The organism is Sphingopyxis sp. CCNWLW2 (genome assembly GCF_037095755.1).
Classification (GTDB): Bacteria; Pseudomonadota; Alphaproteobacteria; order Sphingomonadales; family Sphingomonadaceae; genus Sphingopyxis.
Genome location: NZ_JBAWKJ010000001.1, coordinates 455,985 through 511,018, shown reverse-complemented (window position 1 = coordinate 511,018; position 55,034 = coordinate 455,985). Strand labels below are relative to the sequence as shown.

The following is a 55,034-nucleotide window of genomic DNA, read 5'->3' as shown; positions in this document are numbered from 1 at the left end:
TTGATCTGGTACGCTTGGCGACGCGCGATCCCGGCGGGATATGGCTGGCGCTTGCTCGCGCTTGCCGCGCTCGTTGGATTGCAGGGCGCGATCGGCTGGTGGATGGTCGCCTCGGGCCTCGAATATCGCGTCGACGTCAGCCATTTTCGCCTCGCGACGCATTTGCTGACCGCGCTGTTCCTGCTCGCAGGGCTGGTGTGGACGGCGCGCGACCTGGACAGGCTGGCGCGCGATCCCGCCGCGCGGCCGGCGCGCCTGACCGGACCCGCGATCGGCATCATCGCGATCCTCTTCGTCCAGCTGCTGCTCGGCGCATGGGTTGCGGGGCTCAACGCCGGTTCTGTCGCGAGCACATGGCCGCTGATGAACGATCATTTCGTGCCCGAGGGTATCGACTGGGCGGGCGGTGCCTGGATCGCGCTGACCAACGATCCCTTCCTGATCCATTTCCTCCATCGCTGGTGGTCGTGGGCCGCGGCGCTCGCGCTGCTCCTCCTCGCGCGCAGCTTGTCGCGGCGCGGCGCGCCTATCGAGGCGCGGCTGCTCGTCGCCGTGGTTGCGGCGCAGATGCTGCTCGGCATCTGGACCGTCGTATCGGGCGTTTCGATGTGGGTTGCCGTGTGGCATCAGGTGACCGGCGCGATCCTCGTCGCCATCGCCGCGGCGGGGCTCCACCGGCTGGGCCGCCGCGCGGCATGATTTCGGTCGGCGGTCTCGGCGGCGCATTCTTGCTACTGGCGGCCCAATCCCTTCCGTCCCCCGTGCCGGGCGATGTTCCGGCCGCGGCGGCCGCGCATTTCCAGTTCGCTCCCCCGGTGGGCCGGCCGATGACCTATCGCGTGACGACGCGCCGGATCGGCCGCGAAGGGGCGCTGGTCAATTTCTCGCTCACCTATGCGCTGCAATGGCAGCGCGTCGGGCGCGGTTACCGGCTCGAGGCGGTGCTGCAGCGGATCGATTCGGATGCCCGCCCCGAAGTGACCCGTGCGCTGTCGTTGATGCTCGAGCCGCTGGTCGGCGAAACGATGGCCTATCTTGTCGCGCCCGACGGCAGCCGGATCGGTCTTGTCGACCCGGACGCGTTGTGGGAGCGGGTGACGGCGCGGATTGAGGCCGTGGGGGCCAAGGCGGGACGCCCCGAAGCCCGGCAGCTCGCGCAGTTGATCGCCGCCTTGCCCGCAGCCGAACGCGACCGCTTGGCGACCGCCGATATCCGGGCACTCGTTGCGCCCGCAAATGGCGCCATTCCGCTCGCGGCGCAGGCGGACGGCACGAGCGTGTCGATCGTGCGCGACGGCGCGTTGCAGACGGTCGCCAAGGTCGAGCGCGATACCGCACCCGTCGGCGGCGCCGCCAAGCCGCTGGAAATCGACAATCTATGGACCGTCGACACCGCCACGGGGCTGGTGATGCGCGAGCAACGGCAGAGCTGGATCGTCGACGCCGAGGGCGACGGACGGACCCTCGTCGAAGAGCGGGTCCGCGCGCTGGCGATCGCCCCGCAAAGCTGAAGGTATCATAATACCTGTCAGCAAAGCCGCGATCTGCTTGACTTTCCGCCCCGCTTTCGCCATTGGCCCGCTCCGAAGCGCCGCTGCGTCCCGTCGGGATCAGGCGGCGCGGTTTGTTTCGGGCGGCGCGTGTCGCTCGTCCTAGTCCATCTCTGTCAAGGAGCGTGCCATGAAGGCGCTGACCAAGACGACTGTATCGGCGAACGCTGCCACGGTCGAAAAGAAATGGGTGCTGATCGACGCCGAGGGTCTCGTTGTGGGCCGCGTTGCATCGATCATCGCCAACATCCTGCGCGGCAAGCACAAGCCGTCGTTCACCCCGCACGTCGATTGCGGTGACAATGTCATCGTCATCAACGCCGAGAAGGTGGCGTTCACCGGCAAGAAGCTGGCCGACAAGCGCTACTACAAGCACACCGGCTATGCCGGCGGCATCAAGGAAACGAGCCCCGCGAAGATCCTCGAAGGCCGTTTCCCCGAGCGCGTGCTCGAAAAGGCCGTCGAACGCATGATCCCGCGTGGCCCGCTTGGCCGCCAGCAGATGCGCAACCTGCGCATCTTCGCCGGCACCGAACATCCGCATGAAGGGCAGAGCCCCGAAGTGATCGACGTCGCGTCGATGAACCGCAAGAACAAGGTGGGTGCATAATGGCTGACGAACAGACCATGACCGATCTCAAGGATCTCGCCGGCGCCGTCGAAGGCACCGTTGCTGCTCCGGTCTCGACCACGCCGCTGCGCGAAAAGATCGTCGACAAGCAGGGCCGCGCCTATGCGACCGGCCGCCGCAAGGACGCCGTCGCCCGCGTGTGGGTCAAGCCCGGTACGGGCAAGATCACCGTCAACGGCCGCGACCAGGAAGTTTATTTCGCACGTCCGACGCTGCGTCTCGTCATCAACCAGCCCTTCGGTCTGACCGAGCGCGTTGGCCAATATGACGTGATCGCAACCGTCAAGGGCGGCGGCCTCTCGGGCCAGGCGGGCGCCGTTCTGCACGGCATCGCCCAGGCGCTGACCCGCTTCGAACCCGCGCTGCGCGGCGTTGTGAAGTCGGCCGGCTTCCTGACCCGCGACAGCCGCGCCGTCGAGCGTAAGAAGTACGGCAAGGCCAAGGCCCGCCGCAGCTTCCAGTTCTCGAAGCGCTAATCAGTTTCTTTCGTCGACGGACGGAGAAAGGAAGGGCGGTCCGGCAACGGGCCGCCCTTTTCCGTTGGGAAACGGGCGATCCGACGCCGCACCGGCTCGGTTAGAGCAGGTCGAGGCTTCCGAGCGCCAACGCCTGTCGCGCCGGCCGTTCGGCCATCACCGCGAACATCTCGTCGCCGCGTTCGGTGCGTTCGACGCTCATCGATGCGAAGACCGCCATGAAATAGCCGCTCAAGGCCCCGACGCGGTAATCGGTCCACAGCGCTTCGGCATCGGGCGCAACGCCCGCGGCGGTCAGCGCCGCGATCCAATGGTCGAAGGCGGGCCGGTCGGCCGCCGCGCGCTCGTCCGGGTCGGCGATGCTGGTGCCGACCAGATAGGCGAGGTCGGCGGCGCCGCTGCCGCGCCCCAGCGTCTGCCAGTCGACGATCCAGCAGGTTTTGCCGTCGGGGGCGAAGAGGATATTGTCGACGCGCAGGTCGCCATGGACGATCGTCCGGACCGAAGGCTCGCGCGCCAGATAGGCGTCGAGTTTCGTAACGAGCCCGGCGCCGAGGTCGAGCACCTCGGGCGCGAGCCTTGCCGCATAACGCTCACGAAAACCGGCATAGAGCTGGGGGAACAGCGTGCGGATCAGCCCGGCATTGTCGCGTGCAAGCGAGGGCATCTGCGCGAGCCGGGCGTCGTTCCACAGATAGGCGTGAAGCTTTGCCGCCGCTTCGATGCAAGGGATCAGCCCGGAAAGGCCGAGGCCGGCAAGCTGGTCGCCCGCGCGTGCCGGCGCGAGATCCGACAGGATCAGGACAAAATCGACGTCATCGTCGGCGATATCGCAATGGTGGCAGATCGGCGCGGGAACGCCGCTGGCGGCGGCAAGCTCGCGATACCAGCTGATTTCCTTGACATAGGTGCCGGTAAGCTTGGCAATATTGCGGCTCGCCTCGTCATGGCTGGGGCATTTGGCGATCACCGTCGCGGGGGCATCGACGCCGTCCTCCCAGTCGAGCGTCAGGCGATAGCTGTCGCACATCTGTCCGGTGCCGACCTTGGCCGCGACGAAACCCTTCAACCTTTCCGGATGCCCGAGCACCGCACCAAGCCACGCCGGCGTCATCGCCTCGGGCGACGTCGGAAAATTCACGGCGCGGGGTCCATCAGGCCGGTGAGGCCCGTCGGGGCGTGCGGCCCGACGAACAATTGTTCGAGCACGCCAATGCCGCTCTCGCGGCGGTCGCCGTCGGCGAGGTCGGCGCGGACGAGTGCCTGCACATGCATCGCGAGCGGATTGCCCCATTGCCGCTCGGCTTCGGACAGGCTGTCGTGCGCGACCTCGAGGTCGCCATGGTCGAACCCGTGACCCCAGACGGGATGCGTATAACCGAGCCCGCTCATCGCGAAGGTCGGCCCGTTCGGGCAGAGCGTCAGCCGGGTGCTGCCATGAAAATCGGCGGTCAACTTTTTCAGGCGCCGCGTGCCCGGCTGCCACTCGGCCGCAAATACGGGATCGGCATAATGGCGCTCGCCGCCATTGCCGTCGACCAGCACCGCGCGGCGGTTCCACGGGCTCCCTTCGCCGTCGTCGTTGCTGTGAAAGAAGAGCGAGCGATCCTCAAAATTGCACGGCGTCCACAACCAGAAGAATTGGTGGAAATTGCCCTGCGGCGGCGGCTGCGGCTCGGCCGCGCCGACGGGGCGGATACCCCAGCTGCGGTCGCGCGTTCCGGCCCAACCGGCGCCGACATTGACACGCGCACCGTCGACCGAGAGCCATCCCGACCAATGGCCGTTCTGGGTCATGCGCGTATAGTCCATGAACAGGCGCGTGCCATTGCGACGCGTAAAGCGGGGCTCCTCGATCGGAAAATGCCGCGCGATGAAACGCAGCTCGGCGGCGAGCGGGCCATCGTTAGGCGCGATACGCAGCGTCAGCGTTTCGAGCGGTGCGTCGATGCTGATCGCGATCGGGCCCACCGACAGGTCGAGCCTTTCGCCGCCCGAGCGGCGGCTCGCGCGCAGATTATGCTGCACCCCATCGACCAGCACGCAGAAAGCAGCGTCGACGATGCCGAGCTGCGGATAGAAGCCCATCGCCGCGGCGAAGAAGACTGAGCAGTCGGACGAATAGCCGTTGAAGAAATAGCGATCATAGAAATTGCGGTCGGTGCCCGCGAAGGCAATCGGCTCGGCGCTCTGGTGCAGCGGGAAATCATCGCCTTTGGTCAGCATCGTCTCTCATCCCATTTTGCGTTTTTTCTTGCAACGTAACGGGATAAGGCGCGGCGTCAATGCACCGGCGGGTCGACCGGCGGCACGGCATCGATCGGTGCAACGGGTTCGCCGGGTGCGCGCGGCGGCAGCGCGTCGGGCGGCACGTCGTCGATCTGCATGTCGGGGGTCGGAACCGCTTCGACGTTGCGAACGCGGACCGCGATCGCACCGCTCTCGATGCGCAGTTCGTTGAAGCTGGGCGGGGTCGACCGGATGCGCTGCGACAGCGTGCCGGCGCCGATCATGCGGATCGGACCGGCTGCGGTTTGCGCGACGAGATCGAAGGCGTCGTGGACATGGCCGGTAAGCACCGCGGTGACGCCGCGCTCTGCCAGCGCGGCCAGTGCGCGCTCGCCGCCGCGGGTCAGCGCGCGTCCCTTGGTGCCCGCCTCGACCAGTGGATGGTGCGCGGTCACCAATATTGTAGTGCGAGGGGGCAGGGCGTCGATCGCGGCGAGCGTCTTGGCGAGTGCTTTCGGCGTCACCCAGCCTTTCGACCAGTCGAGCCGCCATTGCGCGCGCGCCGTGGTCTTGAGCGGCACCACCGCAACGCCGGCCAGATCGAGCTCGCGTTCGACCAGCCGCTCGATCCCGCGAATGCGGCGATAGGGGTAGAAGAAGCGCTCGATCGGATTGAAATAGGGGAGGTCGTGGTTGCCGACCTCGACCGTCACCGGCACATCGAGCGCGCCGATCCAGTCGCACGCCGCGGCAAATTCATGGCTGCGCGCGCGCATCGTGAGGTCGCCGGTGATCAGCACCGCATCGGGCTGCTCGCGGCGCACGCACTCGGTGAACCAGGCGAGCGCGGCGCGGTCCTCGAGCCCGAAATGCAGGTCGCTGATGTGGAAGAGCCACGTCATGGCGTGGCGGGTGCCGTGGCGAGAAATGCGAGCGGGCTGCCCTCGAGGCGATAAGTTGCCCCGGACGGCAATTCGGCGGGTTCTCCGTCGAGGAGCAGGCCGATCGATCCATTGCTTTCGATGACCACCGTGCGGCGTTCGGACAGGTCGACGCTCGGTCCTTCGCGGAAATCGCCGCCAAGCCAGGCGATCCCGTGGCTCAGGATCGACCCGGCGCTGTCGGTGATCAGCCCCTCGGCGAGGATGCGGTCGGGCTTTGGCGTCAGGTTGATCGCCTGGAACGATTCGTCCGAGCCGCGGATGCGAACGCCGTCGCCATGAAGCGTCGCGTCGATCGCATCGGGGATGGTTTCGACCAGGCCGCTGAGGCTGAGCGAACGGAATTGCTCGCGAACTTCGGCCCATGCCGTCGTCGGCCCCGCGATGACACCAATATAGGCGCGCCCCGCGTCGCAGAGGATCGTCGGCGGATGGACGCGCCGCGCCTTGCCCGCGAGCGCATCCTGCAAAATATTCTCGGGACCGCGATCGCCATGCAGCGTCTTGTGGAACAGGTTGAGCGTCCCGCCGGGAAGCGGCAGCATCGCGCCGCGCCATGTTTCGAGCTTGCTCGCGGTAGCGTTGACTGTGCCGTCGCCGCTGAGGACCAGCAGCAGGTCGATGCCGTCGCCCTCCAGCGAGGCGGCTGATGGCAGGTCGTCGTCGGGAAGGATCACGGTGCGGACGAGCGGCGCGCCCGCTGCATCGCATATCTCGATCAAACGGCCGACGAGAGCCTCGTCGGAGCTGCCGCTGCGCAGGTTACAGACGAGGGCGGGGCGAGTGAAGTTGCTGGTCATCGCCTGTCCTACGCGCGAACGCGGAAAAGGTGGCGGCCTATATCGCGCCGCCGCTTGTTCGCCGTCCCGCCGCCCTGTAGGGCGCGAAAGATGGCGGGGCCGGTTTCCAAAGGACGACGGTTGATCAAGATCCTATTCGTGGTGTTGCTGCTCGTGCTGCTGTTCGGCGGCGGCGCCAAGATGATCGTCGCGGGCGGCGCCAAGTCGCTCAACATGGCCGACCGGCTGCTCGGGCAGGGCGACGGAGCGCGGTTGCTGCTCGCCGACCAGCCCTATGGTCGCGGCCCGCGCCAGTCGCTCGACATCTGGGTGCCCGATAGCCTCAAAGAGGGTGACCGGTTGCCGGTGGTCGTCTTTTTTTATGGCGGCGGCTGGGACAGCGGCGAGCGGGGCAGCTATGGTTTCGCCGGCCGCGCGCTGGCGCGGCAAGGGTTCGTCGTGGTGATCCCCGACTATCGCCTCGTGCCCAAAGCCTATTGGCCCGACTTTATCGAGGACAGTGCGGCGGCGGTCGCGTGGACGCACGAACATATCGCGAAACTTGGCGGCGACCCCGACCGGATCGCGCTGATGGGCCATTCGGCGGGCGCCTATAATGCCGCGATGCTCGCGCTCGACCCGCGGTGGCTGCGCGCGGCGAACAGCGACCCGTCGATCATCCGCGGCGTCGCGGGGCTCGCCGGCCCCTATGACTTCTTGCCCATCGAAAAGGGTGGCCGCGGCGACAGGGCGATGGGCAAGGTCAAGCCGATTGAGAAAACCCAGCCGATCCACTTCGCGCGCGGCGATGCGCCGCCGATGTGGCTCGCGACCGGCGACGAGGATGACGCGGTGCGCCCGCGCAATAGCCAGAACCTCGCCGCCGCGATCGAGAAGGCGGGCGGCCCGGTGACGCTCCGCATCTACCCCGGCATGGGGCATACCGGCATCGTGATGGCGCTCGCCGCGCCGTTCCAGAACAAGGGGCCGGTGCTCGACGAGGCGACCGATTTCCTCCGCGGTGTGACCGGTCGCCGCATTGCGCCCGCGTCGGAAGCGGCGCAGTGAGCGCGCCGATCCCGACGATCGTACTTGCGGGAAGCCGGCCCGGCCCCGATCCGCTGCTGACCGGCAGCGGGGTTTCGACCAAGGCGCTGCTGCCGATCGCGGGACAGGCGATGCTCGTCCATGTCGTGAAGGCGCTGCGCGCCTCGCCCGAAGTCGGTCCGATCACGATCCTCGCGCAGAACAGCGCCGCGCTGGCGGCCGAGCCGGGGCTGGCCGGGCTCGCCGGCCTGCATTTCGCGGATTCGGGGCAGGGGATCAGCAGCTCGCTCGCCGCCGCGCTGCCGCCGGGCGACGATCCGCTGCTCGTTACGACGGCCGACAATGTTTTGCTCACCCCGACGATGGTAACGGAATTCCTCGCGGGAGCCGAGGATAGCGACGTCGCGGTCGCGATGGTCGAGCGCGACGTGCTGCTCGCGCGCTATCCCGAATCCAAGCGCACCTGGCTGAAATTCCGTGGCGGCTGGTGGTCGGGCGCGAACATGTTCCGGCTGCGCGGGCGGCGCGTGCTGCCCTTGCTCGACTTCTGGGGCCGCATCGAACGCGACCGCAAGAAGGGACTCAAGATCATTGCCGCTTTCGGCCCCTGGCTGCTGATCGGCGCGCTGCTTCGCCTCTTCTCGATCGAGCAGGGCGTCGCGCGCGCCGGGCTACGTTTCGGTCTCAAGGCGACGGTCGTGCCGATGTCCGAGCCCGAGGCGTGCATCGACGCCGACAAGCCCGCCGACATTGACCTCATCGAAGCGATATTTGCCGCGCGGCGGCAAGACGCTATAGGGCAGCCCCTATGACCATCGACAAAGCCATCATCCTGTCGGCCGGGCAAGGTTCGCGCCTGCTGCCGCTGACCCGCGACATCCCCAAATGCCTGATCGAGTTCAACGGCCGCAGCCTCATCAGCTGGCAGGTCGCGGCGCTCGTCGCGAACGGGATCAAGGACATTGTCGTCGTCACGGGCTTTCGCACCGAGCGCGTCGAGGATCATGCGCTCCAGCTCTATCGCGACACCGGCGCGCGGATCCGCACGCTGTTCAATCCCTTTTTTCAGGTCGCCGACAATCTGGGCACCTGCTGGATCGCGCGAGAGGAGATGGACCGCGATTTCATCATCCTCAACGGCGACACCATCATCTCGGACGAAATCGTCGCGAAGCTGATTGCGGGTGCGAACGAGCCGATCAACGTCACCGTCGACGTCAAGGCTGACTATGACGACGACGACATGAAGGTGAATCGCGACGCCGAAGGGCGACTGCATCACATCGGCAAGCGGCTGCTGCCCCCCGACACCAATGCCGAATCGATCGGGATGCTGGCGTTCGTCGGCGACGGCCCGTCGATCTTCCGCAACCAGGTCGACCAGATGATGCGCACCCCCGACGGGGTCGAGCGCTGGTATCTGCGCGCGATCGACATCATCGCCAAGGGCAACCGCGTCGGCACCGTGTCGATCGAGGGGCTGGAATGGCAGGAAGTCGATTTCCCGCAGGATGTCGAAGCCGCCGATGCGCTCACCGCGAAATGGGCCGAAGAAGGCCGCTACGCGAAATAGGGTTTGAGCCAGCCGGTGAGCGCGGCGACCTCTGCATCGTCGAGCTTCACCGCCTGCCCGAGGTCGGGCTGACCCGGCCAGCCCGCGTCGGCCACGGTCAGCCCCGAGCCCGAACGTTCGCCCTCGTAACGCGGCAGGACGTGGAAATGGACGTGCGGGTCGACCATCATCAGCATCAGATAGTTGATCTTCGCATAGCCGACCGCCTGTCCCAGCGCGGCCTCGATCGCGGCGGTCGCCACCTTGAGTTCGGCATGCGCTTCGGCCGGCAAGTCGCCAAACGCCGTCGCGTTGGATTTGGCCGCCAGCACCAGCGCGCCGAGCGTCGGCTGCGCGGGACGCAGCAGCACGGCCCAATGCTCATATTCGGCGATCAGCGTCGCCGGATGGCCGAATTTGGCGATGGTCGCGTTCATGGCTGTGCCTCTTCCATCCAGCTGACGATCGGCCGGCCCGAACGCTTTACGGCATAGGCTTGCACCAGCCGCACCGCATGGACGACCAGCGAGATGACAGTCCACCATGCGAGCGCGATCAGCCCGATGTCGGGGCGTCCGGCGAGCGTCGCGAAAAACAGGATCGCGAAATTCGGGTTGCGGCGCGCGGTGATCAGGCGGAAATCGCTGTCGAACTTCTGCCAGACATGGATGTCCATGCCGAAATCCTTGAGGAACAGCCCTTCGATCACGCGCTGGAGCACATAGCCCGCGACGACCGCGACCATCACCCAGATGAAGGTCTGCGTCGACAGCGCGAGCCCCCATGCGCCGAGCCCGACACCCCAGAAATACCACCAGAAGGGGGGGTGAACCAGGTCGACGCCATGGTCGGCGACATTGCCCCATTTCGACGAGGTGATCGTGCAGCGCGCGAGCTTTCCATCGACCGTGTCGAGCACCATGAAGATGAAGCCCGCGAGCATCCCTTCCCAGTAATGGCCGTAAGCGAAAAGATAGGTCGCGTAGACGCACAGCGCAGCGCCGATCGCGGTGACCATGTTGGGCGTCATACCGATGCTCGCGGCGCCGCGCGTCAGCCACAGCGCGAGTTCGGGCCACAGATATTTGGTCAGCGCATCGGTGACGCCCTTATAGGCGCCGAAATAGCTTTTCCGCTCGATCTCGCGGCGCGTGCCGGGGGTCAGCTCCCTGACGAAGGGCTGTTCGAGCTTGCGAAGCTGGCGGTTGTAGAGCTTGCGCCCGTCCGACAGGTCGATGACCGTGGCCGCCATCGGGTCGCTGCCGGCCGGGACCTGACCGATCACCGGGGCGCCGCCCCAGGCGAAAACCATACCCGGCTGATCGATCACCCAGCGCAGCAGCATCGGGTCGAAGACATAGGCGAGGTTGAAGATCAGCTCATGGCCCGGCGCGATCGGCTTGCCGTCCTTTTCCGCCATGCGGCGGCAGCGCTCGGCGTTGGTCATGCCCCAGATCGGGGTGCTGTTTTCGCCGAGCAGGCGGATCGGCGCGCTCATCGCGGCGTCCTTGCGAAATCGAGGATGATGTCGGCCTGCCGTATCGAGGCGGGGATCGGGAATTGATCGATGGAATCGTGCATGGCGGCTTCCTGAGCATCAACAAAGGTCGGTTGCAAGTCCGCAGCCCGGGCGAGCGCCGCGGGGAGTTCGGCGATATCCTCGATGACCTGACCCAAATGCCAATGCGCGAACGCCGGATCGTCGCGCCACGCCAACCGGTCGAGGTTCAGGAAAATGCACGGACGCGGGCGCAGGAGGAATTCGTAAACCTGGCTCGACACGTCGCCCAGATAGACGTCGGAGCTCATCGTATAGCTCATGTCGATCGAATGATGGCTGCCCATGTCGACCCGGATATGCCCCGCCCGCGTCGTGATCGGCGGCACGCGCTGCGCCAGCTTCGTATGCGGCGCGATGATGACGTTCCACCCCTCCAGCGCTTCCAGCGCGGCGAGCACTTCGGGGCCGTGCGCCGGCCACGACGACAGCTTCGCGTCGAAATGCGGATTGTAGAACAGCACCGGCCGCTCATTGTCGAAAAAGCGTTGCCGCTCGGCGCATATTTCGAACTTGGCATAGCCGCCCACGACGACATTGCCGGGTTCGGACAGTCTGTGTTCGATCATGCGCCGCCGGTCCTTCTCGCCCGCGACGAGGGTCAGGTCGATCAGTGCATGCCGCCCGCGATAGCCGCCCGCGCGGTCGCCCGCGCCATGCTTGATCACGACGATGCGCGATGAAAAGCCGGGGATGCGTTTCAGCCAGGCGCTCGAAATCTCGGTCGTGACCAGCACGGGAAAGCGCCGGATCGCCGGATAGTTGAGCAGCAAAGTTGCGAGCCGCGACGGCTGGCGGAACAGGGAGTCTGGGCCAAAGGGCGGTCGGCGCAGCAGGACCGGTTCGAACCGGCACTGCGTATCATAGCTGAGTATGAGATCGAGAATCTGGCGCGACGGCGACAGGATCGAAACCCTTACATCGTCGCGCTTCGCGAGTTCGAGCGCCGCCGGCAGCCAATGATAAAGCTGTTGTGCTTCGGCAAGGGCAAGGAAGGCGATAGGGGTCGGCAAGATGTGCTCCGGTGGCGAGGAACTGGCGAAAGGGGCCGGGCGCATTCAGCCGGGTCCGATCTCGAAATCCAGCGTCCGCCAGCCCTGCTGCGCGGCAAGGCGGACCAGCTTGCGGCTGCGTCCGATCAGCCAGGATTCATGCGCCAGCGCAAAGGTCGGGGCGTCGCTCGGGTGATCCGAATAGGCGCGGATATGCACCGCGCCGCTGGCCGCGTTCGCGTCAAGCCACTCGGTCACCCGGCGCGCCTTTTCGGCGCCATAGCAATTTTCACCATCAAGCAGCGGGAGCCAGCTGCCGTCGTCGGCGCGCCGATGGCGCGTCGCGACGATGGCGTCGAAACCCAGCGCTTCGGCAATCGCGCCGGCGTAGAATTCGGGCGCTGCTGTCGCCATCAGCAGGCGGTATCGCTCGGCGCGGTTGCGCGCGATAGACGCCTGCGCGCCCGGCGGCACGTCGCGCGGCACGCGCCACGCCGCGAAATCGGCGGCGAGCTTGTCGGCGCGGGCGGGGGCGATGCTGGCGCCGAGCATCAGGCGAATCGCGGCGGGCTTGAACCGGTCGCGGCCATAGAGGCGCAGCGCATAGCCGATCATCAGCGCTGCGAGCGCGGGAAGCAACAGCATGCGCCACCGCGCCTCGCGCCACGCCGCCCACAGCAGGAACAGCGTGAAGGTCGGCTTGCGCAGCACGGTGCGGTCGAGGTCGTAGATCGCGACGCGGATGGGCAGCTCCTCGCTCATCGCTCTGTGGGTCCGATCAGGCGTAGTTTACGCGCCGTCTTGCCGAGCGAGGCGCGGTCGGCGAGCGGCAGGGCAAAACGCAGCGCGAACCAGATCGCGGCGGCGGCGATCAGTCCAAGCAGGGGCAGCGCGATGGCGTCGGGCAGCAGGCCGGCGAACACTGCCGTCGTTCCGGCAACGAGGGTGATCGCCATTCCGCGCAAGGCAACCGCTGGGAATTGCGCATCGAAGGGGTGGAGCTTCTCGATCGCCGCGAGCTGGAGCATCGGGATCGCGGCCATCACGACAAGCCCGATCGCCGTCGCCAGCGTCACCCCGGTCAGCGGGTCGAGATGGCCGACGATCAGCCATCCCGCGCCGACCGCGACGGCAACGCCGAAGATGCTGGCGGTGAGCTGCTGGCGGAAAGCCGCGACAACCTGCAGCACCGGCGCCGAAATGCCGAGCACGGCTTCGGCAGCGCGCGCGAACAGCAGGATCACGAGCGCGGCCTGCGCGGCCTGCGCGCCATGCCCGAAGAGCCCGAGCAGCGACGCGCTGCCCGCGGCGAGCACCGCGGCGAGCGGCAGCGCGATCGCCAGGATCAGCCGCGTCGCATAGGCATAGATGTCGGCGACCTGCCGCCGGTCCTCGCGCTCGGCGCTCGCGGCGAGGGGCGCCATCACATAGGTGAAGGCGATACGCACCAGCTGGACGACGCTCGACAGCTTGCGCGCGATTGTGAACAGGCCCGCCGCCGCCGCGCCCGCCGCGCCGGGGAGCAGCATGTTGAGGATGAGCGCGGGCGCATCGCCGAACAATCGGGCGATGATGTTCGACGGCAGGATCGAAAGCCCGGCCCAGAACGTGTTGCGCGCCGTGTCGCTGGCCCACGGTCCGCGCCACAGATCGGCGAAACTATAGTGGCGCGCGAGCAGCCGCACGCTGAGCCCCGCGGTGATCGCGAGCGAACAGAGATGCGCGATGAACAGCCCCTTGAGGCCCAGTCCGCCGGCGAAAAACAGCGCCGCGAACACCAGTCGCAGCATCTGTTCCCACACGATCCTGAGGCGGATTTCGGCGCCGAACACCATGCGCGCGCGCAGCGCCGAGGTCGCGATTTCGACAAAGGCCCACAGCGGCAGCGCCCACACGAAGATGCGGATCGCGGGGGTGACGAGATCGCGGTCCTTCGCCGCGACATTGAGCAGCGGCCCCAGGTCGGCAGCAAAGATGGCGACTAGAGCGGCGACGATGACGCACGGCCCGACACCAAAGATCATCGCGGTACGCAGCGCTGCCGCAGCCTCGGCCTTGCCCGCCGATTGCGGCACGGTGCGCTGCATGGCGCTTGTCATGCCGAGGTCGAAGATATTCTCGAGCAGGTTCACCGCCGCCCACAGCACGGCATAGAGGCCATAGCCGGCAAGGCCGAACATCAGGACGTAAAGCGGCTGCGCGACGATCTCGACCACTGCGCCGAGGCGCGCCAGCACGGTCGTGCCAAGCCCGCGCGCGACGCTGCGGCTGGTAACGGCGGGCTGGGCGGCGCTTTCGCTCATCATCGCCGCCCTAGCGATTGTTGGCTATGGAAGAAAGCGATCTTCCCTCCCCCTCTGATGGGGGAGGCAGGGAGACTTGCCAGCTTGCTGGCAGTCGCAGCGGTGGGCGTGAGGTCTCGCCCTAAAGCGACGGTATCAGGACGAGACCTCACCCCCATCCAACTTCGCCTAATCGCTGCGCGATAAGGCTGCGTATCCTTCCCCCATCAAGGGGGAAGGGGGTTTTGCCGCAATTTCACGCCATCCACCCTCTTGTCGACTCCTGAAATCGGGTCTAGTCAGCCCGCGATTGCACAAGGAAACCCCGCGATATGGCCCAATTTGTCCTGCCCAAGAACAGCCGCCCGCAAAAGACGGGCAAGGTCCACAAGGCCGAAGGCGCCGCGGCGGTGAAGAAGTTCAAAGTCTATCGTTACGACCCCGATAGCGGCCAGAATCCGCGGTTCGACACGTTCGAGATCGACACGGAAAAATGCGGCCCGATGGTGCTCGACGCGCTCATCAAGATGAAGAGCGAGCAGGATTCGTCGCTGACCTTCCGCCGTTCGTGCCGCGAGGGCATTTGCGGCAGCTGTTCGATGAACATGAACGGCAAGAACGGCCTCGCCTGCACGACCGCGATCGAGGATTTGAAGGGCGACATCACGATCACCCCGCTGCCTTCGATGGACGTGATCAAGGATCTCGTTCCCGACTTCACGCATTTCTACGCGCAATATGCGTCGATCGAGCCGTGGCTGAAGACCAAGACGACGACGCCGAGCGGCAAGGAGCGGCTGCAGTCGCCCGCCGAACGCGAAAAGCTCGACGGGCTTTACGAGTGCATCCTGTGCGCCTGCTGCTCGACGAGCTGCCCCAGCTATTGGTGGAACAGCGACAAATTCCTCGGCCCCGCGATCCTGCTTCAGGCGTATCGCTGGCTCGCCGACAGCCGCGACGAAATGACCGGCGAACGCCTTGATGAGCTCGAAGATCCGTTCCGTCTCTATCGCTGCCACACGATCATGAACTGCGCGAACGCCTGCCCCAAGGGCCTCAGCCCCGCGCGCGCGATTGCCGAGATCAAGAAGCTCGAGGCCGAGCGGCAGGTGTGAACGACGGGATCGAGGAACCGAAGCGCCGGGACCATTTCAGCGCGGAGACGCTGGAGGATGGTTGGGTCAGCTGGAACCTCAAGGACCCCAGCCGCTTCAACGCTTTCATCGAACCGCTGACGGTCCGCGTCGAACAGCCGACCGCCGACGGCCGCCCGTGCGCGCGGGTGCGGATGATCCCTGAACGCAAGCACAGCAACCTCGGCGATAACGTCCACGGCGCGGTGACGCTGGCGCTCGTCGACATCGCGCTGTTCGCGGCGTCGCATCAGTTTGGTTCGCTCAACGCCGGTCATTCGGTGACGCTCGACCTGTCTACGCAGTTTGTTGGCGCGGGGCGCGTCGGCGAGCCGCTCGACGCCGTGGTCGAGCTGGTGCGCGAGACCGGCCGGCTGATCTTCCTGCGCGGCCTTGTCGTGCAGGGCGAAGGCGACAGCCATATCGTACTGACCTTCGCCGGAACGATCCGCAAGGCGAGCGCCAAGTGACCACCGTTCTTGCGGCTTATGATGCGCTTGTAGCGGCGGGGGAGCTTCGTCCCGATCCCGAACAGCGCGCCGCCGCCGAGCGGCTGAACCAGTTGCAGGCCGAGCTCGAAGCGGTGCCTAAGCGCGGCAGCCTGCTCTGGCGTCTTGCCGGTCGCAAGCCTGGGGCGCTGCGCGGCGTCTATCTGTGGGGCGCGGTCGGACGTGGGAAGTCCATGCTCATGGACCTCTTTTATGACCAGCTTTCCATCCAGCGGAAGCGGCGCGTCCATTTTCATGCGTTCATGCTCGACGTCCATGCGCGGATGCGCGAGGTACGGAAAAGCGAGAGCGGCGATCCGATCCCGCTCGTCGCCGATGCACTCGCCGAAAATACGCGCTGCCTCGCGTTCGACGAGATGGTCGTGAACAACAGCGCCGACGCGATGATCCTCTCGCGGCTGTTCACCGCTTTGATCGACCGCGGCGTGACGATGGTCGCGACCTCGAACCGGCCGCCGAAGGATCTCTACAAGGACGGGCTCAACCGCGAGCATTTCCTGCCCTTCATCGCGCTCGTTGAGGAACGGCTCGACGTGATGAGCCTGAACGGCCCGACCGATTATCGCCGCGACCGGCTGGGCGACGGGGCGCGCTGGTTCGTTCCCGCCGACGATGCCGCGAGTGCGGCGCTGTCGGCGGCTTTCTTCCGCCTCACCGACTATCCGCCCGAGGACCGCGCGCATGTCCCGACGCTCGAGCTCGACGTCGGCGGCGGGCGGATGCTGCACGTGCCGAAAGCCTTGAAGGGCGTCGCGGTCTTTTCGTTCAAGCGATTGTGCGGCGAGGCGCGCGGGGCCGCCGATTATCTCGCGGTCGCGCGCCATTTTCACACCGTCATCATCGTCGGGATCCCGCGCATGGGGCCCGAGAACCGCAACGAGGCGGCGCGCTTCGTGACGCTGATCGACGCGCTCTACGAATATAAGGTCAAGCTGCTCGCGAGCGCGGCGGCGATGCCCGATCAGCTCTATATCGCGGGCGACGGGGCGTTCGAATTCGAGCGCACGGCAAGCCGCCTCGCCGAAATGCAGTCGGACGATTATCTGGCGCTAGGCCACGGCCAGGACGACGCCGCCTAATATTTTCCCCCATCGTGACGAATTGACCGTCACCGAAATGAGGTCGCGGACGTAGCGGACCTCGTGCGCGAGGTGGCCGATACCCTGCTCGATCGTCCGGCGCAGCGTGCGGAGCGGCTTGGGCGCGGCGAGCCCGATCCGTACGGGGCGTTCGGGCGGTCCGGGCAAAGTCGCAAATCCGCCGCTGGTCACGCGCGTGTCGTCCGCGACCGCGCGGCACAGCGCCTCCATCCGCGAAATCGCCAGCCCGTTCGGGACTTCGCGGTCGCGGCTCAGCAGTTCGAAGCTGTGGCTGAACGCCGAAAACTGGATCGCGCCGCTCGCCGCACTATGATCCAGCGCGTCGCGCATTTCCTCTTCGGACATCGCGCAAAGCTGCGCGGGGCGGAAGCGGCTGGCGCGGTCCATCAGCCCGCTGACCGGCACTTCGCACACGCCATGGTGGATGCGCATGCCGAGATTGCCGGGGTCGAGCGAGATGGCGCAGCCATGGCCCTGGTACGCGCCGTTGAAACTGCTGTCGAAGCGGAAGCCGAGCGCCGCGAGCGCGCGCAGCGTGTCGTCGTTGGCGCCGAAATTGCCCGCACGGAACGCGGTCGGTTTCGGCGCGCCTGCGCCGACGAGGATGTCGCGCGCGAGCGCGATCAGTTTCTTCTGCGCCGTGAGCGGGAAATCGCCGATGTTGCGGCCGGTCAGCCGTCCGACCGGGTTGAAGCGCGCGAAGGCCAGCCATTCGGTGTGGATATGGACCTGCACCTCGTGCCCGCGTGCGACCACCGGCTGGACGATCGCGTCGACCACTTCGGGACCATAGACGAGCGCGGGCATCGGATCGATGAAGAACACGCCGATCAGCCCGTGGCGCTCGAGCATGTCCATCTGGAAATGGATGCCGAAATCGCCGTCGCGGCAGCGGCCGAGGATCGAGCTTTCGAAATTGGCGCGCGCATCGGCGCCGCGCTGGTAAAGGCCGGCCGACAATTCGGTGTCGAAGCTGATGATTGCCCGCGTCATGGTTCCCGCGCGTAGCATGGCAGCGATAAGGGAGGGTTAACCGATTCCTACGCGATCACCGCGACGACGGGGCGTGCGGCCGCTTCGCGCTTGTCACATCCCGCGTCTATTCCCATTGGAGCGCGTCGCGCGAGGCGACTTATAGTTATTGCGAACTATTAGCAAAGAAAGCCTGTTTTTCGTCCTTTTCGCGGTTGTTTCGTTAAGGGAATCGGCGTAGGGGCGTCGCCAGTCTTGGGACCGGAGCGGAGCTTTAGCCCGTGCTCCCGCCGGTCTGTGAACCAATTGCCGGGCTTGCCAGGAAGGGAGTGCCGCGCGCCATGGGACGCAAGAAGATCGCTTTGATCGGAGCCGGGAATATCGGCGGAACGTTGGCGCTGCTCGCCGCGCAGAAAGAACTCGGCGACGTCGTCCTGTTCGACGTCGTTGAGGGCGTGCCGCAGGGCAAGGCGCTCGATCTGTCGCAGGTCGGCCCGATCGCGGGTTTCGACGCGAAGATCACCGGCACGAACGACTATGCCGACATCGCCGGCGCCGACGTCATCATCGTCACCGCCGGTGTCGCCCGCAAGCCGGGCATGAGCCGCGACGACCTGCTCGGCATCAACCTGAAAGTGATGAAGGCGGTCGGCGAAGGCATCAAGGCCAACGCCCCCGACGCGTTCGTCATCTGCATCACCAACCCGCTCGACGCGATGGTTTGGGCGCTGCGCGAATTCTCGGGTCTGCCGCACAATAAGGTCGTCGGCATGGCCGGTGTGCTCGATTCGGCGCGCTTCAGCCACTTCATCGCCGACGAATTCGACGTGTCGGTCAAGGATGTGAACACCTTCGTGCTCGGCGGCCACGGCGACACGATGGTCCCCGTCGTGCGTTACTCGACCGTCAACGGCATCCCCGTTCCCGACCTCGTCAAGATGGGCCTGTCGTCGCAGGACAAGATCGATGCGATCGTCAAGCGCACGCGCGGCGGCGGCGGGGAGATCGTCGCGCTGCTCGGCACCGGTTCGGCCTTCTATGCGCCGGCCGCCTCGGGCATCGCTATGGCCGAAGCCTATCTGGGTGATCAGAAGCGCATCCTGCCCTGCGCCGCCTATGTCGACGGCCAGTACGGCCTCGACGGCCTGTATGTCGGCGTGCCGGTGCTGATTGGTGCCGGCGGGGTCGAGAAGATCGTCGAGATCGAACTCGACGACGCCGACAAGGCGGGTCTGCAGGTCTCGGTCGACGCGGTCAAGGAACTGCTCGACGCGTGCAAGGCGCTGGATCCCAGCCTCGCCTGATTGTTGCGCCCCTGCGAAGGCAGGGGCCCATCACCTGCGCTCGAAATATCGGGCGGCGGGTGGCTGAAAAATTTGGAGATGGGCCCCTGCCTTCGCAGGGGCACGAGAAATGGAACGAAGCGCATGAGCATCCTCATCGACAAGAATACCAAGGTCATCACGCAAGGGATGACGGGTGCCACCGGCACCTTCCACACCGAACAGGCGCTCGCCTATGGCACGCAGATGGTCGGCGGCGTGACCCCGGGCAAGGGCGGCACGACGCACATCGGCCTGCCTAACTTCAACACCGTTGAAGAAGCCAAGGCCGCGACCGGCGCGACCGCGAGCTGCATCTATGTTCCGCCGCCGTTCGCCGCCGACTCGATCCTTGAGGCGATCGACGCCGAGATGGAACTGATCGTCTGCATCACCGAGGGCATCCCCGTGCTCGACATGGTCAAGGTGAAGCGCGCGCTGTCGGGTTCGAAATCGCGCCTGATCGGTCCGAACTGCCCCGGCGTCCTGACGCCCGGCGAATGCAAGATCGGCATCATGCCCGGCAGCATCTTCTCGAAGGGCAGCGTCGGTGTCGTCTCGCGCTCGGGCACGCTGACCTATGAAGCGGTGTTCCAGACCACGAACGTCGGCCTGGGTCAGACGACCGCGGTCGGCATCGGCGGCGATCCCGTCAACGGCACCAACTTCATCGACGTGCTCGAACTCTTCCTCGCCGACGAGGCGACCAAGTCGATCATCATGATCGGCGAGATCGGTGGCGACGCAGAGGAGCAGGCGGCGCAGTTCCTGATCGACGAAGCGAAGCGCGGCCGTAAGAAGCCGATGGCGGGCTTCATCGCGGGCCGCACCGCGCCTCCGGGCCGCCGCATGGGCCATGCCGGCGCGATCGTGTCGGGCGGCAAGGGCGACGCCGAAAGCAAGATCGCGGCGATGGAAGCCGCGGGCATCAAGGTGTCGGCGAGCCCGTCGGAACTCGGCTCGACCCTCGCCGAAGTGCTGAAAGAACGCGTCTGACCGGACGGCCCGCCGGCGCCCTTTGCTGGCGGGCCTCCGCTCCCCATATAAATCCCACCCCTACCTCCCCGTGGAAAAGCAGATGAACCTCGAACGACAAAGCTTCGACATCGACGAGCCGCAGGCCGGCCCGAGCTGGGCGCCGAAAAACTGGCCCCAGATCGACAGCGACGACCTGACCGCCGCGCTCGACCCGCAGCAGATGCAGGTCGCGGTGAAGGCCGCCGCCGCCAAGGCGGGCGCCCCGCTGTCGAATGCCGAAGTCGAGCGCGCCGCGGACGATTCGATCCGCGCGATGATGCTGATCCGCACCTATCGCGTGCGCGGACATCTTGCTGCCAACCTCGATCCGCTCGGCCTCAGCCAGCGCGAGCTGCCCGCCGACCTGACGCCCGAATATCACGGCTTCGTCGGCGCCGATCTCGATCGTCCGGTTTATATCGGGGGAACGCTCGGCCTCGAAAAGGCGACCATTCGCGAGATCGTCGCGATCCTGCGTGCCAATTATTGCGGCAATGTCGGCCTCGAATATATGCACATCGCCGACATCGAGGAGCGCCAGTTCCTGCAGGAGCGGATGGAAGGCGCCGACAAGATCATCGAATTTTCGGTCGAGGGCAAACGCGCCATCCTGAGCAAGGTGATCCAGGCCGAGGAGTGGGAGAAATTCCTCGCGCGCAAATATGTCGGCACCAAGCGTTTCGGCCTCGACGGCGGCGAGAGCATGATCCCGGCGATGGAAGCGATCATCAAATATGGCGCCCAGTACGGCGTGCGCGAGATCGTCTATGGCATGGCGCACCGCGGGCGGCTCAACATGCTCGCGAACGTCATGGCGAAGCCGTATCAGGTGATCTTCCACGAATTTGCCGGCGGATCGGCGAACCCCGATGACATCGGCGGTTCGGGCGACGTCAAATATCATCTCGGCACCTCGACCGACCGCGAATTCGGCGGCGCGTCGGTGCATATGTCGCTCGTCCCCAACCCGTCGCACCTCGAAGCCGCCGACCCGGTCGTGCTCGGCAAGGTGCGCGCGCAGCAGGTCGTGCGCGACGACCTTGCCAAGCATGAGCAGGTGCTGCCCGTGCTGATCCACGGCGACGCGGCGTTCGCGGGGCAAGGGATCGTCTGGGAATGCCTCGGCTTCTCGGGCATCCGCGGCTATAACACCGGCGGCTGCCTCCACTTCATCGTCAACAACCAGATCGGTTTCACGACCAGCCCGCAGTTCGCGCGCTCGTCGCCCTATCCGTCGGACGTCGCAAAGGGCGTGATGGCGCCGATCCTGCACGTCAACGGCGACGATCCCGAAGCGGTGACTTTCGCGTGCAAGCTCGCGATCGATTTCCGCCAGCAGTTCAAGCGCGACGTCGTCATCGACATGTGGTGCTATCGCCGCTTCGGCCACAACGAGGGCGATGAGCCTTCGTTCACGCAGCCGCTGATGTACGCCGTCATTCGTCAGCATCCGCCGGTGTCGCAGCTTTGCGCCGCGAAGCTGGAGGCCGAAGGCGTGGTCGATGCGGGCTGGGCCGACGCCCGGCGCGCCGAATTCGTCGCGCGGCTCGAAGAGGATTTCGAAGCGGCGAAGAGCTACAAGCCGAACAAGGCCGACTGGTTCGCGGGCCGCTGGTCGGGGCTGCACGCCCCCGCCGATCCCGAAAACGCGCGCCGCAACATCGCGACGGGCGTGTCGGACAAATTGTTCGATTCGATCGGCCGGACGCTGACGACGATCCCCGCCGACGTCGAAGTCCACAAGACGCTCCGCCGCGTGATCGACGCGCGCGGCGCGATGTTCGCCGACAAGAGCGACGGCGAAGTGTTCGACTGGGCGACCGCCGAGAGCCTCGCGTTCGGGACGCTGCTCAGCGAAGGCTATCAGGTGCGCCTGTCGGGTCAGGATTCGGGGCGCGGCACGTTCAGCCAGCGCCATGCGGTCTGGATCGACCAGAAGACCGAAGCCCGATATGTCCCGCTCACGACCGTGCCGCACGGCCGGTTCGAGGTGCTCGACAGCCCGCTGTCCGAATATGGTGTGCTCGGCTTCGAATATGGCTATGCGATGGCCGATCCGAAGAGCCTCGTGCTCTGGGAAGCGCAGTTCGGCGATTTCGCCAACGGCGCGCAGATCATGATCGACCAGTTTATCGCGTCGGGCGAGGCCAAGTGGCTGCGCGCCAACGGGCTCGTGATGCTGCTCCCGCACGGTTACGAAGGACAGGGGCCGGAGCATAGCTCGGCGCGCCTCGAACGCTTCCTCCAGCTTTGCGCGGGCGACAATATCCAGGTGTGCAATATTTCGACCCCGTCGAACTATTTCCACGTCCTGCGCCGCCAGATGCTGCGCCCGTTCCGCAAGCCGATGATCATCATGACGCCCAAGTCGCTGCTCCGCCACAAGCTCGCGGTGTCGCAGCGTTCGGACTTCATCGGCGACGCGCATTTCCGCCGCCTGATGTCGGATCGCACCCCGCCGGCGGACAAGGACGTCAAGCGCGTCGTCCTCTGCTCGGGCAAGGTCGGCTACGACTTGATGGAAGCGCGCGATGCCGCGGGCCTGACCGATACGACCGTCGTGCGCGTCGAGCAGATCTATCCCTTCCCGGGTGAGCCGCTCGCGGTTCGTCTGAAGCGGATGCCGAACCTCGAAGAGGTGGTCTGGGCGCAGGAAGAGCCGCGCAACAACGGCGCCTGGTTCTTCGTCAACGAACTGATCGAGGACGCGCTGACCGAGGCGGGCCACAAGGGTATGCGGCCGCGTTACGCCGGTCGCGCCGCTGCGGCATCGCCCGCGACGGGCCTGATGAGCCGCCACCAGACCGAACAGTCGGCGCTCGTCGCCGACGCGCTCGGCCTGTCGGTTCGCGCCGAAATCCGCCGTACGAAGAATAAAGCTTAAGCCCCCCAAGGAACTGCACCTATGAGCACCGAAGTCAAAGTCCCCACGCTGGGCGAAAGCGTTACCGAAGCGACGATCGGCGAATGGCTGAAGAAGCCCGGCGAAGCCGTTGCGCTCGACGAGCCGATCGCGAGCCTTGAGACCGACAAGGTCGCGGTCGAAGTGCCGTCGCCCGTCGCCGGCGTGATGGGCCAGCAGCTCGCCGCGGTCGGCGACACGGTCAATGTCGGCGCGACGATCGCGACGGTCGAAGCCGGCGGCGTTGCCGCGGCGCCGACACCCGCCGCACCCGCGCCCGCCGCGAAGGCCGAAGCGGCCGCGCCGGTACCGGCCGCAACCGCCGCCCCGGCTGGAGAGGGCGTCGACACCGTCACCACCATGTCGCCCGCGGTGCGCCGCCTCGTTCTCGAGCATGGCGTCGATCCGACGAAAATCCAGGGCAGCGGCAAGGACGGCCGCCTGACCAAGGAAGATGTGCTCGCCGCCGCCAGCGCCGCCCCCGCCCCCGTGGCCGCTCCGGCTCCGGCCATTGCGCCTGCACCCGTCGCCAGCGGCACTCCGGGCCGTCACGAAGAGCGCGTCAAGATGACGCGCATGCGCCAGACGATCGCCAAGCGTTTGAAGGCGGCGCAGGACACCGCGGCGATGCTGACGACGTTCAACGACGTCGACATGTCGGCGGTGATGGCGACGCGCGATAAGTATCGCGAAAGCTTCGAAAAGAAGCATGGCGTGCGCCTCGGCTTTATGAGCTTCTTCACCAAGGCGGTCGCGCTCGCCGCGCATGATATTCCGGCGGTCAACGCGCGGATCGACGGCGACGAGATCGTCTATCACGACTATCTCGACGTCTCGGTCGCGGTCAGCGCGCCGAACGGCCTCGTCGTTCCCGTCGTGCGCAACGCCGACAGCCTGTCGTTCGCCGACATCGAGAAAGCGATCGCCGACCTCGGCAAGCGCGCCAAGGAAGGCACGCTGACGATGGACGACATGACCGGCGGCACCTTCACCATCTCGAACGGCGGCGTGTTCGGCGGCCTGATGTCGACCCCGATCATCAACCCGCCGCAGTCGGCGGTGCTCGGCCTCCACCGCATCGAGGATCGCCCGGTCGTCCGTAACGGCGAGATTGTGATCCGTCCGATGATGTACCTCGCGATGAGCTATGATCATCGCCTGATCGACGGCCGCGAGGCGGTGACCTTCCTGAAGACGATCAAGGAAGCGATCGAAGATCCGACGCGCCTGCTGATCGACCTTTGATCCGATGATGGCGCTCCCCCTCCGCGCGGTTCTTTTCGTCGCTGCCGCTGCTGCCCTGGCGGGCTGCAGCGAAGGCGAAAGCCGCATGGCGAAGGGACTCGAAGAGGGCCTGAGGACCAGCTTCGTCGAAAGCTTCGGCGAATCGTGCCGTGCCACGGCCGAGGGCGGCGGCGCGGCGGCGGGCCTCGCAGCCGAGGTCTGCAAATGCGCGGCCGGCGAATTGATCAAGAAATATAGCGCATCTGAACTGATCGGCCTGTCGCCCGAAATGGCGGCACCGGTTATGAAGTCATGCGCTGCGAAATCCGGGCTGCCCGTTTGAGCGGATTCGCTCGTTGACGGCGCCAGGCAGAAATTGAGGTAGATTGAACATGGCTGATTACGACTACGACGTCCTTGTCATCGGTTCGGGCCCCGGCGGTTATGTCGCGGCGATCCGCGCGGCGCAGCTGGGCCTGAAGACCGCGTGCGCCGAAGGGCGCGAGACGCTGGGCGGCACCTGCCTCAACGTCGGCTGCATCCCGTCGAAGGCGATGCTCCACGCGTCGGAATATTTCGAAGCGGCGGCCGGCGGCGCGATGGCGGCGATGGGCATCAAAGTGAAGCCCGAGCTCGACCTCCCCGTGATGCACGGCCAGCGCAAGGATGCGGTCAAAGGCCTGACCGGCGGCATCGAATTCCTGTTCAAGAAGAACAAGATCGACTGGCTGAAGGGCTATGCGCAGTTCACCTCGAAAGACAGCGTCGAAGTTGCGGGCAAGACGTACCGCGCGAAGAACATCATCATCGCCACCGGCTCGTCGGTGACCCCGCTTCCCGGCGTCGAGGTCGATAACGACAAGCAGATCATCGTCGATTCGACCGGCGCGCTCGAACTCGCGAAGGTTCCGGGTCACATGGTCGTGATCGGCGGCGGCGTGATCGGGCTCGAGCTCGGCAGCGTGTGGCGCCGCCTCGGCGCCAAGGTCACGGTCGTCGAATTCCTTGACCAGATCCTGCCCGGCATGGACGGCGACGTCCGCAAGGAAGCGAACAAGATCCTCAAGAAGCAGGGCATGGAATTCAAGCTCAAGACCAAGGTCACCAAGGCCGCGGTCAAGGGCAAGAAGGCCGTGCTTACGCTCGAACCCGCGGCCGGCGGCGACGCCGAAACGCTCGAAGCCGATGTCGTGCTCGTGTCGATCGGTCGCCGTCCGAACACCGACGGCCTCGGGCTCGACAAGGCGGGCCTCGCGGTCAACCAGCGCGGCCAGATCGAAACCGATCATGATTTTTCGACGCTGGTCCCCGGCATCTGGGCGATCGGCGACGTGATCCCCGGCCCGATGCTCGCGCACAAGGCCGAGGACGAAGGCATCGCCTGCGCCGAGAATATCGCCGGGCTGACGGGCATTGTGAACCACGACGTCATCCCGTCGGTCGTCTACACCTGGCCCGAAATCGCAGGCGTCGGCCTGACCGAAGAGCAGGCCAAGGAAAAGGGTGAGGTCAAGGTCGGCAAGTTCCCGATGATGGCGAACAGCCGTGCCAAGACCAACCACGAGCCCGACGGCTTCGTGAAGGTGATCGCCGACGCGAAGAGCGACCGTGTGCTCGGCGTGTGGTGCATCGCGAGCGTCGCGGGCACGATGATCGCACAGGCCGCGCAGGCGATGGAATTCGGCGCGACGTCGGAAGACATCGCCTACACCTGCCACGCGCATCCGACGCATAGCGAGGCGATCAAGGAAGCCGCGATGGCGGTGACGGGCAAACCGATCCACATCTGACAAAACATAATGGGGGAGAGAAACATGGCGAAGCATTGGCTCTGGGCAGCGGCTTCGCTGGCTCTCTCCCTCATCGCGACCAGCGCGCAGGCGGCACCCGACCTTGCCGCTGCCAACGCGCGACTGACCGCGCTGCTCGACAAAAATTATCCGGCGCTCGACGCGCTCTACCGCGACCTCCATCAAAACCCCGAACTCGGGCTGCAGGAAGTGCGCACCGCGGGCATCCTCGCGCAGCATCTCCGCAAAGCGGGCTTCACCGTGACCGAAAAGGTCGGCGGCACCGGCGTCGTCGGCGTGCTCAAAAATGGCGAAGGGCCGACGATCCTCATCCGCGCCGACATGGACGCGCTGCCGATGGAGGAAAAGACCGGGCTCGCCTGGTCGAGCAAGGCACGCGCGACCTATGAGGGCAAGGATGTGCCGGTGATGCACGCGTGCGGGCACGATACGCATGTCGCCTATCTCGTCGGCGTCGCGCAGGCGCTCGCCGCGATGCGCGACAGCTGGTCGGGCACGGTGGTGCTGATCGGCCAGCCCGCCGAGGAAATATTGAAGGGCGCGAAGGCGATGCTCGACGACGGGCTGCTGACGCGCTTTCCGAAACCCGACTATGGCTTTGCCGCGCATGTGCTGAACGGCCCGACGGGCACGGTCGCGATCAAGGCGGGCACCGCCTTCTCGGCCTCCGACAGCTATTCGATCACCTTCCACGGCCGCGGCGGGCATGGTTCGATGCCTTCGATGGCGCTCGACCCGATCCCGATCGCGGCGCGCTTTGTCACCGATGTGCAGACGGTGATCAGCCGCGAGAAGGACCCCAATGCCTTCGGCGTGCTGACGATCGGTGCGATCAACGCGGGCAGCGCGCCCAACATCATCCCCGACAGCGCCGAGGTGAAGGTCAATATCCGCTCGCTAACCCCCGAGGTGCGCCAGCTCCTCCGTTCGGGCGCCGAGCGCTCGGCGAAGGCGGCGGCGATGATGGGCAACGCGCCCGAACCCACGATCACCTATCTGACCGGCACTGCGAGCCTGGTGAACAATGAGTCGATGGCGGCGAACGGATTCGCAACGCTGAAGCCGGTGTTCGGCGAACGCCTTCTCTTCGCGCCGGCAAGCGCCGCGCCGGTATCGGCGAGCGAGGATTATTCGGAGTTCGTCGATGCGGGCATCCCGTCGCTCTATTTCGCGATCGGCGGCTATGATCCCGCGGTGCTCGCCGACCTGAAGGCGAAGGGGCAGCCGGTGCCGACGAACCATTCGCCCTTCTTCGCGCCGAAGGCCGAGCCGGTGATCCGGAACGCCGTCGCCGCGATCGTGCTGTCGGTGATCGGCGGCGTGCGCCCCGACGCAAAATAGGGCTTCAACCGGCCATCATCGCCTGCCACCGGCGCTGTGCGTCGGCGCTCCACACGTCCTTGGGTGACGGGTAGAAATCCGGAAACACCTTCGCGTCGTCGGGCAGGACGACCCACGGCTGTTTGCTGCGCGTGAAGATATGGACATCGGGCGGGCATTGGTCCGGGTCGTCGAGCGTCCCGACACGAACGAAGGAGGAGCGGCGGCCCGAGTTGGGATAATGGCTCCACAGCGCGACCCGGCAGGTCGGGCAGCGGATGATTTCCTGCCCCCGGCCGCTTTCCGACGGGGTCATTACATAATCGACTATCCCTTCGGCCTCGACGCGCTCGCTCTCGATCACGGCATTGATGACGAAGGCGCTGCCCGTCTCGCGCTGACACCAGCGGCAATGGCAGCAATGGACGATCATCGGTGCCGCGGTCAGCCGGTAACGAACCGCGCCGCACGTGCATCTGCCTTCCATCGCCGCCTCCTCTCCATTGTGCCGTACCGCGCGCGATGATAGCCCGGCGCGCGATGGATACACAAACCCTCGTCCGCCTGCTCGACCTCGTCGGCATCGGCGTCTTCGCGCTGTCGGGCGCGCTGATGGCGGTGCGGCTGCGCCAGACGCTGGTGACCGCCGCCTTCTTCGCGCTGGTGACCGGCGTCGGCGGCGGCAGCGTGCGCGACCTGCTCATCGGCGCGCCGGTGTTCTGGGTGCAGGACGGCGCGATCGCCGCGGTGTGCATCGCGATTGCGATGGTCGTCTGGCTCACCCCCGAACGCTGGTGGCAGGGGCAATTGCTCGAATGGGCCGACGCCGTGGGACTCGCCGCTTATGCGGTGTTCGGCACGGCGAAGGCGCTGGCATGGGGCGTCCCGCCCGTCCCCGCGCTGATGATGGGGGTGATCACCGGCTGCGTCGGTGGCACGATCCGCGACATCCTGGCGGGCGTGCCGTCGATCATCATGCGCCCCGAAGTCTATGTCACCGCGGCGGCGCTCGCGTCGGGGCTGTTCCTGCTGCTGCAATGGCTGGGGACGGGGACGGCGGTCGCGGCGGTTGCGGGCGCAGTTGCGGGCTTCATCCTGCGTGGCGCGGCGATCCGGTGGTCGCTCGCGCTTCCGGCCTACCGCGGGCACGGCGAAGACGCTTAGGCCAAAAGCAGTTAAGCTTGCCAAATCCCGAAACTGTGGCAGTTTCGTCTTATGAACAGTGATGTCAGCACTATCGCCCGCCGGGTGCGAGGCCAGGCCGACGCCTTGCCCGAGCTGTTCGGCCGTTTCGATTTTGACAAGGCGCCCGAGCGCTGGGCGCCCGAGGTCGACGCGGTGAGCGAGCTCAGCCGCGTTGGCAGTATCAATCGTGCATCCTATCTGGACGACCCCGAGCTGCTCGGGCGCATCCGCGAATATACGATGCTCGGCGACCGGACGGGCGACGCTTATGCCGCGCTGATGCCGCGCTATGGCTTCCAGCGCACCGTCGCGATGCTGGTCGAGGCGTGCGACAAGGGCGTCGAGGCGGTCGACGACGCGCCGCCCGAACTCGCGGCGCTGATCGGCGAGATGGAGCAGAAGCCCGACTGGCTCGACATGAAGCTCGTCGAAGAGGGCGCAGCCTACGAGCGCAACGCCACCGCGAACCTCTCGCCCTTCCTGATCCGCGGCGCGTTCATCGCGACCTTCCTCAACAAATATTCGGCGCTGCCGATGGCGCTCACCGGCACGCTCGGTCAGGCGACCGCCGCTCGGCGGGTGAAGGAAACCGCGACCTTCTTTGCCACCACCGCGCTCCCCGGTGCGCTCGATCGCTTCGGGCCGGGGTTCAAGGCCGCGGCGATGGTGCGGCTGATGCATTCGATGGTGCGTATCAACGTGCTGTCGCGTCCCGGCATGTGGGATGCCGAAACCTATGGCATGCCGATCCCGCAGCTCGACCAGATGCCTGCGGGGCTGATCCCGGTCTATTTTATGTCGCAGGAGGTGCTCGCGAAGGGGCGGACAAGTTTCACGCGGCTCGAACGCGGCCGCGTCGAGCTCGCGCGCTATCGCTGCTATCTGCTCGGGTTGCCCGAGGATCTGCTCGCCGACACGCCGCAGGAGATCGTCCGCATCTGGCGCACGCGCAGCGCGACGCTGCGTTACGAATATGACGATCAGGTCTGCGGCGGTCTGCTGCGCGCGACGATGGACGCCGAACTGTCGAAGGATATGTCGCCGAAAGGGCTGGTGAAGCGCCGCCTCGAATATTCGGTCAGCCGCGTCTTTTTCGTGAAGGCCTTCCTCGCCGGCGACGAGGCGCGCGCGGCGAATGTCGGCGTGCCGGTCAGGCGCCGCGACCACCTCATCTATGGCGCGACGATGCTCGGCATTGCGGGGCGCATGGCGGCGTATCGCGTCGCCTCGCGCCTGCCCGTGATCCGTCACCTCGCCGATCGCCGCCTCGTGCGCCGGATCGAGCGCCAGCTCGACGGTTATGGCCGCGCCGAATTCACCTCGAACGCCGCCAATTACAAGCCCGCCACCGCGGGGTGATCCGACTTCCAGCCAAGGGATTTTCATGCAGACAGAGCAAGCGACCTTCAACGGCATCAGCATCACCTATGAGGACAAGGGGCCAAGGGACGCGCCCGTCATATTGCTGGTGATGGGGCTGGGCGGACAACTGACGCTGTGGCCCGACGAGTTCGTCGATGCGCTGAACACCCGCGGTTTCCGCACGATCCGCTACGACAATCGCGACGTCGGCCTGTCGACGCGCTTCGATGCCGCGGGCGTGCCGAACGTCAAATGGATGATCGTCAAATCGGTGATCGGGCTGCCGATCCGTCCCGCTTATACGCTGGCCGATATGGCGGCCGACGGCATCGGCCTGCTCGACCATCTCGGCATCGACCGCGCGCATGTCGTCGGCGTGTCGATGGGCGGGATGATTTCACAGCATATCGCCGCGCGCTACCCCGACCGCGTGCTGTCGTTGACCTCGGTGATGTCGACCACGGGCAACCGCCGCCTGCCGCGCGCGCAGAAGGAAGCGATGCAGGTGCTCGCGAACCGCCCGATGAACGGCGACAAGGAGGCGCTGATCGCTTACTCGGTCAACGCCGCGCGCGTGATCGGCAGCCCCGGCTATCCGGCTGCGGAAGACCGGCTGCAGCGCCGCGTCCGCGCCGACTTCGAGCGCGGCTGGTATCCGCAGGGTGTTGCGCGGCAGATGGCCGCGATCGTCGCCGATGGCGACCGGCGTCCGATCCTGAAAGACATCGAGGCACCGACGCTCGTCATCCATGGCGAGGATGATCCGCTGGTGCCGCTGCCGGGCGGACGCGACACGGCGGAGAATATCGCTGGCGCGCGGCTGCTGACGATCCCCGGCATGGGGCACGACCTGCCGCTGGGGCTGGTCGACACGATGGCCGATGCGATCGCGGGACACATAAACCAAACGACCGCGGTCGCTGCCTAAGTCGCCGCGAGAGAAAAACCGTACCCCTGCGAAGGCGGGGGCCCATCACCGGTCGATGCAATTTGGAACCATCAGGAGATGGGTCCCCGCTTTCGCGGGGACACACTTCTTTCGGGACAGCGCCTCCGTTTGAGCTTTACTTCAGCAGCAGCGCCATCGTCGCGAAAAAGCCCTTCGCCTCGGCCTGACCCGGCCGCGGGACGGCGGGGAGGTACGCGCGGCAGTCGAGGCACGAGGCCTGCACCGATCCCGCCTGCGTCAGCATCGTCAGATCCTGCACCAGCCGCCGTTCGGTGAGCTGGCGGTTCATCGCCGCAATGCCGAACCAGCCGCGGGGAAGGGCCGCCGTCTCTTCCTCGGCGCCCGACCAGCTCGCGAGCAGCTTTGAGAATTCGCTCGGCTCGTCCTCGAAATATTTGGCGTGGAAATCGCCGTCGATCTTGGCGAGCTTCGCCGCGGCCTTCAGCGCATCGGGCAGGCCGCCGAACTGGTCGACAAGCCCGATCTGGCGCGCGGTGCCGCCCGCCCAGACGCGCCCTTCGGCGATGGGCAGGATCTTGTCGAGCGGCTGCTTGCGGCTCTTCGCGACAAGACCGGTGAAGCGGGCATAGACGTCCTCGACGCTCGCCTGCGCCAGCGCGTTGAACTCGTCGTTCACCCCGCCGAACACGTCGGGCTGGCCCGACAGCGGCGTCGTCGCGATGCCGTCGGCATTGACCCCGATCTTGGCCAGCGCCTGGTCGAAGCTCGGCAGGATGCCGAACACACCGATCGATCCGGTGATCGTCTCGGGCTCGGCAAAGATGCGGTCGGCCGGCGTTGAAATCCAATAGCCGCCCGACGCCGCGACATTGGCCATCGACACCACGATCGGCCGCTTCTTCGCCTTTGCGACGAGCAGCGCCTGCCGGATTTCCTCCGACGCGAGCACCGATCCGCCGGGTGAGTCGACGCGGAGGACGATCGCCTTGACGCTGCTGTCGGTCGCGGCGTCGAGGATATGCTTTGCAACGGTTTCGCCGCCCGCGACGCCGCTCGGTGCCTCGCCGTCAACGATTTCACCGACGACGGGGACGACCGCGATTCTGCTGCCGCTTGTCGAGGGCGGATTGGCGGCGACCCAGTTTTCGAGTGGGATCGCATTATATTCCCACGGCTTGCTGTCGTCGGGCGTGCCGCTGATCTCGGCGACGCGGCGGTTGAACGCCATGCGGCTGCCGACCTTGTCGACAAGGCCGGCATCGACCGAAGCTTTCGACAAATCATTTCCCGCCGCGCGCACCGCACCCGCGGTGTCGGCGATGAACGCGTCGAGCTTCGCCGCCGGACGCGCCTTTTTGACGTCGGTCAGCCAGTTGTCCCAGAGCACACTGGCGTAGGCGAGGTCGGCTTCCTTCGCCTCGGGCGACTGGTCGGTACGCAGGAAGGGCTCGACCGCGCTCTTGAAGGTGCCGACGCGGTAGATATGTGCGGTGATGCCGAGCCGGTCCATCAATCCCTTGTAATAGAGGCGCGATCCGCCCGGCCCCGCGATCGCGACGCCGCCGATGCCGTCGGCCCAGATTTCGCTCGCGTGCGCCGCGACCTGATAGCTGTCGGTGGTGTAGGCGGCGGCAAAGGCGAGCACCGGCTTTTTCTTCGCGCGCACCTTGTCGACCGCGGCGCCGATTTCGGCGAGCGAGACCTGCCCGCCGCCGAGGAAGCGGTCGAGGTCGAGCACGACCGAGGTCACGCGCTTGTCGTCGGCGGCGACCTCCAGCGCATGAACGACGTCGCGGACGCGGATTTCCTTGAGCTGCGCGCCGCCCGACAGCGCGGCGAGCGGATCGACTTCGGAGGGCTGTTCGCTGACGATGCCGTCGAGTTCGATCAGCAGCGCGCCCTGGCTGACGGGCAGGCCGGCATTAGGGCGCCCCGAAAGCAGGCCGAACAAGGCGACGAAGAAGAGCAGCAGGAAGATCAGCGCGAGCGCATCCTTGATCCCGACGAGCAGGTGCCAGACCTTGCGCGGGAAGCTGGTCGTCGACCTCGGCTTGCCGTCGCCCGGCAGCGGGCGGCGCACGGGGATGACCCAGGGGCCGGCGGGATCGTTGGGTGTGTTCGCAGTGCTATCGGTCATGTCCGCAAACCTAGGGATGCGGCTCGCCCTTGGCAATGCACGCTTCGACGGGCGAACGCCGACACCTTACCGGCGACGTCAGAGCCAGCCTTCGCGGCGATACCAGCGGACGGTTTCGGCCAGCGCGTCGTCGGTGTCGCGCTCGGGACGCCACAGCGCGGCGGGCGGGCACGCGCCTTCGGTCGCGACCCAGTCGGGATGCGCGATATAGCGCGCGCGGTCGGGGGTCAGCTTGGCGCGGCTGCGACGGACGAGCTTGTCGAGCCGCCCGCCCGCCCTGAGCAACAAGGCGGGGGTCGCGACCGTCGACAGCCGCTGGCGCCCCACGGCGCGCGCGACCGCGCGGGCAAAGCCGCGATGCGACCAGCCGGTGGGCTTGCCGTCGTCGGGCTCGTAAATCTGGCCGATGCTCGCGCCGCGGTCGGCGGCGAGCGTGACGAGCAGCCGGGCGAGCTCGTCGACATAGATCGCCGACATGCGCCCGCTCGGCACCAGTGCGATGCCGCGCCGCGCCATGCGGAACAGGTCGAGCATTTCGGTATCGCCGGGCCCGAACACGGCGGGTGGCCGCACGATCGTCCAGTCGAGCCCGCTGTCCTGGACGACCGCCTCGGCGCGTTCCTTCGACCAGCCGTAATTGGAAATGCCGGGCTCGCGCGCCGCGAGCGATGAGACGTGGACGAAGCGCGTGACGCCGGCACCGCGCGCGGCGTCGACGACGTTGGCGGTCGCGATCGCATTCCCTGCCTCGAAGGCGGCGCGGGTGGGGACGTTGACGACCCCTGCGATGTGCATGACGACGTCGGCGCCCGCCGCCATCTCGGCAAGGCTGTCCTTGTCATCGAGCGCCCCCGCGATCCAAGTCACGCCTTCGCGTTCGGGCTGCGGCCGCCGGGTGAGGGCGCGGACGTGCCAGCCCGCCGCGACCGCATCGCGCATCGTCGCGCCGCCCACGAAGCCGGTCGCGCCGGTCATCGCGAGCAGGGGCTGGGTCACAGCAGCACCATATGGTCGCGATGCACCATCGCGCTCCGCGGTGCGTAGCCGAGCGCGGCCTCCTGCGCGTCACGGCCGAGGCCGACGATGTTCGCGGCGTCGGCGCCCGGATATTCGGACAGGCCGCGCGCAATGACGCGCCCGTCGGGGCCGGCGATGTCGAGGATGTCGCCGCGCGCGAAACTGCCGCTGACCGCGGTCACGCCGGCGGCGAGCAGGCTCGCGCCGCCGTGCAGCGCCTTCGCGGCGCCCGCGTCGATCTCGATCCGGCCCTTGGCGGTGAGCCCGCCCGCGAGCCAGGCCTTGCGCGCGCTCGCGCCCTTGTCGGCGACGAACAGGCTGTGCCGCGCCGCGGTCGACAGCGGCCGGTCGATGCGCCCCGACGCGATCGCAAGGTGCGCGCCCGCGGCGTTGGCGATCCGCGCCGCGGCGATCTTCGACACCATGCCGCCCGATCCCATGCCCGATGCCGAACCCGTGTCGGCCATCGCCTCGATCGCGGCATCGATGCGCTCGATGCGCGCGATATGGACGGCGCCGTCCTGCGCGGGGTTGCGGTCGTAGAGGCCGTCGATATCGGACAGCAGGATCACGCCGCCCGCTGTGGCCGCCTGCGCAACCCGCGCCGCAAGCCGGTCGTTGTCGCCAAAGCGGATTTCCTCGGTCGCGACGCTGTCATTCTCGTTGATGATCGGCACGACGCCGAGGCTGAGCAGCCGGTCGAGAGTCGCCGCGGCATTGAGATAGCGGCGGCGATGCTCGAGATCGTCGAGCGTGACGAGCATCTGCGCCGCGGTCAGCCCTTCGACACCGAGCACCTCGGCCCATACCTGCGACAGCGCGATCTGTCCGGTCGCGGCAGCGGCCTGCGCATCCTCGAGCGTCCCGCGTCCGCCCTTGGCCAATCCCAGCCGCCGCGCGCCGAGCGCGATCGCACCCGACGAGACCACGGCGACCTGCTGGCCCGCGCGCGTCCGTTCGGCAATGTCCGCCGCAATCCCGACGAGCCAGTCGCGCCGCACCGCGCCCGACGGATCGACGAGCAGCGCCGATCCGATCTTGACGATCAGCCGGGGGCAGGAGGCGGGCGGAAACAGGCTCATATCCGGCGCCGCTTAGCGCGCGGCGCGCGCCATGGCTATTCTTTCGTCGCGGGCATGTCGCGGCCGCCCTGGTGGAGGACGAGACCGGTGATCGTGCCCGCCGCGTCGCGATTGAAGCTGAGCTGCGCGTCGACGACGCGCAGGAAAAAGCGATCGGGCGCCTCGGCGAATATCTCGTTCGGCTGTTGCCCGCTGAGCTGCGCGGTCAGTTTGCCATCGGCAAAGGCGATCGCAATCGTCCGCGTCGGGTTGACCCGATAGGTCCCTGCATATTGGCGCAGCGTCGCGGGTGCGATTGCGATCGCCTTGCGTTCGCTGGGCAGGGTGACGCTTTCGCCGCGCGCCAGCGCCATCATCGACACGCCGAGCCGGGCGGCGGCAGGGCCGTTGAGATTGCCGAGCACCGCGACGGTGATCTTCGTGCCCGGATCATAAGCGAGATAGGCGTTGAAACCATTTATCCCGCCCGAGTGAGAGTAAAGGCGCCGATCGGCGGTGGCTTTCACGCCAACGCCGAGCGCATAATCGTTACGGCCGGGGGTGGTGAGGGCGGCGAGGGTTTCCGCGCGCAGGAGGCGGCCGCCGTACAGGCCCTGCTGCCACTTCAGGAGATCGCGCGTCGTCGAATAGAGACCGCCGGCGCCTTGCGGGACCGACATGTCGACAAAGTCGGAGTTCGCGACGCCCTTTTTCGTGGGCGAATAGCCCGCCGCCCGGTGCGGCAGGATCGTTGCCGCATCGTCATAGCCGCTGTCGGTCATGCCGAGCGGCTGGAAGATGTTCGCGGTGACGAAATCGGCATAGGACTGGCCGCTGACCTTTTCGATGATCGCGGTCGCCACCACATAACCCGAGTTGGAGTAGGCCCAGTCCGCACCCGGCGCAAAGTCGAGCGGCTTATCGCGAAAGCGGGCGATCAGTTCGTTGGCCGTCGTTGGCCGCGCCTGTTTTTCGAAATAGTCCGGAAAGCTCGTGAAATTGGCGATGCCCGAGGTGTGATTCAGCACATGGCGCACGGTGACCGCGTCCCATGCGGCTGGCGCGTCGGCGAGATAGGTCTTTACCGGCGCGTCGAGGTCGATCTTGCCCCGGTCGTGAAGCAGCAGGACCGCTACGGCGGTAAACTGCTTGGTGACCGACGCCATCCGGAAGCGTGTCGCGCCATCATTGGGAATATTCCATTCACGATTGGCGAGGCCATAGCCCTTGTCGAGCAGCACCTTCCCGTCGCGCGCGACAAGGATGGCGCCGGAAAATTCATCGCGGTCGACATCGGCGCGCGCGACCTGATCCATGCGCGCGGGATCCTGCGCCGTTGCGGGCGCCAGCGGCAACAGCGTCAGTGCGATCAGTGCCGGGAAGCGGGTGAACATGCGCTTATTCTCCATCCTGTGAATTCGATGGAGGTGTAATAGTAATATATATCACCAACACAATGGCTTGTGCAGAATTTCGAGCGCGATCCGCCGAACGCGTAGCTGAGCGTGAGGCTGGCCGATGGCGGCAGCGAGATCGCGGTTCGGCTCAGCCTTCGGCGGAGTGACAGACGAATTCGACTAGTCGTCCATCGGGATCGCGCGCGTAGCCCGCATAATAATTGGGGTGGATATGCGGTGCGAGTGCCGGGGCGCGATCCTGTTGGCCGGCGCTCCCGCTGGCCCGCAAATAGGCATCCTGCACCAGCGCGCGCGTTGGCGCGCCGAATGCATAGTGAACATCGATCGAGGGATCGCCATCGGTGATCCAGAAATCGAGCCGGCCTTCGTGGCCAAATCCCTTGGCCGGGCCATCGACGGCAAGTTCATAGCCAAGCGGGCCGAGGACGCTGCGATAGAAGGCGACACAATCATCCATGCGGCGCGTACGGATTTCGAGATGGTCGAGCATGGTTTCTTTCCGGATGAGGGTGGGGAAAGCGCAGTCTAGTGCGCGCGTTCGACGATTTTCCGCGTTGATGGACGTCAATTGGCGGGCAATCGGCGAAAATTGCGCCTATCATGCTGAATATGGCCACGACCGACCTTGATCGTTTTGACCGCCAATTGCTGGCCGCGATGCAATCGGACGCGACCGCGACGTCCGAAAAGCTCGCGGAGACGATTGCCCTGTCGCCGTCGGCGATCCAGCGGCGGTTGCGGCGGCTTCGCGATCTTGGCGCTATTGTCCGCGAAACCGCCATCCTCGACCCCCGCTTTGTCGGTAACCCGACCTATTTTGTGGTCGCGCTTCAAGTCGAACGCGAGCGCCCCGAGTTGCTCGCGCAACTCCGCCGCTGGCTCGCGGCGGAAGACCATGTTCAGCAGGCCTTTTATGTGACGGGCGAGGCCGATTTCATCCTGATCGTCACCGCGCCGAGCACAGAGGAATATGATGCCCTGATGACGCGACTGGTCAGCGAAAATGCCAATGTCCGGCGCTTCACCACCAATGTCGCGCTCGGCGTGGTCAAAAGAGGGTTGATGATACCGATCGCCGAAGATTGAAGCGATTGCGGGAAATCCGCTTGGCGCCGGGCAGCATTGCCCAAATTCCGCGCGGGGCAGTCGCGAAACACGGCCTGCCACTCCAGATCGATGATAAAATCGCGGCATGGAACAGCTATCCCGGCATCCCGATGATCTGATGTCCGATCGGCCCACGTCGCTTGTCGATCTGCCGTCGCTCGCGGAGCGATGCGGCGTCGGAAAAATATGGGCGAAACTGGAAAACGAAAGGCCACTCGGCAATTTCAAATCGCTGGGCGGTGCACATGCCGCGCTATGGGCGCTCGCAACCGCGACGGGGCATGACGATATCCCGACCTTTCTGGCCCGTATGCCCATGCCGCTTCCCACGCTGGTGTGTGCGAGCGACGGCAATCACGGTCTGGCGGTCGCCGCTGTCGCCCGCCGCGTCGGCGCGCCGGCTCGCATCTATCTTCCGGCGGCGGTCGGCGGAGCCCGTGCGGCACGGATCGAGGCGATGGGCGCCACCATCATTCGTGTCGAAGGAACCTATGACGAGGCGGTCGCCGTTGCCGCCGCGGCAAGCGACGGTGTGCGGACCCTGCTCGTCGCCGACACGACCGACGATATGGACGACCCGGTCGTTGCCAGGGTCATGGAGGGATATGGACGGATCGCACTGGAAATTCGCGCCCAGCTTCGCGCCGACGGATCCGCTTATCCCACCCACGCCTTTATTCAGGCGGGCGTCGGCGGGCTGGCAGCCGCGATGGCGGAAGGACTCTGCCCGTATGAAGAGGGGCTTTGCCAATTGGTCACGGTCGAGCCGCAATCGGCGCCGTGTGTCGAGCGGGCCCTGCGAAATGGTTCACCGATCCTCGTGCCCGGGTCGCTCGAAACCGCGGCCGAAATGCTGTCCTGCGGACTCGCATCGGCCCCCGCGGTGGCCTCGCTGCTTCGATACGGCGCCGAGCCGCTGCTGGTCGACGAAGGCGTGATCGAGCAAGCGGTAGAATTGCTCGATCTTGCGGGCGGTCCCCTGACCACCCCGTCGGGCGCAACGGGTCTGGCCGGCCTCCTCCATGTTTCGCGCGATGCGGAGGCACGGGTGCGGCTAAAGCTCGGTCGCGGGTCCCGCATCCTGCTTGTTATAACCGAGGGTGTGTGACGCAGCCCGATCAGGATGGCGCCTGTGTTGCGTCACCGGTCCCCGCCGAAAGTGTAGCTGAGCGCGATGCCGCCCGACGGCTGGCTCCGCGATCCCAGTTGGCGTGTCACCGGCGAATCCGCCGCGTCGCCGACAAGCCGGTCGTAACGGCCATAGAGTGCGATGCCCCAGCGCTTTCCAAGCATGTGGTGGTAACCGGCGGTCACGCCGACCGAGTGGATGCCGCCGCCCGGATCATAGGCGGGAAGGCCCGACGTCGCGGCGGCCGCGGGCGTCACGCCGAAATAGGCGCCCATATATTTGGCGTCGCCCAGCGTGACGCGCGGGCCGATCGAGAAGAGCCAGTCGTCGCCCTGCCGCGCGACATAATCGGCGCTGACTTCGCCGGTCCAGCCCTTGTGGCCGCTCAGCCCTTTGCGTCCGTCGAGACGCAGCCGCAGCGCCGGGGTCAGGTGAACCTGTGCAAAGGCGCCGGCCTCGATCGACAGGCCGACCTTGGGGAGGTCGGCGCCAATGTCGGACGCCTTGCGCTTGCCGACGAAGCCGAAAGCGGGGCCGAAGGCGAAATCGCCCGAATGGAGCAGCGGCGAGCCGAAGCTCTCATCGGGCGCTTCGAACGCGAATTCCGCATCGCGGGTGCGTGAAAAGTCGACATAGGGGCCGACGCTGAACTTGTCCGCGCCCGGCCACGACGGCGACAGCTGCGGCCCAAGGATCAGGCGCGTGCGCTTCTCCCCGCCCTCGCTGCCTTCCTGCGCCGTCGCCGGAACCGAAGCCAGCGCGAGTGCGGTAAGGAACGGGGCGGCAAGCTTGTTGCGATCTATCATGCGAAATCCTTGTTGTTCCGCATGAAATTCCCAGCGGTAGCGTTTCGTTCCTAGACCGGCGACCAGCCGGGGGCTTCGTCGCTTTCGTCCTCACCGGGCTCGGGATGGCCGATCGCCTCGAGCAATTTGTCGAGCACCGCGGGCACGCCCGCACCGCTCGCACCCGAGAGCGCCATCACCGGGTGCCCGCTTTCCGCGGCGAGTTCGGCCGACAGCGCCGCGATCAGCTCATCGTCGAGCGTGTCAATCTTGTTCAATGCGACGATCACCGGCTTGTCGGTGAGGTCGGCGCCATAGGCTTCGAGCTCGTCGCGCACGATGCGATAGCTCGTCGCGACATCCTCGTCGTTCGCATCGACCAGATGCAGCAGCACGCGGCAGCGTTCGATATGGCCGAGGAAGCGGTCGCCGACCCCGGCGCCTTCGGCGGCGCCCTCGATCAGCCCGGGGATGTCGGCAACGACGAATTCATTGCCCTTGTGGCTGACGACGCCAAGCTGCGGGCGCAGCGTCGTGAAGGCATAGGCGCCGACCTTTGCCTGCGCATTGGTAACCCCGTTGATGAAGGTCGACTTGCCGGCATTGGGCAGGCCGACGAGGCCCGCGTCGGCGAGCAGTTTCAGCCGCAGCCACACCCACATTTCCTCGCCCGGCCAGCCCGGACCGTGCTGGCGCGGCGCGCGGTTGGTCGATGTCTTGTACGACGCATTGCCGCGCCCGCCGTCGCCGCCGCGCAGGAAGACGAGTTGTTCGCCCTCCTTGGTGAGGTCGGCGAGCAGGCTGCGGTCCTCGTCGTCGTCGAGAATCTGCGTGCCGATCGGCACCTGGATGACCAGATCGGGGCCGCCCGCGCCGGTGCGGTCGCGGCCCGCGCCGGGGGTGCCGCGCTTCGCTTTGAAATGCTGGGTGTAGCGAAAGTCGATCAGCGTGTTGAGTCCGGCAACGGCTTCGAAGATGACATCGCCGCCCTTGCCGCCATTGCCGCCGTCGGGGCCGCCATATTCGACATATTTTTCGCGCCGGAAACTGACGGCGCCGGGGCCGCCGTCGCCGGACTTGATGAAGATCTTGGCTTGGTCGAGGAAATGCATGGTGGGGGCCTTTAGGGCGTAAACTTGACTACATATCAAGCTCCGTTCGTGTCGAGCGAAGTCGAGACACCCATCGCGACGGCGCAAGGCCGATGGGCATCTCGACTTCGCTCGATGCGAACGGAATGAATGGATTGCCGCGCCCCCTAGCGTGCGCGACACAAAATTACCAGCCCTTAGCCCTGCGGCTTGCCGCCATGCTCGGCCCAGAATTTCGCGATCCGCCCGGTGATCAATTCGGTCGCCAGCACGCGCGACGTGTCGCGCGGCAGGTCGAGCGCCTCGGCCATCGGGCCGCCGAGTTGCGCATCGCCGAGCGCCATCAGCACCAGCGCAAGCGTATCTTCGTGCATCAGGCGCTTTTCGTGCGCGTCGGGGGCCATGCCGTCGATCAGGCGGTGGATCGCATCGACGATCGGGTCGAGCGCGTCGTCATTGCCCGTCGCCGCCATCCATGTCGCGAGCGCGCCCGCGCCGCCCTCGTTAAAGGCATCGAAGGCGAGATCGACGATTTCGCGCACATTGCGTTCGCCGGGCGGCGATTCGGCCATCTTCTGGCCGATCGTCGCGCACACCGTTTCGGCCTGATAGGCGGCGAGCGCCTTTTGTAGCCCCGCCGCGCTGCCGAAATGGTGGAGCAGGTTCGCGTGCGTGCGGTCGATGCGCGCCGCCACGGCCTTCAGCGTCACCGCCGCCGGTCCCGTTTCGACCAAAATCTGGCGCGCAGCCTCGAGCGCCGCCGAACGGCTTTCCTCGGGACTCAGACGCTTCTTCACTATTGACATATGTGTAAGTAAACCCTATTGCTGGCCCGTCTCCCCTTTTCGACGGTATGAGCCATATGTCCAGTCTTTCCCAGTCGCCGACGCCCGCCGATCTTTCGATTACGCCGCGCGACATGCGCTTTGGCCGCGACGACAAACAGGGCCGCTGGTGGCTGAACGGCGATCCGATCGCCTCGGCATTCCATACCGCGCTGTCGGTCACTTTCCCGCGCGGCGAGGCGATGTTCATCGAAGCGGTGAAGGCGCACCGCGACGGCGTGCCCGACAAGCTGGCGCGCGAAATCCGCGCCTTCACCCAGCAGGAAGTGATCCACAGCCGCGAACATGTCGTCTTCAACAAGAAGGCGGCCGAAGCGGGTTACGATCTTTCGGAGCTTGAGGATGACGTGAACCAGGTTCTCGACCTCATCAAGACGCGCCCGCAGATCGTCAACCTGATGGCGACGATCGCACTCGAACATTATACCGCGATGATGGCGGCGGTGATGCTGCGCGAGGATAGCATGTACGCGGGCGCCGAGCCTGAATGGGCGGCGCTGTGGAAATGGCACGCGATCGAGGAAATCGAGCATAAGGGCGTCGCGTACGACACCTGGCTGCACGCGACGAAGGACTGGAGCCGCTTCCGCCGCTGGCGTGCCAAGTCGCTGATGATGATCCTCGTCACCACGCGTTTCTGGCCGAAGCGTGTGAAGGGGATGAAGGCGCTGCTCCGGCAGGACGGCCTCACCGGCTGGCGCGTCACCGCGCGCATCTGGTGGTATCTGCTTGGCACGCCCGGGGTGCTGCGCAAGAGCTTCTTCCCCTGGCTTTCCTATTTCATGCCCGGCTTCCACCCGTGGAACCACGATGACCGCGCGCTGATCGGCAAATATGAAAGCGATTATGCCGACGCGATCATGCCGGCGCATTCGTCACGGCCCGAACTGGCAGCCGCCGCCGCCTGATTGCCCTTCTCCGCGGTTGCGGCGGTCCAGAGCGGTTCTCTCTCCCTGCTTCTGGGCCGCCTCATCCGCGGAGAGGTGACGTCAAAGCCGCTGGACGCCGCGGATGCGTTCTCATATCCCTTCACCGGTGGAGGGACCAATGCAGCCACATATGACCGCGGCCGAAGTCACGCAGTTCGAGCTGCAACTTGCGGGGCGTTCATCCCTGCTCGAATTCGGCTGCGGCGGCAGCACGGTGGTGGCGGCGCGGCAAGTGCGCCGGATCGTCAGCGTCGACAGCGATTCCGCCTGGCTGGCCAAGGTCCAGGCCGACGTCAGGCGCGAGGTCGTCGAATTCACGCCCTTTCATGTCAACATCGGCCCTGTGGGCGAATGGGGCTATCCGGCGGATGAAAGCAGAATCCGCGACTGGCCGCATTATCACACCGATATATGGCGCAACGTGCAGGGCAGCCCCGATGCGGTGTTGATCGACGGACGCTTTCGGGTCGCGTGCCTGTTGCAGGCGATCATCCACTGCAAACCCGACTGCGTCTTTCTGTTCCACGATTTTGAGGACCGGCCGCACTATCATGGCGTGCTTCGCCATGTCGATGTGCTGGCGCGCGTCGACACGCTCGCGGTGATGCGCGCGAAGCTGCAGGTCGACGGCACGGCGGTGCTGCACGACCTGTTCGACCATTATCTGATCCCCGATTGACCGCCCGGGCCGGCTTCGGCACACCCGCGCCCATGTCCGTCAAAGCCTTTACCGCACCGCCTGTCATCGAAACCGAACGCTTGCGCCTGCGTCCGGGGCGCCTGTCCGACAAGGATGTCCATATCGAGATGTGGGCCGACGAACGTGTCACGCGCTTCATCGGCGGCGAACCGCGCGCGCCCGACGTGAGCTGGGGCAAGTTCCTGAGCTCGGCCGGGCTGTGGCCGGTGATGGGCTTCGGCTATTGGGTGTTCGCCGACCGGCAAAGCGACGCGCTCGTCGGCATGGGCGGGCTAAGCTATTTCTGCCGCGGCATCCCCGAACTCGAAGGAATGCCCGAGGCGGGATGGGCGTTCGATGCCGATCATTGGGGCGCGGGCTATGCGACCGAAGCGATGACCGCGGCGCTCGGCTGGGCTGACGCGAACCTCGATGCCGGGGAAGTGCGCTGTATCATCGACCTCGGTAACGACGCATCGGAACGCGTGTCGGCGAAGCTCGGTTTCCGCCGCATCGGCGAAAGCGATGCGCTGGGGCATGTCGTCGCGATCTATTCGCGGCCCAAGGGCGGCTAAACCGCCTCGACCACCAGCACCCCGCCGTCGGCGCTGACGACGCGGACCTTCGCGCCCTCGGCCACGTCAGGCCCGCGCACTGGCCATTCGCCGTCGCCGACCTTGGCGCGGCCGCGGCCGTCCTCGATCGCCTGGGTCACCGTCAGCACTTCACCGATCAGGCGGCCGCCGCGCTGGTTGAGATGCGGGTCGGTCGTGGTGATCGGGTTCGCCTTCAACCAGCGGCGCGCGCCATAGAGCGCGATGAACGACAGGACGGCAAAGACGCCGAGTTGCACGGGGATGCTCAGCGGGACGATCCACGCGATCGCGCCGGTGACGATCGCGGCGGCCCCCAGCCAGATCAGGAAGAAGCCCGGCGCGACGATCTCGGCGGCGGCGAGCAGCACGCCGAGCGACAGCCACGCCCAATGCGGTTCCATGTTCGTCAGCCAGTCGGGCATGTCAGGCTTCCTTGCGTTCGAGCGCGTCGCGCGCGAGCTCGCCGATCCCGCCCAATGTGCCGATCAGCTGCGTCGCCTCGACCGGGAACAGGATCGTCTTGGCGTTCGGGCTCGTCGCGAACTGGCTCACCGCCTCGACATATTTTTGCGCGATGAAGTAATTGATCGCCTGCGCATTGCCGCCCGCGATCGCGTCCGACACCATCTGCGTCGCCTTCGCTTCGGCTTCGGCCTCGCGTTCGCGCGCCTCGGCGTCGCGGAAGGCGGCTTCGCGGCGGCCCTCGGCCTGCAGGATCTGACCCTGCTTCTCGCCCTCGGCGCGCAGGATTTCCGATGCGCGCATGCCTTCGGCTTCGAGGATGTTGGCGCGCTTTTCGCGCTCGGCCTTCATCTGCCGCGCCATCGCGTTCGAAATGTCGGCGGGTGGGCGGATGTCCTTGATTTCGACGCGGGTGATCTTGACTCCCCAAGGCGAGGTTGCTTCGTCGACCACGACGAGCAGCCGCGCATTGATATGGTCGCGCTTCGACAGCGTCTCGTCGAGATCCATCGACCCCATCACGGTGCGCAGGTTCGTCGTCGTCAGGTTCATGATAGCCAGATACAGGTCGCTGACCTCATAAGCGGCCCGCGCGGCATCGAGCACCTGGAAGAAGACGACGCCGTCGACCGCGACCATCGCATTGTCCTTGGTGATGATTTCCTGGCCCGGAATGTCGAGCACCTGCTCCATCATGTTCACCTTGCGACCGACGCGATCGAAGATCGGCATGATGAAGTTCAGCCCCGGCTGCGCGGTGTGCGTGTAGCGGCCGAAGCGTTCGATCGTATAGGCAAAGCCTTGCCGGACCGGGGTCAGCGCCCAGATCAGGAACACCAGTGCCAGAACTACCAGTGCAAGTGCGAAATACATCGAATACCCCCTCAGCAATTTCCGTCTGCAACCGCCTTCCTTATTGCGGCAATGGTCCGGCTGCGCCACAGAAAAGCATATGACGCCAAGTGACTATCCGCCGCGCTCCTTGCTCTATGTCCCCGGATCGAACGCACGCGCGCTCGAAAAGGCGGGCGGGCTTGCTGCCGACATGCTGATCATCGACCTCGAGGATGCGGTGCCCGCGGACCGCAAGGACGAAGCACGCGCTGCGATGCGCGCCGCGGTCGCGGCCGGTTTTCCGGGCAAGCGCGTCGCGGTGCGCGTGAATGCGACCGGAACGGCCGAACAGGCGGCCGACATCGCGGCGATCGCCGGGTTGCAGCTCGACGCTGTGGTGCTTCCGAAGGTCGATGCGCCGTCCGATCTCGACCCGCTGCGCGGCCTCGTCCTGCCGGTCTTCGCGATGATCGAGACGCCGGCGGCGATCTATGCCGCGCGCGATATCGCCGCCGATCCGGCAGTCAGCGGCTTGATCGCCGGGCTCAACGACCTCGCGCACGAGCTCAAACTGCCCGACGGGATGGACCGCGGCGCGATGAGCCATGCGATCCAGTCGATCGTCCTCGCTGCGCGCGCGGGCGGTGTGTGGGGTTTCGACGGCGTGCATAATGCGATCGACGACGCCGCGGGTTTCGCCGCCGAGGCGGCCGAAGGGCGGCGGCTCGGTTTCGATGGCAAGACGCTGATCCACCCGTCGCAGGTCGATCCGTGCAACGCCGCCTTTGCCCCGTCCGAACGCGAGATTGCGGCGGCCGAGGCGCTCGTTGCCGCGGCGACGGGCGGGGCGCAGCGCCATGACGGGCGGATGATCGAGGATATGCATGTTGTGGCGGCGAAGGCGTTGCTCGCGCGGGCCAAGAGGTAATCATCAGTTTCGTCAACCCGACGAGGGCCGGGATCTCAACTTCGTAACTTGACGCGCCGGCGAGATCCCGGCCTTCGCCGGGATGACGAGTAAGGCAAGGGGGATGGCCGTTCGTCTTTCGACGAACGCGCCTTGCCGGGCGGCGGCGGAAATGCCATGCGGCAGCGCCATGAAAACCACCCGTTTCCACGCCGCCGTCGCGGCCATCGCCCTCCTCACCATTGCTCCTGCTGCTTCAGCCGCGCCTGCCAAGGGCGACGCGCCAATCACCGAGGCCCAACTCACCGATCATATCAAGGTGCTGGCAAGCGACGCGTTCGAAGGCCGCGCGCCGGGAACAGAGGGCGAGGACCGCACGATCGCCTATATCGTTGGCGAATGGGCGAAGGCGGGGCTCGAAGCCGTTCCGGGCAGCACGACGCCGTGGCTCCAGCCGGTGCCTTTCGTCGAAACACAGGCGCTCGAGGGCAGTGCGAAGTTCAAGGTCAACGGCCGCGACTTCGCAATCGAGGATGATGGCATCATCCTGACCGGACGCGACCCGTCGGTATCGCTGGCGGGCGTGCCCGCGGTTTTCGTCGGCTATGGTGTCGACGGCGCGGGCAAGGTCAATGCCGACGTCACGGGCAAGCTCGCGATCATGCTGTTCGACAATGCGCCGTTCGGCGACAAGCTGCCGCGCTATCGCGAGCGGCGCCAGATGCTCGCGGATGCCGGCGCATCCGCGGTCCTCGTCATTGCGACCGATGCGGTGCCCTGGGCGCAGCTGCGCGAAAGCGCCGGCGCCAAGTCGATGCGGCTCGCGGGCGCCAAGCCCGGCGCGCCGGTCAGCGGCTTCCTGTCGCTCGAGGCGGCCGATGCGCTGCTCAAAAAGGCGGGCCAGGATGGCGGTGCGCTCCGCGAAGCCGCGAAATCGCCCGAATACAAGGGCGCGGCGCTGCCGGTGACCGCCGATATCACCGCGAAATCGGCCGCGCGCCCCTTCGCCAGCAACAATATCATCGCCAAGCTTCCCGGCGCCAAGCCCGACGGCAAGGCGATCCTGTTCCTCGGCCACTGGGACCATCTCGGCATTTGCGAGCCCGAGGGTGCTGCGGACCGCATCTGCAACGGCGCGGTCGACAATGCGAGCGGCATTGCGGTGCTGATCGAGGTTGCGAAGCGGCTGGGGTCGGGCCAGCGTCCCGACCGCGACATCTATTTCATGGCGACGACGGCCGAGGAAAAGGGCTTGCTCGGAGCGCATTATTTTGCCGATCATCCCGTCGTGCCGCTGGCCGACATCACCGTTGCGCTCAACATCGACACCATCGCCATTTCGCCGCGCGGCACCCCGGTCGCGACGATCGGGCGCGGCAAGCCCGCCTATGATGCCGTGGTGCGGGAAGCGGCAACGAAGCTTGGCCGCAAGCTCGACGAGGATGGCGAGGCCGACGCCTTCATCCAGCGGCAGGACGGCTGGGCGCTTGGCGCCAAGGGCGTGACGTCGCTGATGGTCGGCGGCAGCTTCTCGGACATGAAGCTGCTCGAAGCCTTCCTTGGCAGCGATTATCACACTGCCGCCGACAATTTCTCGGACAAGATCCCGCTCGGCGGCGCGGCCGAAGATGCCGATCTGCATGTGGCGATCGGCCGGGCGTTCGCCGATACCAAGCGGTGGCCGGGTAAATAAGCTTCGCGGAATAATAGGTGTCGCCCCCGCCTGCGCGGGGGCGACGGAATAATTAAGCCGCCTGCTTCGCGCGGTCGGCCATTTCCTGATTGAGCATTTCGGCGAGCAGGAACGCGAGTTCCAGGCTCTGCCCCGCGTTGAGCCGCGGATCGCAATGCGTGTGATAGCGATCGGCCAGATCCATCTGGGTCACGTCCATCGCGCCGCCGGTGCATTCGGTGACATTCTGGCCGGTCATCTCGATATGGATGCCGCCGCCATGGGTGCCCTCGGCGCGGTGCACGGCAAAGAAGCCGCGCACTTCGGCGAGGATGCGCTCGAACGGGCGCGTCTTGTAGCCGTTGGGCGTCTTGATGACATTGCCGTGCATCGGGTCGCACGACCAGACGACGGGGTGCCCCGATTCCTTCACCGCGCGCACCAGCTTGGGCAGATGCGCCTCGATCTTGTCATGGCCGTACCGCGTGATCAGCGTCATGCGGCCGGCGACATGGTTCGGGTTCAGCGTGTCGAGCAGGCGCAGCAGCACGTCGGGCTCGAGGCTAGGGCCGCACTTCATCCCAACCGGATTGCCGATCCCGCGCAGATATTCGATATGCGCCGATCCCTCGAAGCGGGTGCGGTCGCCGACCCAAAGGAAGTGGCCCGAGGTGTCGTACCAGCCGCCGGTCAGGCTGTCCTGCCGCGTCAGCGCTTGCTCATAGGGAAGGAGCAACGCCTCGTGGCTGGTGTAGAAGCTCGTGCCCTTGATCTGCGGCACCGTTTCGGGCGTCACGCCGCATGCTTCCATGAAGGCGAGCGCTTCGGAAATCCGCGCGGCGGTTTCCTGATATTTCTTCGCCCAGGGGCTGCGATCCATGAAGTCGTGCGTCCAGGCGTTGACCTGGTGCAGATTGGCATAGCCGCCGCCGGCGAAGGCGCGCAGCAGGTTCAGCGTTGCCGCCGACTGGTTATACGCCTTGATCATGCGCTGCGGATCGGGCTCGCGGCCTGCTTCCTCGAACGCGATGTCGTTGATGATGTCGCCGCGATAGCTCGGCAGTTCGACGCCATCGATATCTTCCATATCGGCCGAACGCGGCTTGGCGAACTGGCCCGCCATGCGGCCGAGCTTCACCACGGGCATCTTCGACGCGAAGGTCAGCACGACGGCCATCTGGAGCAGCACGCGGAAAGTGTCGCGGATGTTGTTCGGATGGAATTCGGCAAAGCTCTCGGCGCAATCGCCACCCTGCAGCAGGAACGCCTTGCCCTCGGCCACGCGGCCGAGCTCGGCGGTCAGGTCGCGCGCCTCGCCGGCAAACACCAGCGGCGGATAATTGCTGAGCTCACGCTCGGCGGCCGCCAGCGCGTCGGCGTCGCGATAGGTGGGAAGCTGGCGGGCCTCGTGCGAGCGCCAGCTATGCGGTTGCCAGTTTTTCGTCATCTGCCTGTCTTTTCGCGTTCGAATCGAGCGCCACATGGCGCCTATGCCGCACGGAAGCAATGTTTCCGGCACGATCAAACCCGAAAATTAGCATTATCGTGACCTTTGCGCACCTATGCTTTTCTTGAGGGACCAAAACTGGTAGTTTATTACGTGCTGCGGAAATGCGATGTGCCTCGCGCGACCAAGGCTTTTGGCTATCGACAACGTTATACACCCGTGACCCGAGCCTGGGTCTCGACGCGAAGCGATTGGCTATGAGTTTCGATTCCGCATGGTTCCTCTATGGGGCGCTGCTGCTCCTGCTGGCGACAAGTTTTGTCGTGCGGATCGAATATGCCCGCATCGGCCTCGCCGCGGCGGCGCTGGTTGCCTTGCCGCTGACATTGTTTCGCGGGCCGGATCTTGGTTACGGCGTGCTCGTGCTTGCGATCCTCGTCGTCAATATCGCCATTTTGGCGCGAGTATGGCTGCGCGGCACAAAGGTACAGTTTTCAGCCGAAGAAGAGGAATTGCGCCGCCAGCATTTTTCCGGCCTCGGCACCACGGCTGCGCGCGACCTGATCGACCAGGGACACTGGATTTCGGCGAAGCGCGGCGAGGTGCTGATCCGCGAAAATCAGGCGGCGCCCAGCCTTTTCTATTTGGCCGAGGGGCAAGCGGCGATTTTGCGCGACGGCATCGAGATCGGCAAACTTTCGGGCGGCGCGCTGATCGGCGAAGCGACGGTGCTCGACGGCGCGCATGCGACCGGGACGGTGACGCTCGGCAGCAACGCCCGGCTGTGGTTCGTTCCCGCCGCGGCGCTGCGCGCCTATCTGGCGGCCAATCCCGGGATTGCGGGCGCGCTTCACGAAGGTTTTGCGCGCGCGCTTCGCGGCAAGCTGGCGAGTGCCAACACGCGCATCGCGGAGCGGTCGGCAATTTATCGGGCATAGTCTTTCCCGGCCTCGAAACTGCAACCCGCGCCTGCTAAGTCCTCGGTCCATGACGATGATTCTTTATGGCATTTCGAACTGCGATACGGTGAAGAAGGCGCGGCGCTGGCTCGACGAGCAGGGCGTCGCTTATCACTTTCACGACGTGCGCAAGGATGGGCTCGACGCCGCGAGGCTTCAAAGCTGGATCGACGCGCTCGGTTGGGAAAAGCTGCTCAACAAGGCGGGGACGACCTTTCGCAAGCTGCCCGACGCGCAAAAGGACGGACTCGACGCCGCCGCGGCAAAGGCGCTGATGCTCGATCAGCCGGCGATGATCCGCCGCCCGGTCGTCGAGGCCGCGGGCACGATCAGCGTCGGCTTTTCGGCGGATGACTGGCGGGCGCGTTTTGCCGCATGATCCGCTCGCTCGCGGCGCTGCTGGCCTTCATGCTGTTCACCGGCTGCACGGCTGATGTCGTGACCGCGCAGCCGACCCTCGATGGCCAGCCGCCGATCGTGATCGCCCACCGCGGCGCGTCGGGCGAACGCCCCGAACATACGCTTGCGGCATACAAGCTCGCGATCGACCTTGGCGCCGATTATATCGAGCCCGACCTCGTGCTCACCAAGGACGGCGTGCTGGTCGCGCGGCACGAGAATGAGATTTCGGAAACGACCGACGTCGCGAACCACGCCGAATTCGCGGGCCGCAAGGCGACGAAGACGATCGACGGGCAGAAAGTCACCGGCTGGTTCACCGAAGATTTCACGCTGGCGGAACTCAAGACGCTGCGCGCGCGCGAGCGGCTGCCGAAGCTGCGCAGCACCGAATATGACGGCCAGTTCGAAATCCCGACCTTCGAGGAAATTCTGGCCCTGCTCGCCGAGGCGAACAAGGACCGGAAGAAGCCCGTCGGTGTCTATCCCGAAACCAAGCACCCGAGTTATTTCGTGTCGATCGGCCTGCCGCACGAGGCGCCTTTGCTCGCTGTGCTTGATCGCTTCGGTTATCGTGGCCGCACCGCTCCTGTGTTCATTCAAAGCTTCGAGGTCGGCAATCTGATGGATCTGCGCGCCAAGAGCGATCTGCCTTTGATCCAGCTGATGGATGCCGAGGGCGGCCCCGCCGACCGACCCGGCACCAGCTATGCCGCCATGACGTCGCCCGCCGGGCTCAAAATGATCGCCGCCTATGCCGACGGCATCGGCCCGAACAAGGCGATGGTGATCCCGCGCGGCGCGCTCGGCCGGCTCGGCAAACCCACCGACCTGGTGCGCGATGCGCATGCAGCGGGGCTCAAGGTCCATCCCTGGACGTTCCGCCGCGAAAATTATTTCCTGCCGCTGGGCGACAAGGGTGGGGTCAATCCAGCCGGACATGGCGATCTCGCGGGTGAAATCGCGGCCTATCTGAAAACCGGCATCGACGGCCTGTTTAGCGACAATCCGCGCGAAGCGGCTCTGACGGTGAGGAAGGAAAGCGGACAATGACCGAAAGAACCTTGGGCCAGAGCGGGCTGTCGACTCCGTCGCTGGTTCTCGGCGGCAATGTCTTTGGATGGACCGCCGACCGGGCTATCAGTTTCGCCATCCTCGACCGGTTCGTTGAAGGTGGAGGCCGGATGGTCGACACCGCCGACGTTTATTCGGCGTGGGTTGATGGCCACAAGGGCGGCGAATCGGAAAGCATGATGGGCGCGTGGCTGAAAGCAAACGGCGCGCGGGGCAGCGTGCTGATCGCGACCAAGGTCGGCATGATGCCTGGCGGACTGAAGCCCGACCGCATTCGCGACGCCGTGCAAGGCTCGCTCGACCGGCTCGGCGGCGACGTCATCGACCTCTATTTCGCGCACAAGGATGATCCCGACGTGCCGCTCGATGAAGTGCTCGGCGCCTTTGCCGAGCTGGTCGATGCCGGGACCGTGCGCGCGATCGGCGCGTCAAACTATTCAGCCGACCGGCTTGCCGAGGCGCTTCGCATCGCCGATGCCAAGGGCCTGCCGCGTTTCACCGTGATGCAGCCCGAACTCAACCTGCTCGACCGCGATCAGTTCGAAGGCCCGCTGCAACAGATTTGTATCGGCGAAAACATCGGGGTGGTGCCCTACTACAGCCTCGCTGCCGGCTATCTGTCGGGGAAATATCGCAGCGCCGACGACCTTGGCCTCAGTGTCCGCGGCTACAAGGCAAAGGCTTATATGGCGGGGCGTGGCCCCGCCGTGCTCGCTGTGATGGACCGCATCGCGGCGGAGACCGGCGCCACCCTGTCGCAGATCGCCCTCGCGTGGGTTGCCGCCCAACCGGGTGTGACCGCGCCGATCGCCAGCGCGACGTCGGTGGAACAACTGGACGAGCTGATGGGCAGCCTCGACCTGTGCCTCAGCGACGAGCAGCTCGCGGCGCTCAGCGCGGCCTGACCGAAGAGCAAGGCGCGTTCGCTGCGCCGCAACAAAAATCGGGCTTTGTCGCTTTCGCCCCGCGGTTTTAGCGGCTAAACCCTCGCCCCATGTCCACGCTCCCGAAAACGCTCACCTTCGACACGTCGACCAGCCGCGCCAATCCGACGCCGCAGCCGATGAAACGCCTCACCGTGCCGCGCATTCGCCAGCGCAAAGGCGGCGAACCGCTGGTGATGCTCACCGCCTACACCGTCCGCATGGCGCAGTTGCTCGACCCGCATTGCGATATGCTGCTCGTCGGCGATTCGCTCGCGCAGGTGATCTATGGCCTGCCGCACACCGTCGGGGTGACGATGGACATGATGGCGCTGCACGGCGCCGCTGTCGTGCGCGGCAGCTATCATGCCGCGGTGATCGTCGACATGCCGTTCGGCAGCTATGAAGGCAGTCCGCAGCAGGCGTTCGACAATGCGGCGCGGCTGCTCAAGGAAACCGGCGCCGCAGCGGTGAAGGTCGAGGGCGGCAAGGTGCTCGCGCCGACGATCGAATTCCTGACCCAACGCGGCATCCCGGTGATGGGCCATGTCGGGCTGACCCCGCAGGCGGTGAACATCCTTGGCGGCTATGGCGTCCGCGGCAAGAGCGAGGAGGAAGCGCGCTCGATCGTCGAAGATGCGGTCGCGGTGGCACAGGCCGGCGCCTTTTCGATCGTGATCGAAGGCGTGCTCGAATCGATCGCGATCGAGATCACGAACAAGGTCGATTGCCCGACGATCGGCATCGGCGCATCGGCACAATGCGACGGCCAGGTGCTCGTCACCGACGACATGCTCGGCATGTTCGAACGCGTCCCCAAGTTCGTGAAGCGTTACGGCAATATGGCGAGCGTCGTCGAAGGCGCGGTCAAGGACTATGCCGACGAAGTCAGGTCCCGTTCATTCCCGACCGAGGATCAGACCTACGCAGGGTAAAGGCCCGGCGATCCGCGCAAAGTGAAACGCTTGGTCTTTTTCCGTGCTGTCGCTAAGGAAGCGACCGGCCCAGAGCCATGACGAGTATATGGAGGTTTGATTGGCGCTGAGCCCGACGAATGATGCCGCGCTGTTGCAGGAAGTCGACGAGGCCGTCCGCAAGGACCGGCTCGATACGATCATGCAGCGCTACGGCCGTTGGATCATCGGCGGCGTCATCGCCGCGCTGCTGGCGTTCGGCGGCTATCTCTTCTGGAGCCACCAGCAGGATGCCGCGCGCGGCGAGCAGGCCGAAGAATTGATCGCGGCATTCGAAAAGCTCGGCACGAACCAGCCGCGCGCCGCGGCGACCGATCTGCAGAAGCTCGCTGCCGAAGGCGACCCCGCCTATCGCGCGGTCGCGCAGATGCAGGAAGCGAATATCAAGGCGCAGAGCGGCGACCTGAAGGCCGCCGCCGCGCTGATGGCGAAAGTCGCCGCCGATACCAAGCTCGACCAGGCGCTGCGCGATCTCGCGCTGATCCGCCAGACGGCGTTCGAATATGACATGCTGAAGCCCGAAGTGGTGATCGCGCGGATGAAGCCGATGGTCGATGCGAAGGATCCGGCGTCGAGCTGGTTCGCGAGCGCCGCCGAACTGTCGGCGACCGCGCATTACCAGCTTGGCCAGTTCGACCAGGCCGGCGCGCTTTATGGCCGCATCGCCAAATTGCCCAATGTGGCCAAATCGCTGCAATCGCGTTCGGTGCAGATGGCGGGGATGCTCGGCGTCGACGCGGTCGCGGACCGGGCGGACGAAAGCGCCGCAGCCGAAAAGAAAGGCGCGGCGCAAGCCGCCGCCGCCGGGGACCAGAAAGGCAATGCCGCGCCAAAGGCCGCGGCAGCCGCAAAGACTGAGGAAGCCAATTAATATGCGGAAAGCGCGTTTCGGAATTACTGCGGCGCTGCTCGCGCTGCCGCTGACGGCATGTGGGGTGATCAAAGGCGACGGCCCGCCGAAGACCCCGACGGTCGGTGACCGCGTCTCGATCCTGTCGAACGACAACAGCGTCAAGGTCGATCCGGCCACCGCGTCCATCGCGGTCGTGCTGCCCGAACCGGCGGTCAACGCCGCCTGGGCGCAGTCGGGCGGCAACGCATCGAAATCGATGGGCCATCCGGCGCTCGCCGCGACGCGAACCAAGCTGTGGGAAGCCAGCATCGCGGGCAGCACCAACAAGCAGCGGATCGCTGCCTCGCCGGTGATCGCCGACAACCGCCTGTTCGTCGTCGATACCGACGCCGTCGTCACCGCCTTCGCCGCCGACACAGGCGCGAAGCTGTGGAGCGTGCCGATCGGCAGCACGGGCAAGGATTTCAAGGCATCGCTGTTCGGCGGCGGCGCCGGCGTCGACGGCAATGTCGTTTATGCGACCAGCGGTGTCGGGGACGTCGCGGCGCTGAACGTCGCCGACGGATCGGTGATCTGGAAGGTCAAGCCCGCAGGTCCGCTGCGCGGCGCGCCGACTATTGCCTTCGGCGGTGTCTATGTCATCAGCCAGGACAACCAGATTTTTGCGCTCAACGCCGCGAATGGCGCGGTGCAGTGGCAGGCCACCGCGTCGATGGAGGCAGGCAGTGTGTTCGGCGCCGCATCGCCCGCGGCGGGGCAGGGGACGATCGTCGCCGGCTTCTCGTCGGGCGAGGTCCAGGCCTATCGTTACGAAAACGGCCGCGACCTGTGGGAAGACGCGCTTGCGCGCACCTCGATGGCGCTGTCGGTGTCGACACTCACCGACGTCGACGCCGATCCGGTCGTCGACCGCGGCCGCGTCTTCGCGCTCG

At 66.1% G+C, this 55,034-nt stretch carries 56 protein-coding genes (2 of these 56 cut by a window edge); 34 read left to right on the top strand and 22 right to left on the bottom strand.

The features are described from left to right. The 4 genes from V8J55_RS02270 to rpsI all read left to right on the top strand — a co-directional run. Positions 1 to 699, top strand: partial view of a COX15/CtaA family protein gene (locus V8J55_RS02270; RefSeq protein WP_336444193.1) — the 3' portion only. It extends 351 nt beyond the left edge of the window; the window shows 699 of its 1,050 coding nt (coding positions 352-1,050); the start codon falls outside the window, past its left edge; its stop codon occupies positions 697 to 699. Positions 700 to 827: 128 nt separating this feature from the next. Next, positions 828 to 1,511 (top strand): hypothetical protein, encoded by a 684-nt coding sequence (locus V8J55_RS02265; protein WP_336444192.1) that lies wholly within the window; start codon positions 828 to 830, stop codon positions 1,509 to 1,511. Between the two features lie 169 nt (positions 1,512 to 1,680). Continuing rightward, positions 1,681 to 2,160 (top strand): 50S ribosomal protein L13, encoded by a 480-nt coding sequence (gene rplM / locus V8J55_RS02260; protein ID WP_137891963.1) that lies wholly within the window; start codon positions 1,681 to 1,683, stop codon positions 2,158 to 2,160. Further along, on the top strand, positions 2,160 to 2,657 hold the full coding sequence (gene rpsI, locus V8J55_RS02255) for a 30S ribosomal protein S9 (protein ID WP_058536938.1): 498 nt from the start codon (positions 2,160 to 2,162) through the stop codon (positions 2,655 to 2,657). Before rplM ends, rpsI begins: the two co-directional genes overlap by 1 nt. Positions 2,658 to 2,757: 100 nt before the next feature. On the opposite strand, the gene V8J55_RS02250 is transcribed toward rpsI, so the two are convergent. From V8J55_RS02250 to V8J55_RS02235, 4 genes are read right to left on the bottom strand one after another with little or no spacing between them, the layout of a single operon-like run. Further along, positions 2,758 to 3,798 carry a phosphotransferase family protein gene (locus V8J55_RS02250; RefSeq protein ID WP_336444191.1) on the bottom strand — a complete coding sequence of 347 codons (1,041 nt, stop codon included), beginning with the start codon at positions 3,796 to 3,798 and terminating at the stop codon, positions 2,758 to 2,760. Beyond that, entirely contained in the window at positions 3,795 to 4,883 is a 1,089-nt protein-coding gene (locus tag V8J55_RS02245) for a hypothetical protein (protein ID WP_336444190.1), read from the bottom strand. Before V8J55_RS02245 ends, V8J55_RS02250 begins: the two co-directional genes overlap by 4 nt. 56 nt (positions 4,884 to 4,939) lie before the next feature. Continuing rightward, positions 4,940 to 5,788 (bottom strand): metallophosphoesterase family protein, encoded by an 849-nt coding sequence (locus V8J55_RS02240; protein WP_336444189.1) that lies wholly within the window; start codon positions 5,786 to 5,788, stop codon positions 4,940 to 4,942. Then, positions 5,785 to 6,627, bottom strand: a complete 843-nt coding sequence (locus tag V8J55_RS02235) for a diacylglycerol/lipid kinase family protein (RefSeq protein ID WP_336444188.1) — start codon at positions 6,625 to 6,627, stop codon at positions 5,785 to 5,787. The genes V8J55_RS02240 and V8J55_RS02235 overlap by 4 nt, the downstream gene beginning before the upstream one ends. Positions 6,628 to 6,747: 120 nt before the next feature. Here V8J55_RS02235 and V8J55_RS02230 point away from each other — a divergent pair, with 120 nt between their 5' ends. Genes V8J55_RS02230 through V8J55_RS02220 form a run of 3 tightly spaced genes read left to right on the top strand, consistent with a single transcriptional unit; the run spans position 6,748 to position 9,226 of the window. Then, positions 6,748 to 7,674 (top strand): alpha/beta hydrolase, encoded by a 927-nt coding sequence (locus V8J55_RS02230; RefSeq protein WP_336444187.1) that lies wholly within the window; start codon positions 6,748 to 6,750, stop codon positions 7,672 to 7,674. After that, positions 7,671 to 8,465: a nucleotidyltransferase family protein gene (locus tag V8J55_RS02225; RefSeq protein ID WP_336444186.1), complete on the top strand. Its 795-nt coding sequence runs from the start codon at positions 7,671 to 7,673 to the stop codon at positions 8,463 to 8,465. Before V8J55_RS02230 ends, V8J55_RS02225 begins: the two co-directional genes overlap by 4 nt. Beyond that, positions 8,462 to 9,226 carry a phosphocholine cytidylyltransferase family protein gene (locus V8J55_RS02220; protein WP_037517822.1) on the top strand — a complete coding sequence of 255 codons (765 nt, stop codon included), beginning with the start codon at positions 8,462 to 8,464 and terminating at the stop codon, positions 9,224 to 9,226. The genes V8J55_RS02225 and V8J55_RS02220 overlap by 4 nt, the downstream gene beginning before the upstream one ends. On the opposite strand, the gene V8J55_RS02215 is transcribed toward V8J55_RS02220, so the two are convergent. The 5 genes from V8J55_RS02215 to V8J55_RS02195 are packed head-to-tail and all read right to left on the bottom strand — an operon-like array spanning position 9,214 to position 14,058. Then, entirely contained in the window at positions 9,214 to 9,642 is a 429-nt protein-coding gene (locus V8J55_RS02215) for an HIT family protein (protein WP_336444185.1), read from the bottom strand. The genes V8J55_RS02220 and V8J55_RS02215 overlap by 13 nt on opposite strands. Further along, on the bottom strand, positions 9,639 to 10,703 hold the full coding sequence (locus tag V8J55_RS02210; RefSeq protein WP_336444184.1) for a CDP-alcohol phosphatidyltransferase family protein: 1,065 nt from the start codon (positions 10,701 to 10,703) through the stop codon (positions 9,639 to 9,641). Before V8J55_RS02210 ends, V8J55_RS02215 begins: the two co-directional genes overlap by 4 nt. Then, positions 10,700 to 11,776: a glycosyl transferase gene (locus tag V8J55_RS02205; RefSeq protein ID WP_336444183.1), complete on the bottom strand. Its 1,077-nt coding sequence runs from the start codon at positions 11,774 to 11,776 to the stop codon at positions 10,700 to 10,702. The genes V8J55_RS02210 and V8J55_RS02205 overlap by 4 nt, the downstream gene beginning before the upstream one ends. A gap of 45 nt (positions 11,777 to 11,821) precedes the next feature. Next, positions 11,822 to 12,517, bottom strand: coding sequence for an HAD-IB family phosphatase (locus V8J55_RS02200; RefSeq protein ID WP_336444182.1), 696 nt, complete (start codon positions 12,515 to 12,517; stop codon positions 11,822 to 11,824). Further along, positions 12,514 to 14,058 (bottom strand): lipopolysaccharide biosynthesis protein, encoded by a 1,545-nt coding sequence (locus V8J55_RS02195; protein WP_336444181.1) that lies wholly within the window; start codon positions 14,056 to 14,058, stop codon positions 12,514 to 12,516. The genes V8J55_RS02200 and V8J55_RS02195 overlap by 4 nt, the downstream gene beginning before the upstream one ends. A gap of 311 nt (positions 14,059 to 14,369) precedes the next feature. Between V8J55_RS02195 and V8J55_RS02190 the strand changes: the two genes are divergently transcribed. Genes V8J55_RS02190 through zapE form a run of 3 tightly spaced genes read left to right on the top strand, consistent with a single transcriptional unit; the run spans position 14,370 to position 16,758 of the window. Continuing rightward, positions 14,370 to 15,152: a succinate dehydrogenase iron-sulfur subunit gene (locus V8J55_RS02190; protein ID WP_037517811.1), complete on the top strand. Its 783-nt coding sequence runs from the start codon at positions 14,370 to 14,372 to the stop codon at positions 15,150 to 15,152. Then, positions 15,149 to 15,640, top strand: coding sequence for a PaaI family thioesterase (locus V8J55_RS02185; RefSeq protein WP_336444180.1), 492 nt, complete (start codon positions 15,149 to 15,151; stop codon positions 15,638 to 15,640). The genes V8J55_RS02190 and V8J55_RS02185 overlap by 4 nt, the downstream gene beginning before the upstream one ends. After that, positions 15,637 to 16,758, top strand: a complete 1,122-nt coding sequence (zapE, locus tag V8J55_RS02180; protein WP_336444179.1) for a cell division protein ZapE — start codon at positions 15,637 to 15,639, stop codon at positions 16,756 to 16,758. The genes V8J55_RS02185 and zapE overlap by 4 nt, the downstream gene beginning before the upstream one ends. On the opposite strand, the gene V8J55_RS02175 is transcribed toward zapE, so the two are convergent. Beyond that, positions 16,729 to 17,772, bottom strand: a complete 1,044-nt coding sequence (locus tag V8J55_RS02175) for a polysaccharide deacetylase family protein (protein ID WP_336444178.1) — start codon at positions 17,770 to 17,772, stop codon at positions 16,729 to 16,731. The two genes, zapE and V8J55_RS02175, sit on opposite strands and share 30 nt — an antisense overlap. 320 nt (positions 17,773 to 18,092) lie before the next feature. Between V8J55_RS02175 and mdh the strand changes: the two genes are divergently transcribed. The 7 genes from mdh to V8J55_RS02140 all read left to right on the top strand — a co-directional run bounded on the left by mdh (position 18,093) and on the right by V8J55_RS02140 (position 27,368). Beyond that, positions 18,093 to 19,055, top strand: coding sequence for a malate dehydrogenase (gene mdh, locus V8J55_RS02170; RefSeq protein WP_037517804.1), 963 nt, complete (start codon positions 18,093 to 18,095; stop codon positions 19,053 to 19,055). Positions 19,056 to 19,178: 123 nt separating this feature from the next. Further along, on the top strand, positions 19,179 to 20,069 hold the full coding sequence (gene sucD / locus V8J55_RS02165; RefSeq protein ID WP_037517798.1) for a succinate--CoA ligase subunit alpha: 891 nt from the start codon (positions 19,179 to 19,181) through the stop codon (positions 20,067 to 20,069). An 82-nt stretch (positions 20,070 to 20,151) separates the two neighbouring features. Then, a complete protein-coding gene (locus tag V8J55_RS02160; RefSeq protein ID WP_336444177.1) occupies positions 20,152 to 22,974 on the top strand; it encodes a 2-oxoglutarate dehydrogenase E1 component in 2,823 nt (940 codons plus the stop codon). A gap of 21 nt (positions 22,975 to 22,995) precedes the next feature. Further along, a complete protein-coding gene (odhB, locus tag V8J55_RS02155) occupies positions 22,996 to 24,237 on the top strand; it encodes a 2-oxoglutarate dehydrogenase complex dihydrolipoyllysine-residue succinyltransferase (protein WP_336444176.1) in 1,242 nt (413 codons plus the stop codon). Between the two features lie 7 nt (positions 24,238 to 24,244). Next, complete coding sequence (locus tag V8J55_RS02150; RefSeq protein ID WP_336444175.1) at positions 24,245 to 24,559, top strand: hypothetical protein; 315 nt, start codon at positions 24,245 to 24,247, stop codon at positions 24,557 to 24,559. A gap of 49 nt (positions 24,560 to 24,608) precedes the next feature. Further along, complete coding sequence (lpdA, locus tag V8J55_RS02145; protein WP_336444174.1) at positions 24,609 to 26,006, top strand: dihydrolipoyl dehydrogenase; 1,398 nt, start codon at positions 24,609 to 24,611, stop codon at positions 26,004 to 26,006. Between the two features lie 24 nt (positions 26,007 to 26,030). Further along, positions 26,031 to 27,368 (top strand): amidohydrolase, encoded by a 1,338-nt coding sequence (locus V8J55_RS02140; protein WP_336444173.1) that lies wholly within the window; start codon positions 26,031 to 26,033, stop codon positions 27,366 to 27,368. Positions 27,369 to 27,372: 4 nt separating this feature from the next. Here the strand turns inward: V8J55_RS02140 and V8J55_RS02135 are convergent, their stop codons facing one another. Further along, complete coding sequence (locus tag V8J55_RS02135) at positions 27,373 to 27,834, bottom strand: GFA family protein (RefSeq protein WP_336444172.1); 462 nt, start codon at positions 27,832 to 27,834, stop codon at positions 27,373 to 27,375. A gap of 53 nt (positions 27,835 to 27,887) precedes the next feature. Here V8J55_RS02135 and V8J55_RS02130 point away from each other — a divergent pair, with 53 nt between their 5' ends. The 3 genes from V8J55_RS02130 to V8J55_RS02120 are packed head-to-tail and all read left to right on the top strand — an operon-like array spanning position 27,888 to position 30,822. Then, complete coding sequence (locus V8J55_RS02130) at positions 27,888 to 28,511, top strand: trimeric intracellular cation channel family protein (RefSeq protein ID WP_037517784.1); 624 nt, start codon at positions 27,888 to 27,890, stop codon at positions 28,509 to 28,511. Positions 28,512 to 28,562: 51 nt separating this feature from the next. Next, a complete protein-coding gene (locus V8J55_RS02125) occupies positions 28,563 to 29,891 on the top strand; it encodes an oxygenase MpaB family protein (protein ID WP_336444171.1) in 1,329 nt (442 codons plus the stop codon). Between the two features lie 25 nt (positions 29,892 to 29,916). Beyond that, positions 29,917 to 30,822 carry an alpha/beta fold hydrolase gene (locus V8J55_RS02120; protein ID WP_336444170.1) on the top strand — a complete coding sequence of 302 codons (906 nt, stop codon included), beginning with the start codon at positions 29,917 to 29,919 and terminating at the stop codon, positions 30,820 to 30,822. 136 nt (positions 30,823 to 30,958) lie between these two features. Here V8J55_RS02120 and sppA read toward each other — a convergent pair whose 3' ends face one another. From sppA to V8J55_RS02095, 5 genes are all read right to left on the bottom strand, one after another. Next, the gene (gene sppA / locus V8J55_RS02115) at positions 30,959 to 32,941 is read right to left on the bottom strand and encodes a signal peptide peptidase SppA (RefSeq protein ID WP_336444169.1); all 1,983 of its coding nucleotides are present in this window, start codon (positions 32,939 to 32,941) and stop codon (positions 30,959 to 30,961) included. A 78-nt stretch (positions 32,942 to 33,019) separates the two neighbouring features. Next, entirely contained in the window at positions 33,020 to 33,916 is an 897-nt protein-coding gene (locus tag V8J55_RS02110) for an NAD-dependent epimerase/dehydratase family protein (RefSeq protein WP_336445693.1), read from the bottom strand. Positions 33,917 to 33,933: 17 nt separating this feature from the next. Then, entirely contained in the window at positions 33,934 to 35,040 is a 1,107-nt protein-coding gene (proB, locus tag V8J55_RS02105; protein ID WP_336444168.1) for a glutamate 5-kinase, read from the bottom strand. Between the two features lie 35 nt (positions 35,041 to 35,075). After that, positions 35,076 to 36,413, bottom strand: a complete 1,338-nt coding sequence (locus tag V8J55_RS02100) for a serine hydrolase (RefSeq protein WP_336444167.1) — start codon at positions 36,411 to 36,413, stop codon at positions 35,076 to 35,078. Between the two features lie 151 nt (positions 36,414 to 36,564). Beyond that, positions 36,565 to 36,927, bottom strand: coding sequence for a VOC family protein (locus tag V8J55_RS02095; protein WP_336444166.1), 363 nt, complete (start codon positions 36,925 to 36,927; stop codon positions 36,565 to 36,567). 110 nt (positions 36,928 to 37,037) lie between these two features. Here V8J55_RS02095 and V8J55_RS02090 point away from each other — a divergent pair, with 110 nt between their 5' ends. Then, on the top strand, positions 37,038 to 37,523 hold the full coding sequence (locus V8J55_RS02090) for an Lrp/AsnC family transcriptional regulator (protein WP_336444165.1): 486 nt from the start codon (positions 37,038 to 37,040) through the stop codon (positions 37,521 to 37,523). 139 nt (positions 37,524 to 37,662) lie between these two features. After that, positions 37,663 to 38,652, top strand: coding sequence for a pyridoxal-phosphate dependent enzyme (locus V8J55_RS02085; protein ID WP_336444164.1), 990 nt, complete (start codon positions 37,663 to 37,665; stop codon positions 38,650 to 38,652). A 32-nt stretch (positions 38,653 to 38,684) separates the two neighbouring features. On the opposite strand, the gene V8J55_RS02080 is transcribed toward V8J55_RS02085, so the two are convergent. The 3 genes from V8J55_RS02080 to V8J55_RS02070 all read right to left on the bottom strand — a co-directional run bounded on the left by V8J55_RS02080 (position 38,685) and on the right by V8J55_RS02070 (position 41,355). Next, complete coding sequence (locus V8J55_RS02080; protein WP_336444163.1) at positions 38,685 to 39,479, bottom strand: MipA/OmpV family protein; 795 nt, start codon at positions 39,477 to 39,479, stop codon at positions 38,685 to 38,687. A gap of 50 nt (positions 39,480 to 39,529) precedes the next feature. Further along, positions 39,530 to 40,570 (bottom strand): GTPase ObgE, encoded by a 1,041-nt coding sequence (gene obgE / locus V8J55_RS02075; RefSeq protein ID WP_248456750.1) that lies wholly within the window; start codon positions 40,568 to 40,570, stop codon positions 39,530 to 39,532. Between the two features lie 176 nt (positions 40,571 to 40,746). Next, the gene (locus tag V8J55_RS02070; protein WP_336444162.1) at positions 40,747 to 41,355 is read right to left on the bottom strand and encodes a TetR/AcrR family transcriptional regulator; all 609 of its coding nucleotides are present in this window, start codon (positions 41,353 to 41,355) and stop codon (positions 40,747 to 40,749) included. A gap of 56 nt (positions 41,356 to 41,411) precedes the next feature. Between V8J55_RS02070 and V8J55_RS02065 the strand changes: the two genes are divergently transcribed. The 3 genes from V8J55_RS02065 (at position 41,412) to V8J55_RS02055 (ending at position 43,577) form a co-directional block, all read left to right on the top strand. After that, positions 41,412 to 42,302, top strand: a complete 891-nt coding sequence (locus V8J55_RS02065; protein ID WP_336444161.1) for a metal-dependent hydrolase — start codon at positions 41,412 to 41,414, stop codon at positions 42,300 to 42,302. A 151-nt stretch (positions 42,303 to 42,453) separates the two neighbouring features. After that, the gene (locus V8J55_RS02060) at positions 42,454 to 43,002 is read left to right on the top strand and encodes a hypothetical protein (RefSeq protein WP_336444160.1); all 549 of its coding nucleotides are present in this window, start codon (positions 42,454 to 42,456) and stop codon (positions 43,000 to 43,002) included. Between the two features lie 32 nt (positions 43,003 to 43,034). Continuing rightward, positions 43,035 to 43,577, top strand: coding sequence for a GNAT family N-acetyltransferase (locus V8J55_RS02055; protein WP_336444159.1), 543 nt, complete (start codon positions 43,035 to 43,037; stop codon positions 43,575 to 43,577). On the opposite strand, the gene V8J55_RS02050 is transcribed toward V8J55_RS02055, so the two are convergent. Together V8J55_RS02050 and V8J55_RS02045 are read right to left on the bottom strand one after the other, a co-directional pair. Continuing rightward, positions 43,574 to 44,020 (bottom strand): NfeD family protein, encoded by a 447-nt coding sequence (locus V8J55_RS02050; RefSeq protein ID WP_336444158.1) that lies wholly within the window; start codon positions 44,018 to 44,020, stop codon positions 43,574 to 43,576. The genes V8J55_RS02055 and V8J55_RS02050 overlap by 4 nt on opposite strands. A 1-nt stretch (position 44,021) precedes the next feature. Next, positions 44,022 to 44,933, bottom strand: a complete 912-nt coding sequence (locus V8J55_RS02045) for an SPFH domain-containing protein (protein WP_058536902.1) — start codon at positions 44,931 to 44,933, stop codon at positions 44,022 to 44,024. Positions 44,934 to 45,012: 79 nt separating this feature from the next. Between V8J55_RS02045 and V8J55_RS02040 the strand changes: the two genes are divergently transcribed. Both V8J55_RS02040 and V8J55_RS02035 read left to right on the top strand, forming a co-directional pair. After that, positions 45,013 to 45,822: an HpcH/HpaI aldolase/citrate lyase family protein gene (locus V8J55_RS02040; RefSeq protein ID WP_336444157.1), complete on the top strand. Its 810-nt coding sequence runs from the start codon at positions 45,013 to 45,015 to the stop codon at positions 45,820 to 45,822. A gap of 169 nt (positions 45,823 to 45,991) precedes the next feature. Continuing rightward, positions 45,992 to 47,494 (top strand): M28 family peptidase, encoded by a 1,503-nt coding sequence (locus tag V8J55_RS02035; RefSeq protein ID WP_336444156.1) that lies wholly within the window; start codon positions 45,992 to 45,994, stop codon positions 47,492 to 47,494. A 52-nt stretch (positions 47,495 to 47,546) separates the two neighbouring features. On the opposite strand, the gene V8J55_RS02030 is transcribed toward V8J55_RS02035, so the two are convergent. Beyond that, entirely contained in the window at positions 47,547 to 48,920 is a 1,374-nt protein-coding gene (locus tag V8J55_RS02030) for a class II 3-deoxy-7-phosphoheptulonate synthase (protein ID WP_336444155.1), read from the bottom strand. A gap of 257 nt (positions 48,921 to 49,177) precedes the next feature. Here V8J55_RS02030 and V8J55_RS02025 point away from each other — a divergent pair, with 257 nt between their 5' ends. The 7 genes from V8J55_RS02025 to V8J55_RS01995 all read left to right on the top strand — a co-directional run. Next, positions 49,178 to 49,858 carry a Crp/Fnr family transcriptional regulator gene (locus tag V8J55_RS02025; RefSeq protein ID WP_336444154.1) on the top strand — a complete coding sequence of 227 codons (681 nt, stop codon included), beginning with the start codon at positions 49,178 to 49,180 and terminating at the stop codon, positions 49,856 to 49,858. Positions 49,859 to 49,907: 49 nt separating this feature from the next. Next, on the top strand, positions 49,908 to 50,258 hold the full coding sequence (locus V8J55_RS02020; protein ID WP_336444153.1) for an ArsC family reductase: 351 nt from the start codon (positions 49,908 to 49,910) through the stop codon (positions 50,256 to 50,258). Then, positions 50,255 to 51,331: a glycerophosphodiester phosphodiesterase gene (locus V8J55_RS02015; protein WP_336444152.1), complete on the top strand. Its 1,077-nt coding sequence runs from the start codon at positions 50,255 to 50,257 to the stop codon at positions 51,329 to 51,331. Before V8J55_RS02020 ends, V8J55_RS02015 begins: the two co-directional genes overlap by 4 nt. Further along, the gene (locus V8J55_RS02010; RefSeq protein ID WP_336444151.1) at positions 51,328 to 52,257 is read left to right on the top strand and encodes an aldo/keto reductase; all 930 of its coding nucleotides are present in this window, start codon (positions 51,328 to 51,330) and stop codon (positions 52,255 to 52,257) included. The genes V8J55_RS02015 and V8J55_RS02010 overlap by 4 nt, the downstream gene beginning before the upstream one ends. Before the next feature lie 89 nt (positions 52,258 to 52,346). Next, positions 52,347 to 53,210 carry a 3-methyl-2-oxobutanoate hydroxymethyltransferase gene (gene panB / locus V8J55_RS02005; protein ID WP_336444150.1) on the top strand — a complete coding sequence of 288 codons (864 nt, stop codon included), beginning with the start codon at positions 52,347 to 52,349 and terminating at the stop codon, positions 53,208 to 53,210. Positions 53,211 to 53,310: 100 nt separating this feature from the next. Next, positions 53,311 to 54,120, top strand: a complete 810-nt coding sequence (locus tag V8J55_RS02000; protein WP_336444149.1) for a tetratricopeptide repeat protein — start codon at positions 53,311 to 53,313, stop codon at positions 54,118 to 54,120. A 1-nt stretch (position 54,121) separates the two neighbouring features. Then, positions 54,122 to 55,034, top strand: the 5' portion of a protein-coding gene (locus V8J55_RS01995; RefSeq protein WP_336444148.1) for an outer membrane protein assembly factor BamB family protein. The gene runs 422 nt beyond the window's last position; 913 of the gene's 1,335 nt are visible here — the first part of the coding sequence; the start codon lies at positions 54,122 to 54,124; its stop codon lies beyond the right edge, outside the window.

Excerpts from the sequence above, each read along its gene's own strand:
- V8J55_RS02020 (WP_336444153.1), top strand. The coding sequence starts at position 49,908 with ATGACGATGATTCTTTATGGCATTTCGAACTGCGATACGGTGAAGAAG.
- V8J55_RS02210 (WP_336444184.1), bottom strand. The coding sequence starts at position 10,703 with ATGAGCGCGCCGATCCGCCTGCTCGGCGAAAACAGCACCCCGATCTGG.
- V8J55_RS02100 (WP_336444167.1), bottom strand. The coding sequence starts at position 36,413 with ATGTTCACCCGCTTCCCGGCACTGATCGCACTGACGCTGTTGCCGCTG.
- sucD (WP_037517798.1), top strand. The coding sequence starts at position 19,179 with ATGAGCATCCTCATCGACAAGAATACCAAGGTCATCACGCAAGGGATG.
- V8J55_RS02125 (WP_336444171.1), top strand. The coding sequence starts at position 28,563 with ATGAACAGTGATGTCAGCACTATCGCCCGCCGGGTGCGAGGCCAGGCC.
- V8J55_RS02025 (WP_336444154.1), top strand. The coding sequence starts at position 49,178 with ATGAGTTTCGATTCCGCATGGTTCCTCTATGGGGCGCTGCTGCTCCTG.
- V8J55_RS02160 (WP_336444177.1), top strand. The coding sequence starts at position 20,152 with ATGAACCTCGAACGACAAAGCTTCGACATCGACGAGCCGCAGGCCGGC.
- proB (WP_336444168.1), bottom strand. The coding sequence starts at position 35,040 with ATGAGCCTGTTTCCGCCCGCCTCCTGCCCCCGGCTGATCGTCAAGATC.
- V8J55_RS02050 (WP_336444158.1), bottom strand. The coding sequence starts at position 44,020 with ATGCCCGACTGGCTGACGAACATGGAACCGCATTGGGCGTGGCTGTCG.
- odhB (WP_336444176.1), top strand. The coding sequence starts at position 22,996 with ATGAGCACCGAAGTCAAAGTCCCCACGCTGGGCGAAAGCGTTACCGAA.
- V8J55_RS02060 (WP_336444160.1), top strand. The coding sequence starts at position 42,454 with ATGACCGCGGCCGAAGTCACGCAGTTCGAGCTGCAACTTGCGGGGCGT.
- panB (WP_336444150.1), top strand. The coding sequence starts at position 52,347 with ATGTCCACGCTCCCGAAAACGCTCACCTTCGACACGTCGACCAGCCGC.
- V8J55_RS02195 (WP_336444181.1), bottom strand. The coding sequence starts at position 14,058 with ATGAGCGAAAGCGCCGCCCAGCCCGCCGTTACCAGCCGCAGCGTCGCG.
- V8J55_RS02220 (WP_037517822.1), top strand. The coding sequence starts at position 8,462 with ATGACCATCGACAAAGCCATCATCCTGTCGGCCGGGCAAGGTTCGCGC.
- V8J55_RS02135 (WP_336444172.1), bottom strand. The coding sequence starts at position 27,834 with ATGGAAGGCAGATGCACGTGCGGCGCGGTTCGTTACCGGCTGACCGCG.
- V8J55_RS02190 (WP_037517811.1), top strand. The coding sequence starts at position 14,370 with ATGGCCCAATTTGTCCTGCCCAAGAACAGCCGCCCGCAAAAGACGGGC.
- V8J55_RS02245 (WP_336444190.1), bottom strand. The coding sequence starts at position 4,883 with ATGCTGACCAAAGGCGATGATTTCCCGCTGCACCAGAGCGCCGAGCCG.
- V8J55_RS02010 (WP_336444151.1), top strand. The coding sequence starts at position 51,328 with ATGACCGAAAGAACCTTGGGCCAGAGCGGGCTGTCGACTCCGTCGCTG.
- mdh (WP_037517804.1), top strand. The coding sequence starts at position 18,093 with ATGGGACGCAAGAAGATCGCTTTGATCGGAGCCGGGAATATCGGCGGA.
- rplM (WP_137891963.1), top strand. The coding sequence starts at position 1,681 with ATGAAGGCGCTGACCAAGACGACTGTATCGGCGAACGCTGCCACGGTC.
- V8J55_RS02090 (WP_336444165.1), top strand. The coding sequence starts at position 37,038 with ATGCTGAATATGGCCACGACCGACCTTGATCGTTTTGACCGCCAATTG.
- V8J55_RS02035 (WP_336444156.1), top strand. The coding sequence starts at position 45,992 with ATGAAAACCACCCGTTTCCACGCCGCCGTCGCGGCCATCGCCCTCCTC.
- V8J55_RS02235 (WP_336444188.1), bottom strand. The coding sequence starts at position 6,627 with ATGACCAGCAACTTCACTCGCCCCGCCCTCGTCTGTAACCTGCGCAGC.
- obgE (WP_248456750.1), bottom strand. The coding sequence starts at position 40,570 with ATGCATTTCCTCGACCAAGCCAAGATCTTCATCAAGTCCGGCGACGGC.
- V8J55_RS02200 (WP_336444182.1), bottom strand. The coding sequence starts at position 12,517 with ATGAGCGAGGAGCTGCCCATCCGCGTCGCGATCTACGACCTCGACCGC.
- rpsI (WP_058536938.1), top strand. The coding sequence starts at position 2,160 with ATGGCTGACGAACAGACCATGACCGATCTCAAGGATCTCGCCGGCGCC.
- V8J55_RS02095 (WP_336444166.1), bottom strand. The coding sequence starts at position 36,927 with ATGCTCGACCATCTCGAAATCCGTACGCGCCGCATGGATGATTGTGTC.
- V8J55_RS02045 (WP_058536902.1), bottom strand. The coding sequence starts at position 44,933 with ATGTATTTCGCACTTGCACTGGTAGTTCTGGCACTGGTGTTCCTGATC.
- sppA (WP_336444169.1), bottom strand. The coding sequence starts at position 32,941 with ATGACCGATAGCACTGCGAACACACCCAACGATCCCGCCGGCCCCTGG.
- V8J55_RS02150 (WP_336444175.1), top strand. The coding sequence starts at position 24,245 with ATGGCGCTCCCCCTCCGCGCGGTTCTTTTCGTCGCTGCCGCTGCTGCC.
- V8J55_RS02055 (WP_336444159.1), top strand. The coding sequence starts at position 43,035 with ATGTCCGTCAAAGCCTTTACCGCACCGCCTGTCATCGAAACCGAACGC.
- V8J55_RS02120 (WP_336444170.1), top strand. The coding sequence starts at position 29,917 with ATGCAGACAGAGCAAGCGACCTTCAACGGCATCAGCATCACCTATGAG.
- V8J55_RS02080 (WP_336444163.1), bottom strand. The coding sequence starts at position 39,479 with ATGATAGATCGCAACAAGCTTGCCGCCCCGTTCCTTACCGCACTCGCG.
- lpdA (WP_336444174.1), top strand. The coding sequence starts at position 24,609 with ATGGCTGATTACGACTACGACGTCCTTGTCATCGGTTCGGGCCCCGGC.
- V8J55_RS02040 (WP_336444157.1), top strand. The coding sequence starts at position 45,013 with ATGACGCCAAGTGACTATCCGCCGCGCTCCTTGCTCTATGTCCCCGGA.
- V8J55_RS02110 (WP_336445693.1), bottom strand. The coding sequence starts at position 33,916 with ATGACCGGCGCGACCGGCTTCGTGGGCGGCGCGACGATGCGCGATGCG.
- V8J55_RS02065 (WP_336444161.1), top strand. The coding sequence starts at position 41,412 with ATGTCCAGTCTTTCCCAGTCGCCGACGCCCGCCGATCTTTCGATTACG.
- V8J55_RS02215 (WP_336444185.1), bottom strand. The coding sequence starts at position 9,642 with ATGAACGCGACCATCGCCAAATTCGGCCATCCGGCGACGCTGATCGCC.
- V8J55_RS02240 (WP_336444189.1), bottom strand. The coding sequence starts at position 5,788 with ATGACGTGGCTCTTCCACATCAGCGACCTGCATTTCGGGCTCGAGGAC.
- V8J55_RS02030 (WP_336444155.1), bottom strand. The coding sequence starts at position 48,920 with ATGACGAAAAACTGGCAACCGCATAGCTGGCGCTCGCACGAGGCCCGC.
- V8J55_RS02130 (WP_037517784.1), top strand. The coding sequence starts at position 27,888 with ATGGATACACAAACCCTCGTCCGCCTGCTCGACCTCGTCGGCATCGGC.
- V8J55_RS02015 (WP_336444152.1), top strand. The coding sequence starts at position 50,255 with ATGATCCGCTCGCTCGCGGCGCTGCTGGCCTTCATGCTGTTCACCGGC.
- V8J55_RS02175 (WP_336444178.1), bottom strand. The coding sequence starts at position 17,772 with ATGACGCGGGCAATCATCAGCTTCGACACCGAATTGTCGGCCGGCCTT.
- V8J55_RS02265 (WP_336444192.1), top strand. The coding sequence starts at position 828 with ATGACCTATCGCGTGACGACGCGCCGGATCGGCCGCGAAGGGGCGCTG.
- V8J55_RS02070 (WP_336444162.1), bottom strand. The coding sequence starts at position 41,355 with ATGTCAATAGTGAAGAAGCGTCTGAGTCCCGAGGAAAGCCGTTCGGCG.
- V8J55_RS02085 (WP_336444164.1), top strand. The coding sequence starts at position 37,663 with ATGTCCGATCGGCCCACGTCGCTTGTCGATCTGCCGTCGCTCGCGGAG.
- V8J55_RS02140 (WP_336444173.1), top strand. The coding sequence starts at position 26,031 with ATGGCGAAGCATTGGCTCTGGGCAGCGGCTTCGCTGGCTCTCTCCCTC.